The sequence below is a fragment of the Acinetobacter sp. NRRL B-65365 genome (assembly GCF_001605865.1).
Lineage (GTDB): Bacteria > Pseudomonadota > Gammaproteobacteria > Pseudomonadales > Moraxellaceae > Acinetobacter > Acinetobacter vivianii.
Window position 1 is genome coordinate 57,672 of sequence record NZ_LRPD01000005.1, and the last position, 47,942, is coordinate 105,613.

Genomic DNA, 47,942 nt, shown 5'->3' on the forward strand with positions numbered 1-47,942 from the left:
ACGTTGTCGAACACATGTGCAGAGTCTGAACTGGTTCAAAGCTTTATTGATGCAGGCGATTCAATTGCACAAGCTTATGAAGCACGTGAATTCTCGGCAGCAATCCGTGAAATCATGGCGTTGGCTGACCGTGCCAATCAGTATATTGATGAGAAAAAACCGTGGGCACTTGCGAAGCAAGAAGGTCAAGAGCAACAAGTACATGATGTGTGTTCGGTGGGTATTAACCTATTCCGTCAACTTGCGATTTACTTGGCGCCAGTCTTACCAACGCTTGCGGCACAAGTTCAAGCCTTTTTACAACTTGAAAGCTTTGACTTTGCATCACGTCAGCAAAGTTTAGTTGGTCATGAAATTGCGCAATTTCAGCCTTTAATGCAACGTGTTGATGCCAAAGCTGTTGCTGCAATGGTAGATGCATCTAAAGATTCTTTAGCTACGGCGGCAGAAGCGCCAAAGGTAGAGAAGAAAAAAGAAAAGAAAGCCGAGAAAAAGCCTGAGCCGAAAGTAGGTGAAGCTGAAATTATCGGTATTGAAGATTTCATGAAAATTGATCTTCGTGTAGCAAAAGTATTAGAAGCTGCAACTGTTGAAGGTTCTGATAAATTGTTGCAATTGACTTTAGATGTCGGTGAAGCTGAACCGCGTAATGTGTTTAGTGGTATTCGTGAATTCTATCAACCAGAAGATTTAAAAAACAAATTGGTGGTGATGGTGGCTAACCTTGCACCTCGTAAAATGCGTTTTGGTATTTCTAACGGGATGGTACTTGCCGCAAGTAATGGCGAAGGTGTTTGGGTGATTTCACCTGAATCTGGTGCGAAACCGGGCGATAAAGTGTCTTAATCAATAAAGATATAAAGGGCTTCTTCGGAAGCCCTTTTATGTTATTTTTTAAATAAATCAAAAGAATCTGAAAATGAATAAAAATAACTCAGCGACAACCACCTTTATACGTTATGGTTCAACTATTGGAACATTTATCATTGTGATCAGTTTCCATATCTTGATTTATTTAGACCATCCAGCCCGTTTTTTACAAAGCTTAATCACACCCAGTGTGGTTATTCCTATGCTTTGCTTAATGTTAATTGCGATTGTAGTCGGCTATGTCGTTGGCTACATTCCCGCCTATATTACTGGTGAGTTATTTTTACATATATTCAAAGACAAGTTAGTAAATGCAAATCTATACCAAGCCATCGCTTACGGCTGTTTTACTAGTTTATTATGGGCACCTCTTTTATTGCTGCTTTCACAATTTGCTCACGAATGGTTGGTGACTTTTTTATATCTACAATTTGTTTTCATCCTGCCAATTACTACGATTTGTGCCGTTATTGAATGGAAAAAATCAAAATAATAGTCAATACTTTTAATCAAATAAACTTTCTCAAACTAAATATAGGTTGTAGTTTTCTTCCAGCCCAAGCGGATCTACAAACAATAAAGCAATCGGAGATTATAGTGTTTCTTCTATAAAGATTATTTCCTTTTAAAGAATAGATATCCATGCTAAAAAGTAGACAATTCAACTAAACTTGAGAATATCTATAAATGAAAAAAATAGCCCTACTCCTTTCAGCATCATTCTTGAGCAGCATCCCTTTACTGAGCCATGCAGAAACAAACAAAACCCTGCCAGTCATTGAACAACAAAAACAGGTTGCAGGCTTCTATCAATATCAAGTCGGTGATGTACAAATTACCGCCCTGCTCGATGGCACTAACTTTATGTCGCCAAGTCTGTTTAAAGATATTTCACCGCAACAAATCCAACAAATCTTAAAGAAATACTATGCTGATCAAGAGAAAGGTGTACAGACTTCTATCAATGCTTTCCTCGTCAATACAGGAAAATCTCTGGTTTTAGTCGATAGCGGTGCAGCCAGTTGTTTTGGCCCACATTTAGGTTCAATCCTAAAAAATCTGGTTGCTTCGGGCTACAAACCTGAACAAGTCGATACCATTTTACTCACACATTTACACCCTGATCATGTCTGTGGCATCAGCAAAGATGGCGTTGCCAATTTCCCCAATGCAACCGTGTATGTCTCTAGTGACGAAGCCAATTATTGGTTAGATCCCAAACAGGCAGCCAAGCTTCCAAAAGATAAACAAGCAGGTTATGAAGGAACGGTGAAGCAAATTAAACAAGCTATTGCGCCTTACCAAGCCAAGCAACGCTTTAAAACTTATAAACTTAGTGATGAAATTCAGGGCTTTAAAGTCATTAACACGGCTGGACATACTCCCGGTCACTTTAGCTATGAATTAAAAAGCAAAGGCGAAAGTGTGGTCTTTATTGGAGATATTGTGCATTCACATACCGTGCAATTTGATCAGCCCAAAACTGCGATTGAATATGACATTGATCCTAAAAAAGCAGTGGCAACCCGTTTAAAACAGTTTGCTGATTTCGCGAAAAATGGACAAACCATTGCTACACCACATTTACCGTTCCCAGGGATTGGACATATTTATTCAGCGGATGGTAAGAGCTATCAATGGATTCCGGTACATTTTAAAGATTAAGCTGAATAAGCGAATTTTAGGCAATAAAAAAGCGACCTTCTTGGTCGCTTTCGCTATGGTATTATTTCATTCCAAAGATCAGCTTTAATCCCAACAGTGTCATCACACCACCAGCGATACGATCAAACAACGATTTGGATTTTAAATAAACTTTACGTGGCCCTTCTGCTGACAATGCAACAGCCACCAGCGAATACCAACCTGCATCAATAAAGAAGCACAGCATTGGTAACACCACATAGTAATAACTTGGGATTTCTTTCGGTAATAATGCAGTAAAAATACTGGCAAGAATAATGGCAATTTTTGGGTTACTGAGCTGGGTAATGAGCCCCAAACGGAAAGCCTGTGCATAACTCATGCGATTTACAGTTCCATTCACCGTTTCCATCGGCTCTTTGGCATGCTTGATAATCTTATACGCCAGCCAAAGTAAGTACAGTCCACCAAATACTTTTAAAGCGATATAAGCAGAAGGCACGGCTAATAGAATTGCCTGTAAACCCATAACCGCAAGCAAACCAAACAAGGCTGCGCCCGTGCCTGTTCCTAAAGCGGTAAATAAGCCATGTTTACGTGAAATCGCAATTGAGTTCTTCGCTACATAAATAAATGTAGGGCCTGGGCTAATCGCACCCAACATTAAGGCCAACGCAATTGAGCCTAAAATCAATAACGATTCCAAGATAACCTCTAGATTAGAATAATTTTCAAGCAATGATTTTACTTAAAAACAGGATGCAGGTGATAGATAAATTTTGATTTGCAGTCTCATTTTATCGCTTTAACTCAATATTTTTGAGTCGATTCCTTTCATTAAAAACCTATGCCCGACTCAAAACCAGATACATCACTTCACTACGAAATGAACCATCTGCCTGAATCTGATAATATTGACGTGTCTGATCAGAAGCTTTGTGCTGCAAATCCTGTATGGTCTGAACTGCATATTCGGGTGTTTTCATCCGTTCAGTCCAGCTCTGAAATTCTAAATCTAAATGTTGTTTTTCAACAATTTCTAGCGTAAATCCTGCATATTCAGCAAAACGTGCCCATTCTCCCAAACTATAATTACGCACATGACTTGGATCGCGAATCGTTTCAATGGTCTGAAAAAAGGTATCCATCACCGGATTTGAATTTCCTAAAATATCCACAATAATCACTTTGCCCTGTTGCGCTACGACACGATACATTTCACTCATCGCTTGTGCGACATTGTGCCAATGATGTGCTGAATAGCGGGTAATAATGCAATCAAAACTTTGGTCTGCAAAAGGCAATGTCTCGGCTGCACCCTGCTGAGTCATAATATTATCGAAACCTTGTTGTTGGGCCTGTTCAGCAACCAACTCCACCATCGACGGCGTTAAATCGTAGGCAGTTACCTGCTCTACAAACGGTGCAACTTGATAGCTGACATGCCCACCGCCACAGCCCAAATCCAACACTGTTTTAAATTGATGTGACTGGATCAACTGCTGCATTTTCTGAAATTCAATCCCCTGCGCATGCACAGTACTGCTTAAATAGGCCTGAGATTTATCTTGATATTGCTGTTGATTGACTTGATGCTGGGTAGTCATGTTTTTATCCTTGCTATGCCTGTCTCTATTTAAAATAGCCAAGCACAATAAAAAATAAAAATGATCAATTTTAATTTAATTAATAAAAATAAGTTATTAATCAAATCCAATCAAACTTGCCGCAACATTGATCGCAACCGCCAAAATGACCGTATTAAAGATAAATGCCAGTACACAATGAAAAATATTTAAATGCCTAAGCGATGAACTGGTAATGGACACATCTGCTGTTTGCGCAGACGTACCAATGATATAGCTGAAATAAATAAAATCGAGATAGTCAGGTTGATCTGTCTTGGGAAAATCCAGCCCCGCTTCTTGGTGACGGCTTTTTGCCAGATAATAGTCATGGGCATAATGAATCGCAAATAAAGTATGCAGCAATAACCAAGTTGAAAATATTGTGCCAATGGTCAACAGAATCAGTGCACTTTTTAAAATGGGAAAATCTTTCGGCACATGACTGAGTTGCACCACGATCGAAATAAAACACACCACGATCGCAATCAGTACCACAGTTAAGATCACCCACTTCCCTTCATCCTGTTGCTGGGCACGTTTTAAAATATGTGTTGCATCCAAATGCCACATCATTTTCAAAATCAGGAATAGATACAGCCAAATCGCAATATTCCAGCCTAACTGCAAGCAGGTAGCCCATTTCCAGTCAGTAAAAAAGTGCAATGCTGCATAGATCAGCAAACCTAAGCTAAAAGTTGCGGAGAGATATGGACGATGTTTTATCCCTGTTGCAAAACGTTGTACAAATCCCTGCATACTTCACCTGATTGTCGTTTTTATTCATGATTGATTTAGTCTTATTTTTTAACACTGTATGGACTTAGAAAAGTACCTTCTATGATGACTTTTACCTAAATTAAACAAAATAAATTTCTGCTACATATTTACTTCGGACAAAAATGTCCGTTTAATTCACATTAAATATTCCACGAGCTTTGGTCATGGTAAAACGTCAGCAATTGGCGGCTCACAATCGTGATGAACTCCTCAATGCCGCAGAGGAAGTTTTCCGCAAGCAAGGTGTGCATGTGCCTCTACAGGCCATCATTGATCATGCTGGTGTTGGGCGGGCAACTTTTTATCGTAATTTTGCCGATCGTAAAGCCTTGATCGCAGCGTTGCTGGAACGCGCCATTACCCGTCTGGAGCAAAAGGCGAAAGAATTACTTATCTTTAATGATGGTTTTATCCGCTTAATTGAAAGCCATATTGAACAAATACCTCAACTCGTCGTGCTAATTGATTACTGGCGCATTATTGATCGTGAAGACCCAATCATGCTAAACATTTATGAACGACGGAATAAAGCGCTACAGCCTCTGATTGATCAAGCGATTCAGCACCAATTATGCCGTCCTGATCTTACCCCTCAAGATTTCGGTATGATTACGGGGATTTTAGGGGCATCATTTCAAGGACATCAGGCGAGCGATCAGCTAAGACTGGCAAAACGCGCAATAGAATTATTATTAAACGGCATTAAAGTGTAGGTCGAGGAATAAAATGGATAAAAGCCCTCGCTATCTAGAGACTCCCCCAGATTGGACTGCTGAAGAGCGCCCGGCCTTACCGGGTTCGCCTGCAGCTATTGCGCATACCCGACCAAAACGTATTGCCTATTTTATAATTGGCCTGATTATCAGTATCGCGGCGAGTCTCAGTAATGGTTTTATTATTGCCAATTTGCCCATCTTTCAGGGTGAATATGGTTTAACACCATCACAGGCAGCATGGCTTCCTGCGTCTTATGTCATGGCCAATGTCAGTGCCAACCTGATTCTGTTTAAAGCTCGGCAACAATATGGCTTACGCCTGTTTTCAGAACTGGGATTACTGGTATTTATTGGCGTACTGGTTCTGCATCTCTTTGTACAAACCTATGAAATGGCACTCTTTGCCCGCTTTATTGCAGGCTTGGCCGCAGCGCCACTCAGTTCACTTGGCATGTATTACACCATGCAAGCTTTTGGCAAAGCAGATATGGCTAAAGGGATTTATCTGGCTTTCGGATTTCAGCAACTGGGATTGCCATTGGCATGGATTCTTTCGCCATTCCTACTCAAAGCAAATCCGTGGGATGTGATTTATACCTTTGAATTAGGTCTGGCCATCTGTTGTTTTGCAATGGTTGTTTCACTCAAATTACCACGTAGCTTACGTCTGCAGGTCTTTGAGAAGCAGGATTTCTTTACCTTTGCCCTGTTGGCACCCGGTTTCGCCTGCCTCTGTATTGTACTGACTCAAGGGCCTATTCTGTGGTGGTTCGATAGTCCTTGGCTGGCTTATATCTTGATCGCAGGTTTTTGTCTGATTGTATTGGGCCTCACTTACGAACATTATCGGACCAATCCATTAATTATGACCCGCTGGTTAGCGGCTGGTGATTTACTCAGTTTTGTTTTCAGTGCCTTTGCATTACGTTTGCTCATGTCAGAACAAAGTTATGCAGCGGTGAATTTTTTGAAAACCATGGGTATGGGGCCGGATCAATTTGTTCCCCTATATGTGGTGATCTTTTGTGGGACGATTGCAGGTTCAGTGTTTAGTGCTTTGACCTTCCATCGCGAGCGGCTCATTTTAAATTTGTTCCTTGCTGAAATCCTGATTTTCATTGCCTGTGCACTGGACTATCACCTGACCAGTGATGTGCGTCCAGCCAATTTCTATCGCAGTCAATTTTTAGTGAGCTTTGCAGGTGGCGTGTTTATCGGGCCATTACTATTGATGGGCTTTATGCGAACTTTACAGCGTGGACCTCAATATGTCTTAACCTTTATTATTCTTTTTTCAGCCACACAAAACTTTGGTGGTCTGGTCGGTTCATCCTTCTTTAATACTTACCAGCAACATCATACTTATGGTTATAAAGTCGAGATTAACAGCAATCTTAATCCGACTGATCCTTTGGTTGCACAACGCTTACAGACTTATCAGCATAGTGCAATGGTAACCACCAATGATCCCGTTCTACAAAATAATCAGGCGCTACAAAACCTGAATAAAGTGGTGACACGCGAAGCACAGGTTCGCGCCTATAACGATGTAATTGTATTAAATGGCATTTTTGCTGTTGTTTTACTGCTATGGGGGTTATTTAAATATGTACGTAATAAGTACATGACCCGAAAAAATCTGCAAGCAGCCAGTTAACCCTTATGGTATTTGATTGAGAAAACATTATGTCTGAACAAGATAAACCAGAAAATACAAATGCTCAGAACAACGAGCAAAACCAGACGGTTCAACCTGAAAAGGCACCAGAAGCTGTGACGCAAATGCCACCGCCTCCTCCACCGCCAACCAGTAAGTTGATCAAGACCAAGCGTTCAACCTTATGGTGGATGCTGCTGGTGTTAATTGTCGGAATTACGATTATTTTATGGGCATGGCGAATCGGGCCATTCCATTCAGCGATTGAACATACTGACAATAGCTATGTGAAAGGTAAAACCACTATTCTTTCCTCACAGATTAATGGCTATATCAAGGATGTTCTGGTCAAGGACTTTGATCATGTTAAACAGGGTCAGGTACTCATGCATATTGATGCAACCACCTATGACCAAAAGGTGACGCAAGCTGTTTCTGGGGTAGAACAAGCGGAAAATAGCCTTGCCAATCAGACTCAAGCCATTGCCCAACGTCAGGCAGATGTGGTTGCAGCCCAAGCCAAACTGGATCAGGTCAAGGCGCAATACGATCTATCTGTCGCACAACTTAAACGCTATCAACAATTGGGCGATAGTGGCGCTGCCTCAAAATCAGAACAGGATAAAGCTGCGGCTGATGCACAGAATAACCTTGCTTTACTCAAACAGGCGCAAGCCAATATTCTGGTTGCACAAGAAGCCTTAAAAACGGCGCAAGTCGCTGAAGCAGGCTTGAAAGCGCAAGTAAATAGCGCTCAGGCACAACTGGATCAAGCCAACACCACCAAGGATTACAGCACTATTGTTGCGCCACTGGATGGTCAACTCGGTGAAGTCAATCCGCGTGTGGGACAATACGTTGCAGCAGGCACACAACTGCTCTATTTAATTCCCCAACAAACTTGGGTCATTGCTAATTTTAAGGAAACTCAAATTGCCAATATGAAAATTGGTCAAAAGGCCTATTTCACTGTGGATGCGATGAATCATCAGAAGTTCACTGGACAGGTAGAGCAGATTTCTCCTGCCGCTGGTTCAGAATTCAGTGTATTGAAGCCTGACAATGCGACAGGTAACTTCACCAAAGTGGTACAACGTATTGCTGTACGGATCACCGTAGATCCAAATCAGAAAGGGATGGAAAATTTACGTCCAGGGATGTCTGTCATTACTTCGGTAGACACCAGTTCCTAAACCATACTGACATTCTCAATCAAATCCATTTACAATGTGATCAAGCTCTTTTTTCATGATCTAAGATGTTTGATCACATTGCTTTTCCCACTCCCTATCAGACCTTAGATCTTCCTGCGCCAGTTCAACTCACTGTGAAGCGTCTGGATCAGATTCATCCCCACATTTCAGGTAATAAGTTTTTCAAACTCAAATACAACCTGCTTGCCGCACAGCAACAAGGCTGCTCAAAAATACTGACTTTTGGTGGGGCTTTTTCTAACCATATTGCCGCAACGGCGTATGCCGCTCAACGTTTTGGTTTTCAAAGTATTGGCATTATTCGCGGAGACGAGTTGGCTTCGCAAGTCTTAAATCCAACACTACAAACTGCGCATGATTTCGGTATGCAACTGCATTTTGTGAGTCGGGTCGAATATCGACTGCGCCATGAAGCCGCGTATTTACAACAGCTACAACAACAATATCCGCAAGCTTTCATCGTTCCAGAGGGCGGAACCAATACACTTGCCTTGCTAGGCAGTCAGGAAATACTCTCTGCTCATGATCGAGAAAATTATGACGTGATTTGCTGTGCCGTTGGTACAGGCGGAACCATTGCAGGGCTGATTGAAAGCAGTTCAGATCGACAGCATGTGCTGGGCTTTTCTGCCTTAAAAGGGGATTTTCTGCAACAAGACATTCAACAGTGGACTGATAAAAAAAATTGGTCTTTAACTGATGCCTATTGTTGCGGTGGTTATGCCAAAACCAGTCCAGCGCTACTGCAATTTATGCAACAGTTTGAACAGCAATATGCGATTCCATTAGAACAGGTTTATACCGCTAAAATGATGATGGGACTTTTTGACCTGATTCAGCAGCAACATTTCCCAGAAAATACCCGTATTATTGCGATTCACACAGGTGGTTTACAAGGAAAATTGAAAACATACTAAAAGCTGCATAAATCTTTTATAATTGCCCGCTTTTCCGCTCTTGAGTATTTCCCCCATGATCCATCAAGTTGATGTTGTTGTTTTAGGTGCAGGTGCATCAGGCTTGATGTTGGCTGCTGAAGCAGGCAAACGTGGGCGCTCGGTTGCAGTGCTTGAAAAAGCCAATAAAGTCGGTAAAAAGATTTTGATGTCTGGTGGGGGTAAATGTAACTTTACCAATCTGGATGTCGAGCCTGCGAACTATCTTTCTGAAAATCCACATTTCGTTATTTCTGCCCTGACCCGCTATACCAACTGGGACTTTATTGGTCTGGTGTGTGAATACGGAATTGAATATGAAGAACGCAAGCACGGTCAGCTTTTTACCCTAAAAGGATCAAAAGAAATCCTTGAGCTGTTACTTTCAGAATGTGATAAAGCCAAACGTGTACAGATTCAAACCCATTGCGAAGTACAGCAAGTCAAAGCACAAGCAGATTCAGGCTTTATCATTGAAACCAGTCAAGGGACTTATCAATGTGAATCACTCGTGGTTGCGACAGGCGGTTTGTCTATTCCAACTTTAGGCGGTTCTGGCTTTGGTTATGAGCTTGCACAGCAGTTCGGACATCATGTCTACCCAACACGCGCAGGTCTCGTTCCCTTTACCTTCTCAGATCAATTTAAAGAAGTGACCACCCGTTTAAGCGGCAATGCGCTAGATGCAACGTTAATCAATGAACGTCATCAATTTACCGAAGCCTTGCTCTTTACCCATCGCGGACTCAGCGGCCCAAGCGCTTTGCAACTTTCCAACTATTGGCATGTCGGTGAAAGCTTTAAAATTGATTTCTTTCCGAGTCAGGACTTCGCTCAATTTTTCAAAGAAAAGAAAAAATCTCAGCCTAAAGTGCTGTTACGAACCTTGTTGAGCGAATTTACCGCCAAAAGCATCGTACTTGAATTACAGCAATTGATCTGGGCAGAGCAAAGTGAAACTGCGATTGGCAATATAAGCGACCTTCAACTGGAGCAGATTGCAGCACAACTCCATGCCTTCTCCGTTAAACCGTCTGGAACCGAAGGTTATCGCACAGCAGAAGTGACACTGGGTGGTGTAGATACCAGCGAAGTCTCATCAAAAACCATGGAAAGTAAGAAGCAGAAAGGCCTATATTTTATTGGTGAAGTACTGGATGTGACAGGACACTTAGGCGGTTATAACTTCCAGTGGGCATGGTCATCTGCACAGGCAGCAGCCCAATTCGTTTAAATACGGTTTTGATACTTACCCTTCGCTTTGGCTTCAGATGAATCAATACTTAATGTGGTTCATCTGAAGAATTAGCAGCTTCCGAAGATGGGATTTTCTGGGTATTTTCGATTGATTTCTCTTTGGTTGGGCTTGATTTCGCCACGACAAATTTGTAAGCACTTGCCAAAAAACCAACAGTAATACCTGCAATAATAATCGGTGCAAATACACGATTTGGCCTCTTCATTCTGTTCTCCTATTAACTTTTTATTGAGAGACTATGGGGACTTTATCTATAAATGAATTGCTTTTTAGGCCAAGTTTTCACTTCGACCCAATCGAATGCGCAACTTGCTCATTCCACTTCGCTCAGAATTTTCCACATTGTGAGCTGAGCTGGATGCAAAACGTATGTCCTAACAACTCTGGACAGCATTACAAATAAAGACCAAAAGTGCGAATAAAAACAAAACGACCACCCTGCTTAGAGTGGTCGAATTGATTGAAAAAATCAAAGATTATTTTTTACTATTCATCCGAATATGGCGGAGTTGGTGGTGTTGGATTCACCAGAGTATCTGATGAAGTTGGTGTCGGACTCACAGGATTCACTGGAGTTGTTGGCGCTGTTGGTGTTGGGCTCACAGGCGCTGCTGGCTTAACCTCATCCTTATGCAACGGATTTGGTTTGTTACCTTCTGTTTTTGCCTTATCTAGTAAATCACCAAGTAAACGCTCTGCAGGTTGACGACCGCCTAAACCAAAGGCCAATGCAAATGCGACTGCAACTGAACCCAGTGTTAAACCGAAGGCCAGATTAACAATAGAATCGGCAATACCCATTGCTTTCAAGCCCATCGCAATCACAAGTCCCATAATTAAAATACGGACCAGATTACCTAACCAGCGAGAGCTATTATATTCACCACGTTGAACGACATTGGCAACCACATTCGCCAGCCAGAAGCCGATTACCAGAATCACTGCACCTAGAAGGATACTTGCACCGAACTGGATAAACATGGCGATAAGTACGCTCACCTGTTCCAGCCCCAGACGATTCGCTGCCTCTGAAACAGCAAATAGCATGGTGAAGAATACGATTAGACAGCCAACCACATCTGAAACACGTGTTTGTCCAAGGAAACGCTGAATATCGAGTTTCATTGGAATTTCATCGACACCCGCACCTGAAATCAATTCAGCCACTAAACGTCCAACAAAACGCGAAACAATATAAGCCACAATTAAAATCAGGCCTGCCGCAATAATTTGTGGAATCGCGTGCATGATTTCATTCAGCATTGATGTCGCTGGTTGAGAAATCGCTTCGATACCTAGTGCTTCAAATGCCACAATTAAAGTGGTAATAATAATGACGGCGAAGACAAAAGAGCCTAAAAATTTAGAGACATTTGAATTTTTAAATAGCCCTACTTTTTCAGCCTGTGTCTGTAAACCCAAACTATTACTTAAACCTTCAACAATGCCACGTACAATCTTCGCAAGAATATAACCGACGAAGATAATGACACCTGTAATAAACAGATTCGGCAAATAAGCAACGGCATCATTCACCATGTTCTGTACAGGAATTAATAAACCTGTTAAACCGAGAATCGATAAAACAATCGGCAAGAACAATAATAAAACCAGCCAGTAAAAAATCTCACCGATATTGCTACTCAGTGAACTCACACCGACCTCACCGCTCAGCTTCTCATCAAGCTCGGTTCTGGCAAGTACATTGGTTAATCCTGCGCGTACCAAACGTGCAACAATCCAACCAATAAAACCGACTGCAACAGCAGCAAACAGATTAGGAATAAAGGCCAGAATCCGCCCGACCATATTGCTAAATGGATCACTCACACCACTGATATTTAAGACATTTAATGCACCCACAACCGCTAGAATCATGATAAACCAGAATACCAGCTTGGAAATCAGATTCTCAATATTTGGGGTACGACCAGTTGCAGACGACAATTTATGATTGGTATCAAGTTTTTGCAGTAATTTTTTTACACCCGCTGCAACCACCAGAGCAATAATCCAGCCGACCAGCAAGATTACAATTGCAGCTAAAATTGGGTGAAATTGATCCCAATAATACATTGCATCAAATCCTCCTCGGTTGGAGGGGTCATTAAAAAATTCATTCATGTTGTTATCCTTATGTTGTGTTTTTCAGTCTTGTACAGTCCACCCATGGTTGCTCTATGAACTAAGAACATGATTTATGGATGCTTCCACCATAATTTTTGTCTATTTTCCAATCAATAAATGGCAGCACTAATACAACAAAAAGTGCGCAAAATATTGCAAAAAAGCTCATTGATTCACACCAATGAGCTTTTTGAAGAATTAATTCTCGGTCTTAAAATATGCTTGTCTAAGCATTCAGAACTGCCGACTGCATTTGTGACAGGATCACTTGTGCAGTTGGATTGGCTGAATGATCAGCAACCATATAAACAAGTAATGCAATCAGGAAGATTCCCACCAGAATCAAAATATAAACGGGTAATCTTCTCTTTTTGGTAATTTCTTCTTTGCTCGCCACATGGGGTTGTGGCTTACTAAAATCATGCATGATAGCAGCCCTCATCCTTATTACTTTTCAATATTTATATTAGCAATGTGCTGTGTAGCATTGTGTGAAGAAGCTTCGGACTATCGTTGCACTGGTTGCAGAACTCTACTTTTTTTATTTTATTTTTTGTTTAAAATATAGGCGGCTTTAGCGGGCAACAAAAATAAGCTATAATGCTCAGTCCCGTTTTTTAAATGTTTTGCTTTATGTCCTATAGCCAACAAAGTGTTTCTCTTGATTTGGACACTGATGTAACACATCAATGTTTTTTACATCACACACGCGATGAACATTTGATTGGAATTATTGAGTTTAATAAGCCAAGCTATATCCTGAAATGGGGTGATCTGGAATATTTTCGTCGTCGCACAGAAGAGTTTTCGGTGATGCCATTACCAGACTGTATCAATGCCATGATCATTGATATTCGTAATGTACAGCCTTTTTTAGATAATGAAGTTCCCATCTTGCCGTGGCGTTTACTGGAAGAAGATTGTCCTGTACGTCTGGTCGTTCCTCAAGAACGCCTTGAGCATTACATTGGGTTATTTGAACCGACTTGGTTAACCACCGATGTAGACACGGCAATTCAGGAAATCCGTGAATTTATGGATATGTTTGTTCACTAAACATATCCCTCCTCTCCCATTCAGATGAATCGTCTCAACCGAAGTCTGTTACCAGTAATTTTCTACGGCAATATTACCTTCACCACGACGATTCATAATTAAACCACGCAATTTTAGCGCTTCTTTAGTGTCTTCCACCATCTGCGGATTACCACATAACATCACATGACTGCTGGCTGGATTCAAATCCAAGCCAACGGCTTTTTCCAGTTCACCATTGCCAATCAGCACAGGTAAACGATCATGTAATGGTGCCTCTGGATCACGCGTGATGATCGGGACAAATTTAAAGCCCGTATGCCCTTCACCAAACAGCGCTGCAATTTCTTGAATACGATCTACATAAGCCAGTTCAGACTCGGTACGAACGCTATAAACCAGATTGATATGCTGGTATTTATTCCATGTTTCGAAATCCTGCAGCATCGATAAGAACGGCGCCAGACCAGTTCCTGTCCCCAACAACCATAAATCCTGCGGTAAAGGTTGCTGATAACGCGCAAGGGTTAAATAACCATACGAGATCTTTTCCAGATACAGCTCATCACCAACTTTAAGGTGTTGTAGATTTGAGGTAAATGCGCCATCGGGTACCACAATTGAAAAAAATTCTAGCGTTTCATCAAAGGGTGAAGACACCACCGAATAAGCACGAACCACCAGTTCGCCATCTACCATTAAACCAATACGGGCAAACTGCCCTGCGGTGAATTTAAAATGGGCTGGACGGGTCATGGTAAAACTAAACAGATTGTCTGCCCAACGGTGTACAGATAAAACCTTTTCTACGCTAAATTTTTCAATTGACATGATTTGAACGTGGCACGAAACAGTAGGCTCATGTTAGCATGATCGAATAAATGATGGATACTCAAAACATTAAGGCTATTTAACATGCGCATGACATTACGCCAATTGGCTGTTTTCGTGGCGGTCGCTCAAGAGGGAACTGTAACCAAAGCGAGTGATGCTGTTCGTCTCACACAAAGTGCGGCAAGTATGGCCTTAGCAGATTTAGAAGATGGTCTGGGCGCACCACTATTCGACCGTCTGGGAAAACGCTTACAACTGAATGATCTAGGACGTTTTTTACTTCCTCAAGCGCTTGAGATTTTAGGACGTTGTGAAGCTTTTGAACAAGCGGCCAAAGGCGAGTTGCAAAGCATTGATTTACGCCTTGGGGCAACACTCACCATCAGCGATTATTTAATGCCTGATTTGATGGCTGATTTTTTACAGCGTCATCCGCAAGCGCATCTCCAACTGCAAGTGGGTAATACCCGTCAAATGATTGAAGCAGTGAATCAATTTCAGCTTGATCTCGCCTTAATCGAAGGTTCATGTCATTTACCACAACTACAATGTATTCATTGGCGTAATGATGAACTGGCTGTATGTTGTGCGCCTGATCATCCTCTTGCACAGCTCAACCGCCCGATTACACCGGCAGATTTTGATGAGGTAGAATGGATCTTACGTGAAGAAGGCTCAGGAACACGTGAAGTGTTTGATAATGCCATTTTACAAGATTTACCAGATGCCAATATCCGTTTAACACTGGGTCATAATGAGGCGATTTTAAAAATAGTCGCAGGTGGTTTGGGCATGTCATGTATTTCCAAACTGGCGATTGAACCTCTTCAGGAAAAAGGCCAGTTGGTCATTCTAGATACGCCTTATTGGGAATTAACTCGTCCGCTTTATATGCTGGTACATCGCCAAAAATATCAAGGGCCTGGTTTAAAAGCCTTTTTGCAATTTTGCGAAGCAAAGGTTTAACTTTTTAAATAAAAAATGCTTCCACTTGGAAGCATTTTTTATGCAGTTTGATTTAGAAGTCGAAGCTCACACCAAGTTTATAAGTACGACCTGCGCCAATGATGGCATAGTCACTGTTAAATACACCTGCCCAGTGCTTTTTATCGGCAACGTTATCAACATTCGCTCTAAAAGTTGTATTCACGCCTCCGAGTCTAGTTGCGTACTTCGCACCTAAATCAAAAATAGTGTAATCAGGCAGCTCTAAAGAATTATCGCTATTTAAATACTGTTTGCTTACATAGGTAGCACCAGCATTTAGGCTTAAACCATCTAGAGTTGGAATCGCATAATTCAGGTTCAACCCTGCTGTAAAGTCGGGAATACCATATATGGTTTTACCTGTCGTTGTTGCCAGAGCTGTTTTCTTATATTTCGCATCGATATAAGCCATGTTTCCAATCACACTCAAATCTTGAGTTAAATTGCCAGCAAACGTCCATTCAACACCACGTGAGCGAGTTTTAGCATCGTCTGTAGTAATTTGTGTTTTCTTATTTGCATCAGCAGTCGTAAACTTTGTTGTGATCAAATCAGGTTTTTCAATTTGATATATCGCCAAAGTATTTAACCATGAACCCTGCTGGACTTTTGCACCTAATTCATATTGTTTAGTCTGATAAGGAGCAAAAGTTTTATTATAGTTGACATCATCTTTATAGCTTAGATCAGTAAGAGATTTTCCTTCTGATAAACCTTCAACATAACTTGCATAAAAAGATATATTTTCACCAAAAGGTTTAATTACAATACCAAGGCTTGGTGAAACCTTATCTGCTGAGTAATCGGTTTTTTTAAACAAGTTTTTGGTATCAAGATCTTGATATCGCGCTCCGAGAATTAGCTGTAGCTTGTCATCTAGCATTGAAAGCTGGTCAGTCAAGGTATAACTCACATACCTGTTATCAGCATAAGGGACAATTTCAGGATAAGTTGTCGGCATTGCTCCATTATTTTCAGGATGATACAAATTGGTATCAAAAGCAGACATTGTTGCAGCACCATGCTGCCAATATTTACGTGTTAAATAATCTGCCCGTACCCCAACAGTATGCTTAATAACGCCTGTTTCAAACTTTGCTTCCAGACCTGTGTTTGCAGCAACATTATGTTCCTGCGTCCCTACTCTATAATATTGAGACTTTGCCGCACCCGTTTCAGCATTTTGCACAATCATGCGCGTACCAAACAGATGGCCTGAATATTCTTTTTCCGTATAGCCAACTCCCGCAAATACTTTTAAATCTGGACTAAATTTATACTCACCAGATAGGCCTGCATATTGGCTATTTTGTTTCCCTTGAATTTTTGGAAAGTAATTATTGTTACCATCTGGAGCGGCAATCACCTGTTTGATTGTCCCCATTGAAACCATGGCTGGAGAACCGCCCTCCCTATGATCTCGCATTGCATAGGCATCAAAATTTAGTTTTAATTGATCTGTTGTATAGTCCAGTGCAAGGACACCTGTTGCATTGGTATCGTCCATTCCCTCAATAAGATGTTCACCCGTACCATAAGAGCCGCTCGCTCGGATACCAAATTCATTATTTGTGCCTAAACGGCGAGAGATATCAAAACCAGATTTATAATATCCCCCATCTTCGTAGCTGGCAGATACTTGGGTCAGGTCTCGATTTGCACGTTTAGTCTGTGCCATGACCACACCACCTACACTACCTGCTGGTGCCATACCTGCCACTAAAGCATTCGGACCTTTTAATAACGTAACTGATTCAAGAATATCCGTCGGAATACGTCCTGTCGGAGCCATTCCAAACAAACCATTTAAATTATAGTCTTCAAAACCCACACTAAAGCCACGGATTTGGACATTTTCATTTAAATGTCCTGCATTGGTTGTTTCACGAATACTTGGATCATTTCTTAGAACCTCAGAAACAGTTGCGGCTTGTTGATCCTGAATTAATTTATCTGAGTAAGTCACTACTGAAAATGGAGTATCAATAATGGATTTATTCCCTAAACTACCCAAGTTTGAGTTTTTCTTAAGCTTGCCATCAGCATAACTGTCTTGTTGGTCGGCCTTCACCGTAATCGTTGGCAAAACTGTGTTTTCTTCGGCCACAGCAAACATAGGTAATGCAATGAGAGATAGAAACAATATATTCTTTTTCAAGTGACCATACCCCGATAAAAATTTGATCACAGTATATAAGAAAAATTAACAAATGATAATAAAAACCATTAACAAAGTAATAACTATTTATTACTTTAACAATAAGAAGCAACCTCGGAAATTCATCTCAGAGTCTAAAGAGCTACCTTAACAACTCTATGTTTATTATAATAATTTTAGCCTATTCAATAACATGTGTTATTTAAATAGCACCCTCCCTCACCGGCTATGCTACGTATTTAACGCCCAAATTGACGTTCACAAGGAATACCGTCCCCATCACCATCCATTTTTGTATTAGGACAATTTTTTAAAAAGAACAATGCTTCCTCATAAGAGCTCATTTGGGAACAGTGCTCTCGTCCATCACACTGGAATTGGTTATTTGCTTTAGTAGATGGTTCGTTCTGAACAGATTGGACATGACTAGATTCGAGTGCCCTCTTGGTTTTTTCTGACAATTTCACCTCTGGCAATTCACCAATAGCTTTTCGTTGTTGTTCTACAATCTTCCTTTGCTCTTCGATCAACTGAGCAGCTTTTAGTTTTTTTGATTGCTGATAAGCTTGATACTTATGAAAAACTAAACCACTCAAAATTATAATTACAATCAATCCTACAATAGTAAATGTTAATCCTTTCTTGGAAGTCTCTTGAGTACTGTTAGATAACGCTGGTACAGTCAATTTTTCATGAGGAGTGATTTCAGAAATCGGGCTTTCCCTTTTTAAGTCCAATCGAACAATATTAGTTGCTTTAAATTTTCCATGCTCTTCAACAATCAGAAATTTAAGCCTTTCCCCTAGTTTCGGTTCACCAGCCATTTTTGGAAAATCAGTAATATGAAAGAAAATATCTGATGTTCTTCCTTCTACCTGAATAAAACCAAAACCGCGCTCTGAATTGTATTTTTTAATTTTTCCCTCAAGAAACATTGTGTAAACTCTATTTTTTATATTGCTTCTATTCTAATAAAAAAAGAGGCTAAAAAGCCTCTTTTCTCATAATATTTAAGTGGATACCTAAATAAAGAAAGGATAAATGTTGTGTATTTAGCGACGGAAGTTTGACAATAATGCCGACGTAATCGAATTATTGTGCTCAGCAATTTTGGTTTTTTTGGTTTTGGCAGGATTCGGATCAAGACGTTCAATCTTGGTCGCTTTGTACTTCCCATCATTTTCAACGACGATAAATTTCACTTTTTCATTTCTTTTCGGCTCAGCACCGGCTGGATACTCTGAAATATGAAAAAATACATCCCCTTCAGACGTCCCAATAAAACCAAAGCCTTTGTCTGGATTATATTGTTTAACTTTGCCTTGATAGAATTCTTGCTTCATGACATTTATCCTATTTTCTCAATGCGATGATGACAGTATATAAAAATAAAAAAGAGACTTTCAATCAATCCTCAAAACAGCTTCAGGATGAGATCAAGTCTCTTTTAAGAATGTGTCAAAAATTAGTCTTTTTGAACACTACCAAAGATTTTATCGCCTGCATCACCCAGACCAGGAACGATATAACCTTCTTCATTTAAACCTTGGTCAATCGATGCAGTATAAATGCGAACATCAGGATGTGCCGCTTCTACTTTAGCAACACCTTCTGGTGCAGCAACCAAGACCATAACACGAATATCTTTACAGCCACTTGCTTTCAATACATCAATCGCAGCAATGAGTGAATTACCCGTCGCAAGCATTGGATCAATGATCATAGCCAAACGATTGGCAACATCTGGCACTAACTTTTTATAGTAAGTACGAACTTCCAACGTTGCTTCATCACGCTCTAAACCCAAAACACTCACTTTCGCACTTGGGATCAGGCTCAGTACACCTTCCAACATCCCAATACCAGCACGCAAGATAGGTACAATTGTGATTTTCTTCCCTGCGATACGCTGAGTTGAGACTTTCCCTGCCCACCCATCAATTTCATGCTCAACAACAGGAAGATCCTTTGTTGCTTCATAAGTCAGTAACATCGTGACTTCTTGCGCTAATTCACGAAAATTCTTGGTACTGATGTCAGAACGACGTAGTAAACCAAGTTTATGGCGAATAAGCGGATGACGAATTTCTTGAATCGACACGAGTGAGTACCTAGGTAATGTTAATCTTTGTCTATTATAAAGCGTTTTTTTACTCGGCAATAAAAAAGCCCCCAATTTTGGAGGCTTTTTTGTACAAATCAGACGATTACTGTTGTTGAGACAACATAAAGTGCAATGGAGACATGATCTCAGCCTTCAATGCAAGGTTAATCATCGGATCTGGGTAGACACCCAATACGAATACAAGTAATGCAGCAGCAAGCACCATCAAGCCACCCACTTTAGTACCCCAGTGTGCATCAGCATCAATACGTGGTACATCTGGTGGTGTCATGTACATGACAACCATCACACGTAAGTAGTAATACAAACCGATACCACTACCCACAACGATCATTGCAGCCAGGAACCAGTGTTGTGTGGTTACCGCAGCCATCACCACAAGGAACTTACCAATAAAGCCTGCAGTTAATGGAATACCCGCTAAAGACAGCATCATTACAGTCAATGTTGCAGTCAAGATCGGACGGCGCCAGAACAAACCACGGTAGTCTGCAAGACTTTGTGCTTCATCAACATTGTTGTACGGACTAGACATTAATGCAACTGCACCGAACGCACCGATTGTGGTGAGTACATAAGTAATCACGTAAACCGTCACGCTACCTAAGCTTGCATAAGTCATGCTGATCAAAGCAATCAACAAATAACCAAAGTGTGCAATTGATGAATAACCCAAGATACGCTTCAAGTTAACTTGACGTACTGCAAGTAAGTTACCCACGACAATCGACAATACTGCAATGATGGTAATCACTGTCACAATTGACTCAATCAGGATCGCACCAGAAGTGAGTAAGTAACGGACAAATAAACCAATCGTTGCAACTTTTGCAGCCGTAGCCAAGAAGGTTGCCATTGGCGCTGGTGCACCGGCATACACATCTGGCGTCCATTTATGGAATGGCGCAAGTGAAAGTTTGAATGCAACAGCAAAGATAATTAAGCCTAAGCCCAATAACACCATTGGTTGTTTGATTGCAGTAAATAATGCCTGAACAGAGTCATAGAATGACAATGAACCTGTATAAGCATAGATATACGCCATACCCATCAACAACATTGCAGACGCAGTCGCTGAAAGTACAAGGTATTTAATCCCCGCTTCCAAAGACTGGCTACGTTGATAGGTATACGCCAACATGCCGTACACAGGAATCGACATCAACTCTAAGCTGATGAAGAATGCTGCATAGTGCGAGCTTGCAACCAATAACATTGCACCTGCAACTGAAGACAGCAACAAGATGTAAAGTTCTTCGCGGTTTTCCTTATAGGTCTCGATATAGGCATGAGACAAGGTACAGCACGCCAAGGCAGCAATCAGAATCAGGAATTGATAGAGCATGGTAAATGGATCAACCATAAACATGCCCATCACATTTACTGGCGCAAAGTGCCCAGTAAACATGGTGTATGCAATAAAGATTGCAGCAAGGTTTAAACCTACAACCGAAGTGGTCGCAATGAGGTTGTGATTACGTTTAATCGCAGTCAACAACATCACGACGATTGCGGTCAGTGCCACAATCATCACTGGAGCTAAAGGCATCAGCTCAGAAAAAGAAATTGTGAAGTTCATGGTTTATTGCATCTCCACATGTTCAAGTTGAGTTGCAGCCTGTTGAACAGTTTCAACAACTTCTTGTACTGGCATATAACTATTTACTAACCACTGCATGCTTGAATGTGACATATCCAAGAAGGTTTGTGGGTAAATACCTAACCAAACTAAGCCGATCACACAGATCATCAAAATGCTGACTTCACGTGCAGATAAATCTTTAAGCGGGCTGGTATAGTGCTGTTTTTGCTCTGGGTTTGGTTCACCAAACAATGCTTTGTGAATCAGGATCAGACCATAAAGACCCGCAAATACCAAGCTCACTGCTGCAATGATGGTGAAAGCTGGATAAGCTTTAAATGACCCCATAAGAATCAGGAATTCACCAATAAAGTTACCTAGACCTGGTACACCAACCAATGCTGCAACAAAGAACATCAGGAAGAATGGTAAGTATTGAAGCTGACCACGAAGGCCGCCCATTAAACGTAAATCACGTGTGTGTAAACGCTCATAAACCTGACCAGACATAATGAACAATGCAGCAGATGACAAGCCATGTGCCAACATCATGATCATGAGACCTTGGAATGTCAGGATATTACCTGCATAGATTGCAAGTAAGATGAAACCCATGTGCGAAATAGACGTATACGCAAGTAAGCGCTTCATATCTGTTTGCTGGTAAGCAAGGAAAGCACCGTAGAAAATACCAATCAAGCCCAGAATAATGGCGATATCAGCAAATTGTGCTGACGCTGCCGGGAAGAATGGAATTACGAAACGAAGCAAACCGTACGCAGCTGTCTTAATCAAGATACCTGCTAAATCCACAGAACCCGCTGTTGGTGCTTGCGCATGCGCATCAGGCAACCAGCCGTGTAATGGGAATACTGGTAATTTCACCGCAAAGCCGATGAAGAAACACAGCATGAATGCATAAGCAACTTCAGGTGGCAAGTGGTTCGCAACAGCCAATAAATAGTTGTAATCGAAACCGATCATGCCTGTCATCATGTATCCATAGACAACTAAGCCCAAGATACCGATTAACATGATCAAACCAGCGATTTGTGTATAGAGGAAGAATTTGGTTGCAGCGTAAACACGTGAACGACCATTCGAACCTTTATGACCCCATAACGCAATCAGGAAGTAGATTGGTACAAGCATCATCTCCCAGAAGAAGAAGAACAAGAATAAGTCAATCGCCAAGAATACACCGATCACCCCACCTAAACTCCAAAGTAAGTTTAAATGGAAGAAACCAACATTCTTTTGAATCTCGCCCCATGAACAGCCAACTGCAAGTACACCAAGTAATGCGGTTAACAACACCATAAGAAGAGATAAACCATCCACTGCCAAGTGAATGCTAATACCTAAAGTCTGAATCCATGGAAGATGGAATTCAGCTGCCCAAGTCGGGACTTTACCGCCCAACTCGTAGCTATATGTACCACTTTGCCAAAGTGCAATACCCAAACCAAAAGTAATGAGCATACCAATTAAGGCAATCCAACGCGGTAAGTGCTGGTCGAATTTATCAACCAACCAGCAAATAAAACCAGCAATGAAAGGAACTAAAATCAGTGCGGGTAAAATTAAATTGTTTTCCATTTTATTTCCCCACAACCTGAATCACGATCAAGATCATCAATAACACCACTACACCGAGTGACATGCTTGATGCGTATTCACGTAATGAACCTGTTTGACGCGAACTTGTAAAGCTATTACCGCCCTTCACAATTGCAGGGAGTACTAACCATAGACCATCAACTGGATCACGACCTAAAATTTTCGCAATCAATAAGTAAGGTTTTACAAATACGATGTCATACAAAGCATCAAAACCAAATGCAGTACGGCAAATATGCGCTAAACCTGAACCCAAAGAACTTTGAGCAAATGATTTAACTGCACCATACGCAAAGGCAAACAAGAAGATACCTACAGCCAGACCAACAAGGGCAACACCACTTGCTAAATGTTCAGCATGAGAAACAGCAGCTTCTAATGTTTCAGGAATCACAAAACTTGGAATGCTTGCAGCAGTCAATAATTTTGCAACTGGCGCTTGTAGGAAGTAGCCGATACCTGTTGATAACGCAGCAAGAATCGCAAGCGGGCCCCAATACGTCACGCCATGAATGGCATGTGCATGCGTTTTCTCTTCGCCGAAGAATACCACCCAGATTAAACGGAAAGTATAGATAGACGTTAAGAATGCACCCGCAACACCAACCCAGTACAACGTATTGTAAAGTGGAAGATTTGCAATTGTAGACTGTGCATATACTGCACCCAAAATCGCATCTTTAGAGAAGAAGCCAACCGTTACGATTGGAAGTGCTGCCAATGCGCCACCACCGATTACGAAACACCAGAATACGAATGGAATCTTATGACGTAATCCACCCATTTTGAAAATGTTCTGTTCGTGATGACATGCAAGAATTACGGCACCTGAAGAAAGGAACAATAATGCTTTGAAGAATGCGTGAGCAAGCATGTGGAATAAACCTGCTTGGTACGCTTCAGCACCCACCGCCATAAACATATAACCGAGCTGACTCATAGTTGAGTAAGCCAGAATACGTTTGATATCGGTTTGAACCAATGCGGCAAAACCAGCCACAAGCAAGGTCACTGCACCTGTAATCGAGATGAACTGCATCACTTCTGGTGCCATTTCCATCACAGAGAACATACGGCAGCATAAGTACACACCCGCTGTAACCATTGTCGCAGCGTGGATCAATGCGGATACTGGTGTAGGACCAGCCATCGCATCTGCCAACCATGTTTGCAATGGGATTTGCGCAGATTTACCTGCTGCACCCAAGAACAACATCAATGCTGTCCAGATTGACAATGATGAGCTTTGCGTCATCACAGTTGCTGCATTTTCAACGATGTACTGAATATTCAAAGTACCAAACTGTTGATAAATCAGGAACAATGCGATGAGTAAGAATACGTCACCCACACGTGTTACGGTGAATGCCTTGATTGCTGCCCAACCATTTGCAGGGTTTGAGTAGTAGAAACCAATCAAGAGATATGAGCACAGACCTACGCCTTCCCAACCCAAGAACAATAACGCAAGGTTATCACCCAATACCAACAACAACATGCTGGCAACGAACAGGTTGAAATAAGAGAAGAAACGCGCATAGCCTTCTTCACCACGCATATACCATGATGCGAAAATGTGAATCAGGAAGCCAACACCAGTGACCATACCTGTCATCAATAATGACAAGCCATCAAGGTGCAAGCTGATACCTGGCTCAAAACCGCCAACACTGAACCACGTCCATAAGTGCTGAACAAAAACGGTTTGACCGCTGCTGGTAAATGCAAGACCAGCAATTAAAGCAAATAACGCAGATAAACCGACTGAACCGACACCAATAATGGCAGCTACATTTTCAGAAAGTTTGTCACGCCCTGCCGCTAAAAGGATAAAACCAATGAGCGGGAATAAAACGGTTAAATATAATGTACTCATCCGCGCATCTCACTAGCAGCATCCACATCCAGATGATGGAAGCGATGATAAAACTGAAGGACGATCGCAAGACCGATACATGCCTCTGCTGCAGCAAGGGTCAGAATCAGGATGAACATGACTTGTCCATCTGGCTGTGCCCAAACACTACCTGCCAAAACGAATGCCAACGCAGCGGCATTCATCATGATTTCAAGGCTCATTAGCATAAATAATAGGTTGCGTCGCACCATCACACCGTAAAAACCGAGTGCAAAAAGGATGGTTGCAACGATCAAACCATGTTCTAAAGGGATGTGTCCCATTATTCTTTATCCTCTTCTGCACCTGGTTCACGTTTGCCTAAGTGGAATGCTGCAACAAGTGCTGCAAGCAATAACATCGCGGCAACTTCTACCAATAATAGATAGTGAGTAAATAGTGCTTGACCGACTGCTTTAGGGCCAACAACTTCTGTACCCATTGGCGCAGAAATTGTGGTGTATTCACCGCCCAACATCCATACAAGGATTAAGCCCAACAAGAAGCTCATGAGTGCAGGATATGCCCATGCATCTGAGGTCAACCATTTGCTTTCCTGTTCGATCGTATCCTGGCCAAGATTCAACATCATGACAACGAAGACGAACAAGACCATGATTGCACCCGCATAAACGATGATCTCAAGCGCACCAGCAAATGGCGCGCCTACGATCATGAAAATGCCTGCAACAGCAAGAAGAGAAACGATCAAACTTAATAATGCATGCACAGGATTGGTGTTGGTCACAACACGTACTGTCGAAACAATGGCCACGAGTGCCATCAAATAAAATGGCCACATCATGGTAATAAGCTCCGTACATCAACTGGTGCACTTTCTTTTTGTGCTTGACCTTTTTCTTTACCGCTTACTGCCATACCAGTGACACGGTAGAAGTTGTAGTCAGGATATTTACCTGGTCCAGAGATGAGTAAGTTTTCTTTCTCATATACCAAGTCTTGACGTACATATTCACCGAGTTCGAAATCTGGTGTCATTTGAATCGCAGTGGTCGGACAAGCTTCTTCACACATACCGCAGAAAATGCAGCGTGAGAAGTTGATACGGAAAAATTCTGGATACCAACGTCCATCTTCTTTTTCCGCTTTCTGTAATGAAATACAGCCAACAGGACAAGCAACCGCACAAAGGTTACATGCCACACAACGCTCTTCACCATCTGGGTCACGTGTTAACACGATACGACCACGATAGCGTGGAGGTGCAATTTGTTCACCTGGTACTTCTGGATATAAGATCGTGTCACGTTTACGCGTTACATGGCTGAACACCATCCATAACGAACGTACAATCGATCCAAAGCCAGCTAGAATTTTATACATTTTGTACTCCCTGCTGTCCTAGGCCTGATTCATCAGAATCACAGCACCAGTCACTAACAAGTTGACCAACGCCAATGGCAAACAAACTTTCCAACCAAAGTTCATCACTTGGTCATAACGAGGACGCATTAACGAACCACGTGCCAAGACAAACATCATTACAAAGAATGCTGTTTTGATAATGAACCAGAATAATGGTGGAACAAATGGAATTTCCAGATTAAATGGTGCAAGCCATCCGCCGAAGAATAAAGTCACGATCAAAGCAGAGATCAATACCACGTTGACATATTCCGCAACGAAGAACATCCCCCACTTCATACCACCATATTCTACGTGGTAACCTTCAGCCAATTCTTGCTCAGCTTCTGGTTGGTCAAATGGATGACGATGCGTGACTGCAACACCAGCAACAACGAAGATCAGGAAGCCTAAGAATTGAGGAATGATGAACCACATATCACGTTGTGCTTCAACAATCTCACGCATGTTGAATGAGCCTGCAATCGCAACCACACCCATCAACGAGATACCCAAGAACACTTCATAAGAAATGGTTTGAGCAGCAGAACGAAGACCACCGAGTAATGAGTATTTGTTGTTAGATGCCCAACCACCAAATAGCACTGCATAAACTGCGATACCCGCCATTGCCATAAAGAACAATAGGCCGATACTCATATCCGCAACGCCCAGTGTAGGGCTTACTGGAATAACCATAAACGAAAGTACCGCAGTTGCCATCGCAACTGCTGGTGCTAAACGGAAAGTCAACTTATCAGCAAACTTTGGTGTCCAGTCTTCTTTGAACATGATCTTGAGCATGTCGGCAACGATCTGGAACATACCCCCCGGACCAACACGGTTTGGACCATAACGGTCTTGCCATAATGCCAAGAGACGACGCTCAATAAATGACATTAACGCAGCAACCAAAACCACCACCAGCAAGATCACAATGGCTTGAATCACTGAATAAGCGATTGGCCAGTTCTCAGCCCAAAGTGGCGTTTGACGTATAATTTCTTGATTCATGAATTACACTCCTACCGCCACAGAAACAGGCTCTGCCAATGAAACTGTTGGTGCCAGACCAATTGGATAACCGATATAACCTGTTGGTAAATATTCGATCACTTGTACAGGTAAGCTGATGCTGGTCTCGCCCGCTTTCACGGTAATACGTTGACCATCCTGAACATTTAAACGTGTCGCATCTTGCTCACCCACAGCAAACATCGCTTCAGGAATACGAGATTCCATCGCAGGTGTTTTAATGGTGAATTCGCCAGAACCAAAAATATGGTGCATTGGCACAAGACGGAAGCTTTCAGGATTCACAACCACAGCTGACGGCGCGACATAGCTACGTGCAGGACGTTTTGCTAAACGATCGAATAAACGAACACCCGAATCACCACCTTTTAAGTGACCGCCCACTTCATCTTGGTATTTGTTCCAAGCTTGTGGTGAGTTCCAGCCTGCAGACCATGCGAAAGGTACCAATGACGATGCTGTCTGATTACCCACATAACCTTCCATTGAGAATGTTAATGCCGAATCAGGATCAGTCGGTTGTTTAGGCTCGTGGATCGATAACGGCGCACGCATTGCAGTACGGCCAGAGTAACGACGTGGTTCACGCGCAATCTTCAAACCGTGGATACGATAACCCGCATCAGGTGCAACATCTTGAATCGCTTCAAGCACAGGAACATTCTTCACGATGTCATCAATTACATCATCAAGCAATGTCCAATCCACTGCTTTGCCTTTAAGACCAGTCTCAATGGCATGTAACCAGCGCCAAGATTCTTTGATCGCATATTCAGGTTTGTAGTAGCTTGGGTCATACACTTGATAGAAACGTTGTGCACGGCCTTCTTGGCTCACGACAGTACCATCACCCTCAGCAAAGCTTGCTGCTGAAAGTACGATATCTGCAAGTTTCAAGGTTTCAGTTTCACTATGATCGAGTACGATCACAGTTTCAGCCTTGTCAAATGCAGCTTTCACTTGTGCTACTGGTAAACGACGAGTCAAATCATTTTCAATGACAACGACAGCATCATAATCTTGTGCAAATGCTTGTTCTAAACTTAAGCCACCAAACAGAGCTAAGCCCATTGAGTTCACTTCAGGAACGGTCAATGACAAGCCTGCATGTTCACCAAGGTTTTGCGCAACTTGAGCCGCAGCTTCCATGATGGCAGGATCTTGTAAGCTGGTACCAGAGATAATCAATGGCTTTTTCGCAGCTTTCAAGGTATCCGCAATGGTTTGCGCAAATGCTTTTGCATCATCAGCTAAACCAGAAAGCGCTTCGCCTTTAACAGCAGCAGCAACCGCGAAACCTAAACGTGCGATGTCATTTGGAGACGCAACCACTTCACCTGTTGCAACATCCGCTAAACGGGTTTGCGTTGCAGCAAGGATATAAATTGGTGATTTCGCATCTTGACCAATACGTTGAACAGGTTCAGCTAACCAGTCTGGCGTACGTGTTGCAGCAGCCATTTCTTTCGCTTTATTTTTCGCAGCTTGGCGAACAGATAAAGCCATACGTGGCGCAGTTTGAGTTAAATCTTCACCCAAGATCAACACGGCATCATAGCTTTCAATTTCACGCATGTTCGGGTTATAGATGCCCTGTGTTTGCATGATTGATGCAGCTAACTCAACTAGGTTTTGGTCTTTTTGAGACATACCTGTTGAATAGTTGTCTTGTCCAACCAATTCACGAAGTGCGTAGTTTGATTCCAAGCTTGCGCGTGGTGAACCAATACCTAACACTTTCTTACCTTGAAGTTGAGCAATCACCTGATCAAGTGCCTGATCCACACTCACGGTCGCAACAGTTTCGCCATTGCGGAATTGAGGTTGACGTGGACGATCTTCACGGTTCACATAGCCTGTACCAAAGCGGCCTTTATCACAAAGGAAGTATTGGTTGACTGAGCCGTTGAAACGGTTTTCAACACGACGGATTTCGCCATAACGCTCACCCGGAGAGATGTTACAACCAGAAGAACAGCCGAAGCATACGCTTGGCGCATACTGCATGTCCCATTTACGGTTATAGCGTGCTGAATGCGTCTTATCCGTGAATACACCTGTTGGGCAGACTTCAGTCAGGTTACCCGAGAATTCAGATTCTAAAGTACCTGATTCTGGACGACCGAAATACACACGTGAAGCATTGGCATAAACACCAAAGTCAGTACCGCCAGCATAATCTTTGTAGTAACGCACACAACGGTAGCAAGCGATACAACGGTTCATCTCATGCGCAATAAACGAACCTAACTCTTGGTTATAGTGAGTACGTTTAGTAAAGCGATAGCGACGACGATCGTGCTGAGTCATCACCGTCATATCTTGTAAATGACAATGACCACCTTCTTCACAGACTGGGCAGTCGTGTGGGTGGTTCGTCATCAAGAATTCAACGATCGACGCACGGAAATCCGTTGCTTCTTTGTCTTCAATCGAGATATAGGTATTGTCGGCAGCAGGTGTCATACATGACATCACCAAGCGTCCACGTGTGTCCTCAGGATTCGCATACTGAGTCACCGCACATTGACGACAAGAACCAACAGAACCTAAGGATGGGTGCCAACAAAAATACGGGATGTCGATGCCAAGGCTGAGACATGCTTGTAGCAAGTTTTCTGAGCCGTTGACTTCATACGATTTTCCATCGACATGAATTGTAGCCATAGTCGAATTCCTTAAGCTTGTTCTACGTCTAGAGCTGGAGCATGGGTTTTAACCTTTGCTTCAAACTCGCTACGGAAATATTTAAGTGCGCCCATAAGCGGCTCCATCGCACCTGGTGCGTGAGCACAGAAAGTTTTACCAATCCATAATTTACGAGTAAGCTCTTGTAAATGGTCGATATCTTCTTTCTTACCTTCGCCTGTTTCCAGTGCTTTAAGCGCTTTAACTGCCCAAGGTAAACCATCACGGCATGGCGTACAGAAACCACATGATTCACGCGCAAAGAATTCTTCTAAATTACGTGTAGCAGAGACCATACATTGAGTTTCATCGACCACCATCAACAGACACGTACCTAAACGTGAACCTGCTTTCATGATGCTTTCAGAATCCATTGGTAGGTCAATGTGTTCAGCTGCCAAGAAGTCAGTTGATGCACCACCTGGTAACCAAGCTTTCAAGGTCAAACCATCACGCATACCGCCCGCATGTTCTTCAATCACTTCACGCGCAGTTGTACCGAATGGAAGTTCCCAGAGACCAGGGAATTTGACTTTACCTGATGCACCATAAATCTTGGTGCCTGGATCTTTCGACTTACCTGCTGAAAGGTTGATATACCACTCAGGACCACGCAACATGATTGCTGGCAAGTTATTGTAGGTCTCAACGTTGTTGACAATCGTTGGACGACCCCATGCCCCTGCAACTTGCGGGAATGGCGGCTTAGTACGCGGATTGGCACGACGGCCTTCAAGCGAGTTAATCAATGCAGTTTCTTCACCGCAAATATAACGGCCTGCACCAGTATGAACGTGTAAATCAAAGTTCCAGCCAGTTCCGAGGATATTTTCGCCTAGGTAACCTTTAGCACGGATTTGCTCTAATGCTTCATTTAAGTATTGAGCTGCTTCGATATATTCGCCACGGATGAAGATATAACCTTGAGTTGCCTCTAGGGTATAACCTGCAATCAACATACCTTCGATCAATTGATGTGGAAGTTTTTCCATCAACAAACGGTCTTTAAAGGTACCCGGTTCCATTTCATCGGCATTACAGATCAAATAGCGAGGGCCGCCATCATTTGGCGCCATCAATGACCATTTGATCCCTGCTGGGAAACCTGCACCACCACGACCTTTTACCGTCGCAGCTTTAATGACTTCAAGTACATCTTTTGGTGGCATGCTGAGTGCTTTTTTAAAGCCTGCATAGCCTTCTAGTGTTTCATACTCGTCAGCATTACGTACTGCATCTTGTTTGCTCAAACGCCAAGTCAGCGGATGAGTTTCTGGATTACCGTCGCCATAAATTGGTTTTGGTTCAGTATTCATACATACTTCTCCAATAACTGTTTAACTGATGACACATCCACTAAACCGTGAGTATCTTCATCAATCATTAAGGTTGGCCCTTTATCGCAGTTGCCTAGACAGCAAATTGGGAGCAAGGTAAAACGACCATCTGCTGTGGTTTGTCCATACTGGATTCCCAACTCGCGCTGGAACGCTTCTGCCAATGTTTCTGCACCCATCAAGAAGCATGCAATCGAGTCACACAATAAAATTACGTGACGGCCAACAGGTTGACGGTAGATACGGTTATAGAACGTTGCTACGCCTTCCAGATCTGCCACACTCATGCTGAGCAATTGTGCAATCGCATTCATTTGTGCGTCATCTACCCAGCCATTACGGCGCTGTACACACTTCAACGCATCCAGGGAGGCTGCACGTGGGTATGGGTAGTGACCAATGTGATGTTCAATCTCATGGATTTCGTCAGCAGTCAAAATCCCTTCAACATTCACACGTGGTTTTTTATCAGTCAAAATCATCATAATCGTTTACCCCTAGCGATCCACGTCAGCCATAACCACGTCAATGGTCGCCAAATAAATGATCAAGTCAGAAACCAGACTGCCGTTAATCACAGATGGCATTTGCTGTAAATGCGTGAACGTTGGCGTACGAATACGCGTACGATAACTCATGGTTGACTTATCTGAAGTGAGATAATACGTACTCGCACCCTTCACAACTTCAGTCATAAATGAAGACTCGCCTGCTGGCATTACAGGACCCCAAGATACGCTCAAGAAGTGCGTAATCAAGGTTTCAATATCTTGTAATGTCTTGTCTTTTGGTGGTGGAACAGCCAATGGGTGATCCGCTTTATATGGACCAGATGGCATGTTATCCAAGCACTGTTGAATAATTTTCAATGATTCAGTGATTTCACGGAAGTGAACCAAGACACGTGCGTATGCATCACCTTCATATTCCACTGGAATATCAAAGTCGAAGTTTTCATAACCACTGTATGGACGATATTTACGAACATCAAAATCGATACCCGTCGCACGTAAACCTGTACCCGTTACACCCCAAGCCAACGCAGATTTAGCATCGTATTGCGCAACATTACGCGTACGACCAATAAATACCGAGTTTTTAAGTGCAGCAGTGTAGTACTCGTTCAAACGCTTCGGCATCCACTCTAGCAACTCTTTAACAAGTTTTTGCCAGTTGTTTGGAAGGTCGTGTGCTGTACCACCGATACGGAACCATGCTGGGTGCATACGGTAACCGGTAATCGCTTCAACGATGTCATAGACTTTTTGACGGTCTGCGAACATATAGAATACTGGCGTCATACCACCCGCATCCTGAATCGCTGTACCACAGAACAACAAGTGGTTATTGATACGGAATAATTCGTTCAACATGACACGAATGACTTGTGCACGCTCAGGGACTTTAATCCCTGCCATTTGCTCAACAGCCATGACGTATGGCATGTTTTGCGCACAACCACCCAAGTAGTCAACACGATCCGTATAAGGAATGAATGAATGCCATGTTTGACGTTCAGCCATCTTTTCCACACCACGGTGGTGATAACCGATATCAGGTACACAGTCTTTGACTTCTTCGCCGTCTAACTGTAATACCACACGGAACGCACCGTGCGCAGATGGATGGTTAGGACCCAAGTTCAGGAACATGAAGTCTTCGTCATCATTACCGCGTTTTAGACCCCAGTCTTCTGGCACAAAGCGTAAGTGTTCTTGTTCGAAATCTTGCTTTGCCTGGTCTTGCATGTATGGCGTATATTCTGTCGCACGCGCAGAATATTCTTTACGTAACGGATGACCTTCCCAATAGGTTGGTAACAAGATACGACGGAGCATTGGATGCCCTGCGAAATCGATACCGAACATATCGTAAGCTTCACGCTCGTACCAGTTGGCATTTGGCCAAATGTTGGTTGCCGTTGGAATGCTTAAATCATTTTCATTCAACGCAACTTTGATACGGATGTCACTGTTACGCTCAAGCGATAACAAATGATAGAACACGGTGAAGTCAGATGCTGGCAAACCATCGCGGTGAACACGTAAACGCTCATCTACCGCAGACAAGTCAAACAGCATGACATAAGGACGTTCCACTTTACGGAGGAACATGAGGACTTCTTGCACGCGTGCGCGCTCAACCCAGACTGTTGGAAACTCTTCAAAAGTCGCCTGCACGTAAAAGTTCTCACCAAATTTGGTTTTGAGCTCTTCTACGATTGCAAATGCTGGGCGTGAATCAACTGGAGTTGATTCTGGCATAGCAATGTCAGTTTCAGCCATTGGCTTGGCTTCCTATTTAATACAAATTCTGGCAATTTTTCCGATGACCATATCCATCACGGGATACGTCAAAAACTCATCGTTAAAATTATTTAATATCATCCATAGAGCGTAAGTTTTTCACCGCAATACGTTCAGCATTTTTACGGTCACGTTCTGGCATCATCTTTGGCTTATACACAGGCTGAAGATCATCACCAATAACCGCTGAAAGTGGACGGCGCTCTAGTTGAATTTGGTCTTGAAGTAACATCAATGCTTGAATCAATGCTTCTGGACGAGGTGGACAACCTGGGATGTACACATCAACAGGAATAATTTTGTCTACACCCTGAACCACGGAATAGATGTCGTACATACCACCAGAGTTAGCACAAGCACCCATTGAAATGACCCATTTAGGCTCAAGCATTTGTTCATACAAACGTTGAATTACAGGTGCCATTTTGACAAAGCAGGTCCCTGCAACAATCATCAAGTCTGCCTGACGCGGTGAAGCACGAATAACCTCGGCACCAAAACGTGACAAGTCATGAACGCCGGTTAAAGTCGTTGCATATTCAACGTAGCAGCATGAAGTACCAAAGTTAAATGGCCACAAAGAGTTTTTACGCCCCCAGTTCACCGCTGTATGCAACACATCTTCAAGACGTGTCATCATCACACTTTTATTAACTTCTTCCTCAAGGGGATCAGTGACAATTTGACGATCTTGTAATGGATATTGATCGGCATCCGGATTCGCACGGGTTAAAGTATATTTCATCCCGACTTACTCCTGTTCAGATGTTGAGGTAGTCGGTGTTTTAGATTTAACACGACCAGAAGACTGTGCTGGAATATGACCAGTAGGATCGACAACCAACTCTTCAATGTTATTGAATCGGGTAATGTCAGCAATGTTCATATTTGGCGAACCGATATTAGTTTTAACACCAGCAGCTTTACGGCGATCAGAAGGAGCCCAGTTGAGTGCGCCTGTTGAAAGTTCGTAAATCAAACCAATTAATAAAACTAGAATAAAGACTGCGGCAGTTGCAAAACCAACCCAACCAACTTCACGAACTGAAGTTGACCAAGCGTAGAGATAGAGGGCTTCCAGATCGAAAACCACAAAGAAAATTGCAACTAAATAGAACTTGGCAGACAAGCGGATACGAGCACCGCCCGCACCAACTACACCTGACTCAAACTGCTCTTGCTTCGCACGTCCCCATGCTTTACCCCCTAGGAGTAAGGGAACAGTGAGCATAAAAACGCAAAGAAATGTAACGCCGATCACGAAGGCAATAATTGCCCAATCGTATGGAGTAATGGCACTCATGCGGGGATAACTCCTGGCAGGCCTATTTTTAACAAAGAATGTATGTATTGGCCTTCAAATACACCAAACACAAAATTAATCCCGCCAATTGTACCTGATTTCTAATTTCTCATGCTAGTTGAAGCGCTTTAGTCTTTCGGATGATTTTGTCCATAAAGTTACTGATATATACAAGATCATGGTTAATTCACCCCTAGAAATCGAATTATCTAATCAAAGACTCTATATTGATCATTTTTTTCTTTATTAGTGCATCAAAAACATTCATCATTTCTGCGTAATGTTCCTAAATATGGCAGCACGAACTAAATCATTGCATTGATACAAATTTGTGCTGAAAATTTAAACAAAATTTATTCATCTCCCCCTCTATATTTGTATTTATCAAGCGAAGAATCCCTATTCTATTAAACAATGATTTAAACAGGCAGATGAAGCAATTTATCCGACTAAAAGACCACACTGAAATCAAGTTGTCATTTCGACATAATATGTTGCAATTCAGCTAAATACTTTAATTATCTTTATACACAGCTCGAGCAATAGATCGTTATTCTAATAGAAGCAAAGAAGGAGAAAAACATGCATCTAGAATACACACACGACTCGGATTATTTCTTTTTTTCACAACTACTCATGCGTCATATAGAAAGTTATGTTCGAAAACATCCAGATGCTGATAATGCAATTTTCGATTTAAGAGATATCTATGAAGTATTTAGAGAGGATTTTGCCGCAACCACAACCAATTTAGAAAGTATTCTTAATATTGCAGACAGTTATAAAGTCGAAACCTTAAATGGAGATCAGGCACTGATCCAAGGCTATAAAATCGATATTAAAAACAATTCCCTACTGATTGATTTCAATGCCGACGCATTACATGCGCTGCGCTCAGGCAAACCATTGATCGAACCAGATCCTTCGGTTCATGAGTAAAAGTAGATGAATTGATTTAAAAGTTTTTATTTCAATTGAGCCAAGGTGTTTATCGCCTTGGCTTTTTTATTGGCTTTAAAACAAAAAAGGAATGGTACTCGCCATTCCTTTTTCTTTGATTATTTCTTTAAGACTTGCTTATATCGTTTTGCGGGCCAAGTCATGATAAAACGTGCACCGCCCAGATTTGGACTCTGATCAACCTGAATGGTGCCACCAAACCAGTAAGCAATACGGCTAACAATCGACAAACCAAGTCCATAACCACCTGAAGCACGAGTACGACTATCATCCAGACGCGCAAAGGCTTCAAAGATACGGGCGCGCTCCTGCTCAGGAATCCCCGGTCCATCATCTTCGACGCAGACATAGGCATTGCCATCGGCACGGATACCCCCACTAATACGCACCTTATGGTCACAGTAGCGCACGGCATTTCCAACCAGATTCTGTACCACACGGTGTAGATAGCGACGCTCTGCATCGACCTGCAACGCCATTGGTGGTGCAATCAACTCGATTTCTTTTTGCGTCTTCAGTGCTTCCGTTTCCATTGCCACTTGGTCTAGAACTTCTACCAGTACAATTTCTTCGAAATCGAGAGATGGTGTGCCCTGCTCCAGTTTGGCATAGGTCATGATTTCATCAATCAGGGTATTGAGTGCTTCAATATCCTTATCAATCATATCGACTTGCTGGATACGGTAATTATAGTCATCTTCCTCTGCCAGCATTTCCATACCAAAACGGATTCGCGCGACAGGGGTTCTGAGTTCATGTGATACCGCACGCATCAATTCACGCTGTGCTTCAATCAAACGCTGAATATGATCCGACATATTGTTATAACTTGATGCCAGATTCGCCATTTCATCGGTTCCTTCAATCGGAACACGTAAAGACAAATCACCTGACTTCATCTTGTTCAAGGCATAACGTACCTGACGGATTTTACGTTCAAGCGGCAGAATCAAACCGTAAACACCCAAACTCAGTAAGAATAAGCTGAATAAGGTAATACCTGCTGAAAGCTGGAATGGCATCCAGTTAAACATCGGTACAGGGCCTAGGATCAACACTTGTGCAGGATGGTTAGGCATTGGAGACACAATCGAAATGGTCGTGCCACGGACTGTTGCACTGTCTTTATAAAGCAATATACTTTGATCTTGGCGTAAACGACCAATTTGCTCTGAATCCAGATTAATATCTTTAATATCCGCAATTTCAATCGGATAATAGAAATGCTTTTTGATTCGGTCTAGATATTCGCGCTCTTGGCCTGGATAGAAAATTAAATAATCCAGCACAAAAATCGGCAGCGCCTTCATCTGGCGTTCGCCAATTTTATCCACTTTGATATAGAGAAAATGCTTAGGATCGTCTTTTAGACCGATAATGATATAGCCAATCCCATTATTGGCATCATAACGAACCACCGACTTTTGCTCGGCAATGCGCTTTTTCTCGGTACGCGATAACTCTACCCGTTCCGCATCCACATAGTAGATGGGTAATTCCAGCAAATCAGATGCATCGGAAATCCAGTCGAGTTTCTGTTGTTTTTCTGGCTGGCGAGATACTCCCTCACTAATGACATAGGAAATGCCATCAGTCAGAGATTCACGATATTCTTGCGCCCGTTGGTAGTTGATAATCTGCACGAGCAAATAACAAAATGCGGCAACCACAACAACCAAAACCACCAAGCCAGCATAAATACGCAAGAATATGCTGTTTTTCAGTACTCGACTTACCATAAGCTAAATAATTCCAAGCTCATTAAAACCCCGCTTGAGCAGCCTGCTACGCAAGTCCTTAGCAGAAAGGAAAGAATCCCCCTTAAAGAAGGAGGATTCTAGGGATTTAGATCCCGTTGGTTTCTTTAACGAAGAGATAACCTTTACTACGTACTGTTTTAATACGTTTTGGATTTTCTGGGTCATCACCGATTTTTGGACGGATACGCGAGATACGTACGTCAATCGAACGGTCTTGACCATCATATTCGATACCGCGTAAACGCTCGAAAATATCTTCACGAGACAAGATACGGCCCGCATTTGAAGCAAGTAACCATAACAGGTCATATTCAGCGCTGGTGAAATCAACCAGATCACCATTTAAAGTCACTGAACGACCACCGTTATCAATCACAAGATCATCAAACTCGATACGTTGTGCAACTTCGTCTTCAACCGTCTTATCGGTACGACGTAATAAGGCACGAATACGCGCTAACAGTACGCGTGGCTGAACAGGCTTGGCAACATAGTCATCTGCACCCATTTCCAGACCCAGTACCTGATCCATATCTTCGGTACGCGCAGTTAACATCAAGATGGGTTGATGATAATGCGGACGAACTTCACGACAAACGGTTAAGCCATCTGCACCAGGTAACATCACATCGAGAACCACTAAATCTGGTTGCTCGCTGATAATACGACGAATGGCACGATTACCATCAGTTTCAACACCAACTTCTAAACCGTTACGAATCAAATACTCTTGTGTTAAACGTGCTAAACGCTCGTCATCTTCAACAATCAAAATCTTCGGTAACTTTTCTTCTTGGCTCATTTGTTGCCCCTAAAATCTGAGTGAATCTGTCTATGAAATCTGACAGATACATTGGTTTATGAATTGCAATATACACACGTTTACATTGTAAACAAGTAGCCGTTCACCAAACTGATACACGCTTACCCTGTTTTGTTATCTTTTTATTAAAATTATGAATTTTAATATATTTTTCAGAATTGTAAGCGTTTTTTCTTCAGGATGGATGTTTAGTATAGATTTTGTGCCAATGTTAAACAATTTGTTTCTTTCTTCGCCTATAACAATTTAAGTGTCTGTTTTTTGACTTATCCACAGAGTTATCTATAAGCCTTTTTTAATGGCTTTGTTATGCTATGTCCCTGTGAATTCAGCAGTTAAGACATGAAAAAAAAATTAGTAAAATGTCAAGGATTGATCTAGTACTAAAAATCCCGTATCTTGTGTTGAAAATAAACTTTAACCACTAAGTATTGTGTTTATCCCTCAAACATCGTGGCATGCTTTTTGCTCGATTCAAACGGTCAATGAACATAAAAATAGATGATAATGGAGCTATGCTGACATGAGCATCATCACTTCTACTCCTGGCCAACTTCAGGTCATTAAGCGCACCGGTGAGATTGCGCCATTTAATGCCGAGAAAATTTCTGTTGCGATTGGGAAAGCATTTCTAGCTGTTGAAGGTCAACAAGGTACTGACTCTAGTCGTATCCATGACCGCATCACCCAACTTACAGAAATGGTTATGAACACATTTAACCGTCGTTTACCTTCTGGTGGCACGATCCATATCGAAGAAATTCAGGATCAGGTTGAATTGGCCCTGATGCGTACTGGCGAGCAAAAAGTTGCTCGTGCGTATGTGATCTATCGTGACCAACGCGCAAGTGCCCGTCAGCAAACTGGTGCGAACCATCACCCTACCCTTCAGATCACCGACAGCAATGGCCAGCTCCAGCCATTAGATCTTGATGCATTGACTGCAACCATCCAGACAGCAAGCGAAGGTTTGGAAGGTATTGATGTTCAAGCGATCGTTGATGAGACCGTTAAAAACTTATATAACGGCGTAAAAGAAAGCGATATCGCGACGACCATGATGATGGCGACCCGTACACGTATCGAACAAGAGCCAAACTATACTTATGTGACTGCACGTTTATTATCAAATGAATTGGTGAGCACAGGTCTTGAATTCTTAGGTCTACCTTCAGATACACCTGAAGGCAATGCTTTAGAAACCTTCTTGAAGAAAGGTATTGAGCTTGATCTTCTTTCTGCTGACCTACTTGACTTTGACCTTGAAAAATTGGCGGCTGCAATCAAGCCAGAGCGCTCAAACCAGTTTACCTATTTAGGTCTACAAACTTTATTTGACCGTTACTTCATTCACTCGAATGGCGTACGTTTCGAATTACCACAATTATTCTTTATGCGTGTATCGATGGGTCTTGCACTCAACGAAGAACATAAAGAAGACCGCGCAATCGAATTCTATGACTTATTGTCTAGCTTCGATTACATGGCGTCTACACCAACTCTATTTAACTCAGGTACGTTACGTCCACAGTTATCAAGCTGTTACTTAACCACGATTGGTGATGACCTGTATGACATTTATGGCGCAATGCGTGACAACGCAATGCTGTCAAAATGGGCGGGCGGTTTAGGTAATGACTGGACACCTGTACGTGCATTGAACTCTTATATCAAAGGCACCAACGGTAAATCACAAGGTGTTGTACCATTCCTTAAAGTTGCGAATGATACAGCGGTTGCGGTTAACCAAGGTGGTAAGCGTAAAGGTGCAGTCTGTGCGTACCTCGAAACTTGGCACTTGGATGTTGAAGAATTCCTAGAGCTACGTAAAAACACAGGTGATGACCGTCGTCGTACCCATGACATGAACACTGCAAACTGGGTTCCTGATCTATTCATGCAACGTGTATTTGAAGATGCGGAATGGACACTGTTCACCCCTTCTGAAACACCAGACCTGCATGACTTAACAGGTGCTGAATTTGCTGAGCGTTATGCACACTACGAAGCTGTAGCAAAAGAACAAAACATGCTACACAAGAAAGTACGTGCGAAAGACTTATGGCGCAAAATGCTTTCGATGTTATTCGAAACAGGTCATCCGTGGATCACGTTCAAAGATGTATGTAACTTACGTTCACCACAACAACACGTGGGCGTGGTTCACTCATCGAACTTGTGTACAGAAATCACCTTAAATACCAACCAAGACGAAATCGCGGTATGTAACTTAGGTTCGATCAACCTTGTACAACACGTTCAAGGTGGTGTGTTAGACCGTGAGAAGCTTGCTCGTACAGTAAAAACTGCGGTACGCATGCTCGATAACGTAATCGACATCAACTACTACGCTGTTCCACAAGCGAAAAACTCAAACATGAAACACCGCCCTGTGGGTATGGGTATCATGGGCTTCCAAGATGCATTATATGAAATGAATCTTGCTTACGGTTCTGACGCAGCAGTTGATTTTGCTGATGAATCGATGGAAGTGATCAGCTACTACGCAATCGAAACATCAAGCAATCTTGCAATCGAACGTGGCGCTTACTCGACATTCAAAGGTTCATTGTGGGATCAAGGCATCCTACCAATCGACTCTTTAGAAATCGTTGCAAAATCACGTCCAGAACGCATGTTCGAAGTAGATCGCACTCAACGTTTAGACTGGGACACTTTACGTGCCAAAGTTCAAAAAGACGGTATGCGTAACTCGAATGTAATGGCGATTGCACCAACAGCAACTATTTCAAACATTTGTGGCGTGTCTCAATCAATTGAGCCGACATTCCAGAACTTGTATGTGAAATCTAACCTGTCTGGTGAATTCACTGTGATCAACCCTTACCTTGTTCGTGCATTAAAAGAACGTGGTCTTTGGGATACAGTGATGGTAAACGACCTGAAACACTTTGAAGGTTCGGTTCAAAAGATTGCACGTATTCCTGACGAATTAAAAGCAATCTTCGCAACAGCGTTTGAAGTTGATACGCGCTGGATCGTAGATGCTGCATCACGTCGTCAAAAATGGATCGACCAAGCACAGTCATTGAACCTTTATATCGCTGGCGCGAACGGTAAGAAACTTGACATCACTTATAAGATGGCATGGTTACGTGGTCTTAAAACCACATATTACCTCCGAGCTTTAGGTGCGACCTCTGCTGAGAAATCAACCATTAATACGGGTGCACTCAATGCAGTAAAACCAGCATCGGTTGAAGCGCCTGTTGTTGCAGCAGCACCTGCGGCGGTTGCAGAGAAAAAACCAGAAACTCCAGTTGAAGAAGATGGTTTTACGACAGCAGCACCAGTACCAATGGCTTGTTCAATCGACAATCCAGACTGTGAAGCTTGTCAGTAATTAAATCCGCATACGCCCTTCTCACTCTGGAAGGGCCTTGCAAGATTTAAATCTATAGAGGCATAGATCATGTTCCATCTCAGTCATAATTATCAATTTGGTGTGATTGTTCTGATTTGTGCCTTTCTAGTGTTTTATATCCCCCTCGTTTACGCGTTTTTTAAAATACGTAGACAACAGCGTAATCAAAATAAGTCTTAGGGATTGTCAGTGCCCACTGGTCACTTATAAAAAATCAATCAATAAAACTTAATTTTGCTTACACAAATTGAGCGTATAGTAAGGACATCTTCTTGATTGAGATGTCTTCATAAAAGATATAAAGCAACGAAGAGAGAATTGATATGTCTATCCTTAGTTGGGACGATTTTGAAGATGATTCGCAAAAACCGACTGCACCTGAACACAAGTCTGCGCCCATCGACACGCAAAAAACGGTTAATACGCAAGTGGTATCTGATTCAGAGCAATCATCGCCGCGCGTGGCAGCTCCACAATCCGCTGGAACCAGTACCGTGCGATCAACAGATTCAGCCGATTCGCTGGCTCGAGCATCTGCAGCCCTAGAACACCTAGACGTTGCACCGGGTTTAGAAGAACTTGAAATGGGCGCTCAGCGCGTTCAGGTTGATGATAAAGCCATGATCAACTGTCGTGCAGACTTGAACCAGCTTGTTCCATTCAAATACGAGTGGGCTTGGCAGAAGTACCTCGACGGGTGCGCAAACCACTGGATGCCACAAGAAGTCAACATGAACCACGATATCGCACTTTGGAAGTCTGAAAATGGCTTAACCGAAGATGAGCGTACCATTATCATGCGTTCTTTAGGTTTCTTCTCGACTGCCGATTCATTGGTTGCAAACAACTTGGTATTGGCGATTTACCGTCACATTACCAACCCAGAATGTCGTCAGTACATCTTGCGTCAAGCATTTGAAGAAGCGATTCACACACATGCTTACCAATACTGTATCGAATCTTTGGGTATGGACGAAGGCGAAGTCTTCAACATGTACCGCGAGATTCCAAGTGTTGCGCGTAAAGCATCATGGGGCTTGAAGTACACTCAATCTTTAAGTGATCCTACTTTCAACACAGGCACACCTGAAAACGACCAACGTTTACTTCGTAACTTGATCGCATTCTACTGTGTTCTTGAAGGGATCTTCTTCTACTGTGGCTTTACTCAAATCTTGAGTATGGGTCGTCGTAACAAGATGAATGGTGTTGCTGAGCAGTTCCAATACATCTTGCGTGATGAGTCTATGCACTTGAACTTCGGTATCGACATGATCAACCAGATCAAGATCGAGAACCCGCACTTGTGGACTGCTGAGTTCCAAGAAGAAGTGATTCAAATGATTCTTGAAGGCACTATGCTTGAGATCGAATATGCGCGTGACACCATGCCACGTGGTGTATTGGGTATGAACGCAAGCATGATGGAAGAATACTTGAAGTTCATCTGTAACCGTCGTTTAGCGCAACTTGGTTTACCAGAGCAGTTTGCTGGTGTAACTAACCCGTTTGGCTGGATGTCTGAGATGATGGACTTGCGTAAAGAGAAGAACTTCTTTGAAACGCGTGTAACGGATTACCAAACTGGTGGTGCGTTAAGCTGGTAAGTTTGATTAACAACCGCTGAATGACAGTTGATGTGAGATTTTTGACACATATTTCGAGATTGTTACAAATCCCATCAACTACATTAATTAAAAAATAGAGCCTAATGGCTCTATTTTTTATCAGTGAATCAAATCAAAATTTGCTAAATATTGATACTCTTTAGAATCTATAGCAAAAGAAGCCTTTAAACCATCGAAAACTAACTTACCAACTTCATCATCTAAATTTAGAATCACTTGGATAATATTGCTTAATAGAAGCTCGCTTGAGTAAACAGTATTATCAAGCATCTCTATAATTTCTTTATATTTAAATCATAAACCCTCATGCACCTTACTTATTAATATAGCAATATCTTTCGTGATTTTTCTTTGCAAGCCACAATATAGAAACCAAGTATTTACAGTTTTTTGTGGGTAAACTATAGCCCTGTCTTGCTACAAGATCTAAAACTTTCTGATAAACCTTCTGCTTTACTTACTTCAATAGAGAGTAGCTACACTCTATATCAGCAGAAATATCCCTTTCATCTATCCTTATCTTGTTCAACATGCCTACGCCACTGACCTGGAGTTATGCCCTTCCAACGTTTGAAAGCTTGAGAAAATGCTGAGTCATCACTATACCCAGTCCGTACTGCGATTTCATTGATTGATAGCTCGCTATCCTGTAAAAGTTCGCAGGCGAGTTGTTGTTGTACCGAAGCAAATATTTTACGGAAAGATGTTCCTTCTGCTTGGAGACGACGCTTGAGTGTGCGTTCAGAGGTATACAGTAATTTCGCCAGATGCGGTAAATCTGGTACAAGATTTCCAGTTGGAAGGAGTAATTGGGAACGCACCAATTCGACTATGCCATAACGAACTCTTCGGCGCTCTTGCAGTGCCGCACACATCTGCTCCCCTAAAGAGGCTGCTAAGGGATTTGCATTTGGAAGACGCAAATTAAGGTCGTGAGCATTTAGCATCAGAGTATTCCCCTCTGCACCTAACTTCACAGGACAATGTGCCCAATTCATAAACTCATCACATATTGGATCAACCGTTGAACGTGGAATAGTAAGTTCGACCAAACTTAGTACACAGGTCGCACCTGCTACTTCCGAAATTAGGCGAACTGTACCTGCCAAATCACGATGAGCTAGAAAGGATCGAACTGGTTCATCCACAGGCGGTGGTTGGAAATTTGCGACAATGTATTGCTCAGTCTGATGAATGTCGACCTTGGTAAATGCGGAGGTTAGTTTCTGAAATCGCAGCGCTAAGGAAAGTGCATCTCCGACAGTTGCACTACTCATTAGTGCAAGCCCCCAAACACCATATGTGGTAAAGCCGTAACGAAGACCAACTTCCAGACCAAGAAGAGGAGGATTTTTTAATGCCTTGATCAAGTTATTGATCACAAGTAATTCTTGCTCAGCCTGAATCTCGACATTAGGATCAACTAGATGCTCATGAGCAAGTCCAGTTTTGCGAAGTAATACTTCAGATTGAACTCCACGCTCTTCTCCAAATTTAACCAGTAAATTAACACTGGATGGATCACGAACTGTCAGCCAGTAGTCCATCTCCGCCTCTCTTTTGAGCCATTTGGCCTAAATTATAAACTCATTTGGCCTATCTCAACATAGTCGATGTCCCCATATTCATTGGTAAGATTATAAGCACAACTTCTAAGGTTTAAGCCATTAAAACCAATATCTTTGACCTCGGAGTAATAGCCTATACATGTGAATGAGCGGAGATTTTAATGAGCATTGCGAAAGAATTAATGAAACGGGCACTGTTTACACGTCTTCCTGAGAATCCAAATCGAGTTAAACCAGTGGAGTCTTGCAATACAACTATTTTTATTATGCTAAAACGGCAGCCTAATCTACCCCAGAGTGAATTTTTTCAGCAACTATTAACTACAGTGGCTTCTCAAATCTCTAATACGCAAAAAAAACTAGGGTATGTGTCCTTTCGACAATTTCACGATGTCAGCATGAGTGGTGTCCTGATGGCTCCCTTTATTTTTGCGAGAAGCTCCGCAGTATCTCATTTCCTGTGCACAATCAGTGGTGTAACTCCAGCAGCACCTTTTTCCGTTAATTATAAACCGCATTTCGATGCGCTATTAGAGTTGCAATTCGATACCAAGCTTTCATCTCAGCAAATTGAAACACTTAAGAATATAAGTGATTCACTGCATGCTATCGCATCCAGTGTGGTATTGAATGAAAGTGATCGACGCTTCACTGTATATGAAAACGGCAGAAGCGACATTGAGAACCCTGTTCATATTACAGTTTTGACCCGATGCCCACTAGGTAAGACGAGACAGCAGGCACAAGACTATTGGATTGATCAACACGCTAAGCTTGTAGTAGATAACGTTAGTTTAATTTCTATGATTGGCTATGATCAGATTCATACCGTCAGAGAACCGTCACTAAATTTTGAAAATCCTTACGACGGTGTAGCATTTATTACCTATAAAGATATCAAACACTTCCTATCGAACTATACCGCGGGTACGGAAACTCTCAGATTCAACAATACGTTGGTGGTTGATGAAATTCAACTAACCGTAAATTCTGATGTTTTGCTATTACGCGAATATCAGATGAATAACTCAACAACACTTTCAAACTGAATAGAGAGTTTACCAATATGACAACCCTACCAAATCGCCGTGATGTCTATTTTTATTCTCATGGCCTCAAATGCCACGGTTGGTTATACCTGCCTGATAGCAAAAAGCCAGCACCAGTTATCGTAATGGGGCATGGTCTAGGTTCTGTAAAAACTATGCGCCTTCCGGCATATGCCGAACGCTTTTGCGAAGCAGGCTATGCTTGTTTACTATTTGACTACCGTCATTTTGGTGACAGTGAAGGGCAGCCTCGTCAGTTATTAGATATTCAAAAACAGCTTGAAGACTGGCAAGCAGCCATAGACTTTGTTCGGGACAGTGAGGACGTTGACGGAACTAGAATCGTTTTGTGGGGCACTTCATTTGGAGGTGGTCACGCAATAGCTGCTGCTGCGGCCGATAAACGAGTTTCTGGCGTTATATCACAATGCCCATTCACCGATGGTTGGGCATCAAGCATGGCCATAAACCCTATCTCCTCTATGAAAATCATGCCACTCGCTATTGCCGATCAGATTGGCGCTTGGCTAGGTGCCGAACCCAAATACATAGCAACCAGCGGAAAGCCTCTCTCAAGAGCTCTCATGACTGCGCCAGATGCTCTTTCGGGCTATTTTAGCCTTATGCCCAAAGACAACTCCGTAAAAAACTATGTAGCTGCCCGCATCGCATTAAACATCATGCGTTATTATCCGGGTAGGGATGCTGCCAAGCTCAATTGCCCTGCTTTCTTTGCTGTGTGTTCTACAGATTCGGTAGCTCCGTCGAAGGCAACCCTGCGCCATGTACGCAAGGCACCTCAAGGTGAAATCCATATATACGAGGAAGGTCACTTCGACATTTATCTTGGTGAAGCTTTTGAAAAGGTAGTCACAGATCAACTTAAGTTTCTGCTTCGTATAATGCCAGTGTAATATGTTCAAAAGCAGTCTTTTTTGATTGTTCTAGTACAAATCTGCGCAGCCATACATCTATATTGGATAATAATGTGCGCAGATTCTTGTTCAATAATGATGCATTATGTAAAGTTTAAGAATACTTACTATTTTCCCACATTAAAAACTTTTTATTAGATTCTTAATTAAAAGAATTCCATGATATGGGAAAATCTTAACTTATGTGACACAAATTCTTAAAAAATCCTAACTTATGTGGCAAAATCAGTTGAGATTATCTGTCACAAAAAACTTAAAGCATTTGATTTGTTTAACTAATTTTATCTCAAACTATCTGTCATTTAACGAACAGCTAATAAAAAACCGCCATTTTGGCGGTTTTTTTATAAAAATCTAATATAGAAGCACTATTTAAATCTAGAAATCTCAAAATTTAATCGATATGTCATAAAATTTATTAAACAAACTTCCCGAATTCTTTTCTTAAATAACTGCTTAAAAATTGAGTTTGTTAAAAAAATACTCGATACAATTATAAAAGCTACAAGATACACATTCTCAAACTGAAACACATTTAAAATCTCGGCAAAAAACTCTTCTATTAAATAGAAAAAAAACCAATTCAGCGAGAAACAAAAGATGAGAAAAAAATACTATAAAAATTGAATCCAAACATATCAGCCTCCTCAAATACTTCACAAAAAGCTTATTAGCCAAAATACAAATTAAAATTATCTATATAATTTTTACACACTTTTAAAATTAACATTGCAAT

Annotated in this window: 44 protein-coding genes and 1 pseudogene (1 of these 45 only partly in view); 16 read left to right on the forward strand and 29 right to left on the reverse strand. The window is 42.1% G+C overall.

The genetic code is table 11. The features are described 5' to 3' along the window. The 3 genes from metG to AWW72_RS03385 all read left to right on the forward strand — a co-directional run. A protein-coding gene (gene metG, locus AWW72_RS03375) for a methionine--tRNA ligase (RefSeq protein WP_062846455.1) crosses the window boundary here: on the forward strand, nucleotides 1-846 show its end. 1,212 nt of this gene lie to the left of the window's left edge; only the last 846 of its 2,058 coding nucleotides appear in the window; its start codon lies off the left edge, out of view; its stop codon occupies nucleotides 844-846. 73 nt (nucleotides 847-919) lie between these two features. After that, nucleotides 920-1,363 carry a hypothetical protein gene (locus tag AWW72_RS03380; protein WP_062846456.1) on the forward strand — a complete coding sequence of 148 codons (444 nt, stop codon included), beginning with the start codon at nucleotides 920-922 and terminating at the stop codon, nucleotides 1,361-1,363. A 194-nt stretch (nucleotides 1,364-1,557) separates the two neighbouring features. After that, the gene (locus tag AWW72_RS03385; RefSeq protein WP_062846457.1) at nucleotides 1,558-2,535 is read left to right on the forward strand and encodes an MBL fold metallo-hydrolase; all 978 of its coding nucleotides are present in this window, start codon (nucleotides 1,558-1,560) and stop codon (nucleotides 2,533-2,535) included. Nucleotides 2,536-2,596: 61 nt separating this feature from the next. Here the strand turns inward: AWW72_RS03385 and AWW72_RS03390 are convergent, their stop codons facing one another. The 3 genes from AWW72_RS03390 to AWW72_RS03400 form a co-directional block, all read right to left on the reverse strand. Further along, nucleotides 2,597-3,220 carry a LysE family translocator gene (locus tag AWW72_RS03390; protein ID WP_062846458.1) on the reverse strand — a complete coding sequence of 208 codons (624 nt, stop codon included), beginning with the start codon at nucleotides 3,218-3,220 and terminating at the stop codon, nucleotides 2,597-2,599. Between the two features lie 139 nt (nucleotides 3,221-3,359). Further along, nucleotides 3,360-4,121 carry a class I SAM-dependent methyltransferase gene (locus tag AWW72_RS03395; RefSeq protein WP_062846459.1) on the reverse strand — a complete coding sequence of 254 codons (762 nt, stop codon included), beginning with the start codon at nucleotides 4,119-4,121 and terminating at the stop codon, nucleotides 3,360-3,362. A 96-nt stretch (nucleotides 4,122-4,217) separates the two neighbouring features. Next, nucleotides 4,218-4,898, reverse strand: a complete 681-nt coding sequence (locus tag AWW72_RS03400) for a DUF1345 domain-containing protein (protein ID WP_062846460.1) — start codon at nucleotides 4,896-4,898, stop codon at nucleotides 4,218-4,220. A gap of 185 nt (nucleotides 4,899-5,083) precedes the next feature. On the opposite strand from AWW72_RS03400, the gene AWW72_RS03405 reads away from it, so the two are divergent. The 5 genes from AWW72_RS03405 to AWW72_RS03425 all read left to right on the forward strand — a co-directional run bounded on the left by AWW72_RS03405 (nucleotide 5,084) and on the right by AWW72_RS03425 (nucleotide 10,675). After that, complete coding sequence (locus tag AWW72_RS03405; RefSeq protein WP_005256189.1) at nucleotides 5,084-5,632, forward strand: TetR/AcrR family transcriptional regulator; 549 nt, start codon at nucleotides 5,084-5,086, stop codon at nucleotides 5,630-5,632. 13 nt (nucleotides 5,633-5,645) lie between these two features. After that, nucleotides 5,646-7,292: an MFS transporter gene (locus tag AWW72_RS03410; protein ID WP_004770796.1), complete on the forward strand. Its 1,647-nt coding sequence runs from the start codon at nucleotides 5,646-5,648 to the stop codon at nucleotides 7,290-7,292. A 29-nt stretch (nucleotides 7,293-7,321) separates the two neighbouring features. Next, nucleotides 7,322-8,485, forward strand: coding sequence for an HlyD family secretion protein (locus tag AWW72_RS03415; RefSeq protein WP_004770795.1), 1,164 nt, complete (start codon nucleotides 7,322-7,324; stop codon nucleotides 8,483-8,485). Between the two features lie 65 nt (nucleotides 8,486-8,550). Further along, the gene (locus AWW72_RS03420; protein WP_062846461.1) at nucleotides 8,551-9,423 is read left to right on the forward strand and encodes a 1-aminocyclopropane-1-carboxylate deaminase/D-cysteine desulfhydrase; all 873 of its coding nucleotides are present in this window, start codon (nucleotides 8,551-8,553) and stop codon (nucleotides 9,421-9,423) included. A gap of 55 nt (nucleotides 9,424-9,478) precedes the next feature. Continuing rightward, nucleotides 9,479-10,675: a BaiN/RdsA family NAD(P)/FAD-dependent oxidoreductase gene (locus tag AWW72_RS03425; protein ID WP_005256181.1), complete on the forward strand. Its 1,197-nt coding sequence runs from the start codon at nucleotides 9,479-9,481 to the stop codon at nucleotides 10,673-10,675. Between the two features lie 49 nt (nucleotides 10,676-10,724). Here the strand turns inward: AWW72_RS03425 and AWW72_RS03430 are convergent, their stop codons facing one another. From AWW72_RS03430 to AWW72_RS03440, 3 genes are all read right to left on the reverse strand, one after another. Continuing rightward, entirely contained in the window at nucleotides 10,725-10,904 is a 180-nt protein-coding gene (locus AWW72_RS03430; protein ID WP_005256180.1) for a hypothetical protein, read from the reverse strand. Between the two features lie 281 nt (nucleotides 10,905-11,185). Then, nucleotides 11,186-12,823 carry a mechanosensitive ion channel gene (locus AWW72_RS03435; protein WP_062846462.1) on the reverse strand — a complete coding sequence of 546 codons (1,638 nt, stop codon included), beginning with the start codon at nucleotides 12,821-12,823 and terminating at the stop codon, nucleotides 11,186-11,188. Nucleotides 12,824-13,052: 229 nt separating this feature from the next. Beyond that, nucleotides 13,053-13,253, reverse strand: a complete 201-nt coding sequence (locus tag AWW72_RS03440) for a hypothetical protein (RefSeq protein ID WP_005256177.1) — start codon at nucleotides 13,251-13,253, stop codon at nucleotides 13,053-13,055. A 206-nt stretch (nucleotides 13,254-13,459) separates the two neighbouring features. Here AWW72_RS03440 and AWW72_RS03445 point away from each other — a divergent pair, with 206 nt between their 5' ends. After that, the gene (locus tag AWW72_RS03445) at nucleotides 13,460-13,882 is read left to right on the forward strand and encodes a hypothetical protein (protein WP_004770789.1); all 423 of its coding nucleotides are present in this window, start codon (nucleotides 13,460-13,462) and stop codon (nucleotides 13,880-13,882) included. Between the two features lie 48 nt (nucleotides 13,883-13,930). Here AWW72_RS03445 and AWW72_RS03450 read toward each other — a convergent pair whose 3' ends face one another. Beyond that, complete coding sequence (locus AWW72_RS03450; protein ID WP_047430907.1) at nucleotides 13,931-14,692, reverse strand: ferredoxin--NADP reductase; 762 nt, start codon at nucleotides 14,690-14,692, stop codon at nucleotides 13,931-13,933. Between the two features lie 84 nt (nucleotides 14,693-14,776). On the opposite strand from AWW72_RS03450, the gene gigC reads away from it, so the two are divergent. After that, nucleotides 14,777-15,661: a LysR family transcriptional regulator GigC gene (gene gigC, locus AWW72_RS03455; RefSeq protein ID WP_004770787.1), complete on the forward strand. Its 885-nt coding sequence runs from the start codon at nucleotides 14,777-14,779 to the stop codon at nucleotides 15,659-15,661. A gap of 52 nt (nucleotides 15,662-15,713) precedes the next feature. On the opposite strand, the gene AWW72_RS03460 is transcribed toward gigC, so the two are convergent. From AWW72_RS03460 to AWW72_RS03540, 17 genes are all read right to left on the reverse strand, one after another. Then, nucleotides 15,714-17,798, reverse strand: a complete 2,085-nt coding sequence (locus tag AWW72_RS03460) for a TonB-dependent receptor (RefSeq protein ID WP_081410356.1) — start codon at nucleotides 17,796-17,798, stop codon at nucleotides 15,714-15,716. A 281-nt stretch (nucleotides 17,799-18,079) separates the two neighbouring features. After that, complete coding sequence (locus AWW72_RS03465; protein ID WP_062846463.1) at nucleotides 18,080-18,775, reverse strand: cold shock domain-containing protein; 696 nt, start codon at nucleotides 18,773-18,775, stop codon at nucleotides 18,080-18,082. A 117-nt stretch (nucleotides 18,776-18,892) separates the two neighbouring features. Next, nucleotides 18,893-19,183 (reverse strand): cold shock domain-containing protein, encoded by a 291-nt coding sequence (locus tag AWW72_RS03470; protein ID WP_062846464.1) that lies wholly within the window; start codon nucleotides 19,181-19,183, stop codon nucleotides 18,893-18,895. A 122-nt stretch (nucleotides 19,184-19,305) separates the two neighbouring features. After that, a complete protein-coding gene (upp, locus tag AWW72_RS03475; RefSeq protein WP_004770784.1) occupies nucleotides 19,306-19,941 on the reverse strand; it encodes a uracil phosphoribosyltransferase in 636 nt (211 codons plus the stop codon). A gap of 106 nt (nucleotides 19,942-20,047) precedes the next feature. After that, nucleotides 20,048-21,544, reverse strand: a complete 1,497-nt coding sequence (gene nuoN / locus AWW72_RS03480; RefSeq protein ID WP_004770781.1) for an NADH-quinone oxidoreductase subunit NuoN — start codon at nucleotides 21,542-21,544, stop codon at nucleotides 20,048-20,050. A gap of 3 nt (nucleotides 21,545-21,547) precedes the next feature. Then, nucleotides 21,548-23,146 carry an NADH-quinone oxidoreductase subunit M gene (nuoM, locus tag AWW72_RS03485; RefSeq protein WP_004770779.1) on the reverse strand — a complete coding sequence of 533 codons (1,599 nt, stop codon included), beginning with the start codon at nucleotides 23,144-23,146 and terminating at the stop codon, nucleotides 21,548-21,550. Between the two features lies 1 nt (nucleotide 23,147). After that, the gene (gene nuoL / locus AWW72_RS03490) at nucleotides 23,148-25,043 is read right to left on the reverse strand and encodes an NADH-quinone oxidoreductase subunit L (RefSeq protein WP_062846465.1); all 1,896 of its coding nucleotides are present in this window, start codon (nucleotides 25,041-25,043) and stop codon (nucleotides 23,148-23,150) included. After that, the gene (gene nuoK / locus AWW72_RS03495) at nucleotides 25,040-25,348 is read right to left on the reverse strand and encodes an NADH-quinone oxidoreductase subunit NuoK (protein ID WP_004770776.1); all 309 of its coding nucleotides are present in this window, start codon (nucleotides 25,346-25,348) and stop codon (nucleotides 25,040-25,042) included. Before nuoK ends, nuoL begins: the two co-directional genes overlap by 4 nt. Further along, on the reverse strand, nucleotides 25,348-25,866 hold the full coding sequence (nuoJ, locus tag AWW72_RS03500; RefSeq protein ID WP_171062196.1) for an NADH-quinone oxidoreductase subunit J: 519 nt from the start codon (nucleotides 25,864-25,866) through the stop codon (nucleotides 25,348-25,350). The genes nuoK and nuoJ overlap by 1 nt, the downstream gene beginning before the upstream one ends. Further along, complete coding sequence (nuoI, locus tag AWW72_RS03505) at nucleotides 25,866-26,408, reverse strand: NADH-quinone oxidoreductase subunit NuoI (protein WP_004655439.1); 543 nt, start codon at nucleotides 26,406-26,408, stop codon at nucleotides 25,866-25,868. The genes nuoJ and nuoI overlap by 1 nt, the downstream gene beginning before the upstream one ends. An 18-nt stretch (nucleotides 26,409-26,426) precedes the next feature. Next, complete coding sequence (gene nuoH / locus AWW72_RS03510) at nucleotides 26,427-27,443, reverse strand: NADH-quinone oxidoreductase subunit NuoH (RefSeq protein ID WP_004770773.1); 1,017 nt, start codon at nucleotides 27,441-27,443, stop codon at nucleotides 26,427-26,429. Between the two features lie 3 nt (nucleotides 27,444-27,446). Then, entirely contained in the window at nucleotides 27,447-30,131 is a 2,685-nt protein-coding gene (nuoG, locus tag AWW72_RS03515; RefSeq protein WP_062846466.1) for an NADH-quinone oxidoreductase subunit NuoG, read from the reverse strand. 11 nt (nucleotides 30,132-30,142) lie between these two features. Next, entirely contained in the window at nucleotides 30,143-31,468 is a 1,326-nt protein-coding gene (gene nuoF, locus AWW72_RS03520; protein ID WP_005228924.1) for an NADH-quinone oxidoreductase subunit NuoF, read from the reverse strand. Next, nucleotides 31,465-31,974 (reverse strand): NADH-quinone oxidoreductase subunit NuoE, encoded by a 510-nt coding sequence (gene nuoE / locus AWW72_RS03525; protein WP_004770767.1) that lies wholly within the window; start codon nucleotides 31,972-31,974, stop codon nucleotides 31,465-31,467. The genes nuoF and nuoE overlap by 4 nt, the downstream gene beginning before the upstream one ends. Before the next feature lie 12 nt (nucleotides 31,975-31,986). Further along, the gene (nuoC, locus tag AWW72_RS03530) at nucleotides 31,987-33,774 is read right to left on the reverse strand and encodes an NADH-quinone oxidoreductase subunit C/D (protein WP_004770766.1); all 1,788 of its coding nucleotides are present in this window, start codon (nucleotides 33,772-33,774) and stop codon (nucleotides 31,987-31,989) included. A gap of 88 nt (nucleotides 33,775-33,862) precedes the next feature. Further along, complete coding sequence (locus AWW72_RS03535) at nucleotides 33,863-34,540, reverse strand: NuoB/complex I 20 kDa subunit family protein (protein WP_004655450.1); 678 nt, start codon at nucleotides 34,538-34,540, stop codon at nucleotides 33,863-33,865. A gap of 6 nt (nucleotides 34,541-34,546) precedes the next feature. Next, a complete protein-coding gene (locus AWW72_RS03540; RefSeq protein WP_004770765.1) occupies nucleotides 34,547-35,098 on the reverse strand; it encodes an NADH-quinone oxidoreductase subunit A in 552 nt (183 codons plus the stop codon). Nucleotides 35,099-35,680: 582 nt separating this feature from the next. Here AWW72_RS03540 and AWW72_RS03545 point away from each other — a divergent pair. Beyond that, nucleotides 35,681-36,037 carry a hypothetical protein gene (locus AWW72_RS03545; RefSeq protein ID WP_004770764.1) on the forward strand — a complete coding sequence of 119 codons (357 nt, stop codon included), beginning with the start codon at nucleotides 35,681-35,683 and terminating at the stop codon, nucleotides 36,035-36,037. Between the two features lie 119 nt (nucleotides 36,038-36,156). On the opposite strand, the gene bfmS is transcribed toward AWW72_RS03545, so the two are convergent. Together bfmS and bfmR are read right to left on the reverse strand one after the other, a co-directional pair. Beyond that, a complete protein-coding gene (bfmS, locus tag AWW72_RS03550) occupies nucleotides 36,157-37,797 on the reverse strand; it encodes a sensor histidine kinase BfmS (RefSeq protein ID WP_005256169.1) in 1,641 nt (546 codons plus the stop codon). Between the two features lie 106 nt (nucleotides 37,798-37,903). After that, a complete protein-coding gene (gene bfmR / locus AWW72_RS03555; protein WP_004770762.1) occupies nucleotides 37,904-38,620 on the reverse strand; it encodes a response regulator transcription factor BfmR in 717 nt (238 codons plus the stop codon). Nucleotides 38,621-39,164: 544 nt separating this feature from the next. Here bfmR and AWW72_RS03560 point away from each other — a divergent pair. The 3 genes from AWW72_RS03560 to AWW72_RS03565 all read left to right on the forward strand — a co-directional run bounded on the left by AWW72_RS03560 (nucleotide 39,165) and on the right by AWW72_RS03565 (nucleotide 43,633). Then, nucleotides 39,165-42,005 carry a ribonucleoside-diphosphate reductase subunit alpha gene (locus AWW72_RS03560; RefSeq protein ID WP_004770761.1) on the forward strand — a complete coding sequence of 947 codons (2,841 nt, stop codon included), beginning with the start codon at nucleotides 39,165-39,167 and terminating at the stop codon, nucleotides 42,003-42,005. Between the two features lie 69 nt (nucleotides 42,006-42,074). Then, nucleotides 42,075-42,206 carry a hypothetical protein gene (locus AWW72_RS19000; RefSeq protein ID WP_004655460.1) on the forward strand — a complete coding sequence of 44 codons (132 nt, stop codon included), beginning with the start codon at nucleotides 42,075-42,077 and terminating at the stop codon, nucleotides 42,204-42,206. A gap of 143 nt (nucleotides 42,207-42,349) precedes the next feature. Next, nucleotides 42,350-43,633 (forward strand): ribonucleotide-diphosphate reductase subunit beta, encoded by a 1,284-nt coding sequence (locus AWW72_RS03565; protein WP_004770757.1) that lies wholly within the window; start codon nucleotides 42,350-42,352, stop codon nucleotides 43,631-43,633. Nucleotides 43,634-43,753: 120 nt separating this feature from the next. Here AWW72_RS03565 and AWW72_RS19390 read toward each other — a convergent pair whose 3' ends face one another. After that, on the reverse strand, nucleotides 43,754-43,924 hold the full coding sequence (locus AWW72_RS19390; protein WP_005256166.1) for a hypothetical protein: 171 nt from the start codon (nucleotides 43,922-43,924) through the stop codon (nucleotides 43,754-43,756). 236 nt (nucleotides 43,925-44,160) lie between these two features. Further along, nucleotides 44,161-45,201 carry an AraC family transcriptional regulator gene (locus AWW72_RS03570; protein WP_005256165.1) on the reverse strand — a complete coding sequence of 347 codons (1,041 nt, stop codon included), beginning with the start codon at nucleotides 45,199-45,201 and terminating at the stop codon, nucleotides 44,161-44,163. Between the two features lie 182 nt (nucleotides 45,202-45,383). Between AWW72_RS03570 and AWW72_RS03575 the strand changes: the two genes are divergently transcribed. Both AWW72_RS03575 and AWW72_RS03580 read left to right on the forward strand, forming a co-directional pair. Continuing rightward, on the forward strand, nucleotides 45,384-46,271 hold the full coding sequence (locus AWW72_RS03575) for a hypothetical protein (protein ID WP_005256163.1): 888 nt from the start codon (nucleotides 45,384-45,386) through the stop codon (nucleotides 46,269-46,271). A gap of 17 nt (nucleotides 46,272-46,288) precedes the next feature. Beyond that, nucleotides 46,289-47,185: an alpha/beta hydrolase gene (locus AWW72_RS03580; RefSeq protein ID WP_062846467.1), complete on the forward strand. Its 897-nt coding sequence runs from the start codon at nucleotides 46,289-46,291 to the stop codon at nucleotides 47,183-47,185. Between the two features lie 389 nt (nucleotides 47,186-47,574). On the opposite strand, the pseudogene AWW72_RS19845 reads toward AWW72_RS03580, so the two are convergent. Continuing rightward, nucleotides 47,575-47,843, reverse strand: a pseudogene (locus AWW72_RS19845) (hypothetical protein). Nucleotides 47,844-47,942 lie beyond the last annotated feature (99 nt).

Bases quoted from the DNA above. Each gene is read 5' to 3' on its own strand.
- AWW72_RS03440 (WP_005256177.1), bottom strand. From the start codon at position 13,253: ATGCATGATTTTAGTAAGCCACAACCCCATGTGGCGAGCAAAGAAGAA.
- AWW72_RS03560 (WP_004770761.1), top strand. From the start codon at position 39,165: ATGAGCATCATCACTTCTACTCCTGGCCAACTTCAGGTCATTAAGCGC.
- nuoF (WP_005228924.1), bottom strand. From the start codon at position 31,468: ATGAATACTGAACCAAAACCAATTTATGGCGACGGTAATCCAGAAACT.
- gigC (WP_004770787.1), top strand. From the start codon at position 14,777: ATGCGCATGACATTACGCCAATTGGCTGTTTTCGTGGCGGTCGCTCAA.
- AWW72_RS03405 (WP_005256189.1), top strand. From the start codon at position 5,084: ATGGTAAAACGTCAGCAATTGGCGGCTCACAATCGTGATGAACTCCTC.
- AWW72_RS03470 (WP_062846464.1), bottom strand. From the start codon at position 19,183: ATGAAGCAAGAATTCTATCAAGGCAAAGTTAAACAATATAATCCAGAC.
- nuoJ (WP_171062196.1), bottom strand. From the start codon at position 25,866: ATGTGGCCATTTTATTTGATGGCACTCGTGGCCATTGTTTCGACAGTA.
- bfmS (WP_005256169.1), bottom strand. From the start codon at position 37,797: ATGGTAAGTCGAGTACTGAAAAACAGCATATTCTTGCGTATTTATGCT.
- AWW72_RS03380 (WP_062846456.1), top strand. From the start codon at position 920: ATGAATAAAAATAACTCAGCGACAACCACCTTTATACGTTATGGTTCA.
- nuoH (WP_004770773.1), bottom strand. From the start codon at position 27,443: ATGAATCAAGAAATTATACGTCAAACGCCACTTTGGGCTGAGAACTGG.
- AWW72_RS03575 (WP_005256163.1), top strand. From the start codon at position 45,384: ATGAGCATTGCGAAAGAATTAATGAAACGGGCACTGTTTACACGTCTT.
- AWW72_RS03540 (WP_004770765.1), bottom strand. From the start codon at position 35,098: ATGAGTGCCATTACTCCATACGATTGGGCAATTATTGCCTTCGTGATC.
- AWW72_RS03410 (WP_004770796.1), top strand. From the start codon at position 5,646: ATGGATAAAAGCCCTCGCTATCTAGAGACTCCCCCAGATTGGACTGCT.
- AWW72_RS03565 (WP_004770757.1), top strand. From the start codon at position 42,350: ATGTCTATCCTTAGTTGGGACGATTTTGAAGATGATTCGCAAAAACCG.
- AWW72_RS03395 (WP_062846459.1), bottom strand. From the start codon at position 4,121: ATGACTACCCAGCATCAAGTCAATCAACAGCAATATCAAGATAAATCT.
- nuoK (WP_004770776.1), bottom strand. From the start codon at position 25,348: ATGGGACACATCCCTTTAGAACATGGTTTGATCGTTGCAACCATCCTT.
- AWW72_RS03545 (WP_004770764.1), top strand. From the start codon at position 35,681: ATGCATCTAGAATACACACACGACTCGGATTATTTCTTTTTTTCACAA.
- nuoC (WP_004770766.1), bottom strand. From the start codon at position 33,774: ATGGCTGAAACTGACATTGCTATGCCAGAATCAACTCCAGTTGATTCA.
- AWW72_RS03445 (WP_004770789.1), top strand. From the start codon at position 13,460: ATGTCCTATAGCCAACAAAGTGTTTCTCTTGATTTGGACACTGATGTA.
- AWW72_RS19000 (WP_004655460.1), top strand. From the start codon at position 42,075: ATGTTCCATCTCAGTCATAATTATCAATTTGGTGTGATTGTTCTGATT.
- nuoL (WP_062846465.1), bottom strand. From the start codon at position 25,043: ATGAGTACATTATATTTAACCGTTTTATTCCCGCTCATTGGTTTTATC.
- AWW72_RS03570 (WP_005256165.1), bottom strand. From the start codon at position 45,201: ATGGACTACTGGCTGACAGTTCGTGATCCATCCAGTGTTAATTTACTG.
- nuoE (WP_004770767.1), bottom strand. From the start codon at position 31,974: ATGATGATTTTGACTGATAAAAAACCACGTGTGAATGTTGAAGGGATT.
- nuoN (WP_004770781.1), bottom strand. From the start codon at position 21,544: ATGAACTTCACAATTTCTTTTTCTGAGCTGATGCCTTTAGCTCCAGTG.
- nuoM (WP_004770779.1), bottom strand. From the start codon at position 23,146: ATGGAAAACAATTTAATTTTACCCGCACTGATTTTAGTTCCTTTCATT.
- bfmR (WP_004770762.1), bottom strand. From the start codon at position 38,620: ATGAGCCAAGAAGAAAAGTTACCGAAGATTTTGATTGTTGAAGATGAC.
- AWW72_RS03580 (WP_062846467.1), top strand. From the start codon at position 46,289: ATGACAACCCTACCAAATCGCCGTGATGTCTATTTTTATTCTCATGGC.
- AWW72_RS03430 (WP_005256180.1), bottom strand. From the start codon at position 10,904: ATGAAGAGGCCAAATCGTGTATTTGCACCGATTATTATTGCAGGTATT.
- AWW72_RS03425 (WP_005256181.1), top strand. From the start codon at position 9,479: ATGATCCATCAAGTTGATGTTGTTGTTTTAGGTGCAGGTGCATCAGGC.
- AWW72_RS03400 (WP_062846460.1), bottom strand. From the start codon at position 4,898: ATGCAGGGATTTGTACAACGTTTTGCAACAGGGATAAAACATCGTCCA.
- AWW72_RS03450 (WP_047430907.1), bottom strand. From the start codon at position 14,692: ATGTCAATTGAAAAATTTAGCGTAGAAAAGGTTTTATCTGTACACCGT.
- AWW72_RS03460 (WP_081410356.1), bottom strand. From the start codon at position 17,798: ATGTTTGCTGTGGCCGAAGAAAACACAGTTTTGCCAACGATTACGGTG.
- AWW72_RS19390 (WP_005256166.1), bottom strand. From the start codon at position 43,924: ATGCTTGATAATACTGTTTACTCAAGCGAGCTTCTATTAAGCAATATT.
- AWW72_RS03415 (WP_004770795.1), top strand. From the start codon at position 7,322: ATGTCTGAACAAGATAAACCAGAAAATACAAATGCTCAGAACAACGAG.
- AWW72_RS03535 (WP_004655450.1), bottom strand. From the start codon at position 34,540: ATGAAATATACTTTAACCCGTGCGAATCCGGATGCCGATCAATATCCA.
- AWW72_RS03385 (WP_062846457.1), top strand. From the start codon at position 1,558: ATGAAAAAAATAGCCCTACTCCTTTCAGCATCATTCTTGAGCAGCATC.
- nuoI (WP_004655439.1), bottom strand. From the start codon at position 26,408: ATGTATAAAATTCTAGCTGGCTTTGGATCGATTGTACGTTCGTTATGG.
- AWW72_RS03420 (WP_062846461.1), top strand. From the start codon at position 8,551: ATGTTTGATCACATTGCTTTTCCCACTCCCTATCAGACCTTAGATCTT.
- nuoG (WP_062846466.1), bottom strand. From the start codon at position 30,131: ATGGCTACAATTCATGTCGATGGAAAATCGTATGAAGTCAACGGCTCA.
- AWW72_RS03435 (WP_062846462.1), bottom strand. From the start codon at position 12,823: ATGAATGAATTTTTTAATGACCCCTCCAACCGAGGAGGATTTGATGCA.
- AWW72_RS03465 (WP_062846463.1), bottom strand. From the start codon at position 18,775: ATGTTTCTTGAGGGAAAAATTAAAAAATACAATTCAGAGCGCGGTTTT.